The sequence below is a fragment of the Corallococcus sp. AB011P genome, assembly GCF_003611605.1.
GTDB lineage: Bacteria > Myxococcota > Myxococcia > Myxococcales > Myxococcaceae > Corallococcus > Corallococcus coralloides.
Map to the genome: position 1 here is coordinate 1 of NZ_RAVX01000021.1, position 53,362 is coordinate 53,362.

15 protein-coding genes and 2 pseudogenes are annotated in these 53,362 nt (G+C 69.2%); 7 read left to right on the plus strand and 10 right to left on the minus strand.

Features of this window, described 5'->3' with window-relative positions; translation table 11 throughout:
* Window positions 1–218: 218 nt before the first annotated feature.
* The 8 genes and pseudogenes from D7X30_RS34155 to D7X30_RS34185 form a co-directional block, all read right to left on the minus strand.
* The gene (locus D7X30_RS34155; protein WP_120567161.1) at window positions 219–764 is read right to left on the minus strand and encodes a winged helix-turn-helix domain-containing protein; all 546 of its coding nucleotides are present in this window, start codon (window positions 762–764) and stop codon (window positions 219–221) included.
* Window positions 765–828: 64 nt separating this feature from the next.
* A complete protein-coding gene (locus D7X30_RS34160; protein ID WP_120567162.1) occupies window positions 829–1,158 on the minus strand; it encodes a hypothetical protein in 330 nt (109 codons plus the stop codon).
* A complete protein-coding gene (locus D7X30_RS34165) occupies window positions 1,149–8,819 on the minus strand; it encodes a SpvB/TcaC N-terminal domain-containing protein (RefSeq protein WP_120567163.1) in 7,671 nt (2,556 codons plus the stop codon). The genes D7X30_RS34160 and D7X30_RS34165 overlap by 10 nt, the downstream gene beginning before the upstream one ends.
* Before the next feature lie 60 nt (window positions 8,820–8,879).
* Window positions 8,880–9,857: a methyltransferase domain-containing protein gene (locus D7X30_RS34170; protein WP_158619436.1), complete on the minus strand. Its 978-nt coding sequence runs from the start codon at window positions 9,855–9,857 to the stop codon at window positions 8,880–8,882.
* Entirely contained in the window at window positions 9,854–10,813 is a 960-nt protein-coding gene (locus tag D7X30_RS42090; RefSeq protein ID WP_158619437.1) for a hypothetical protein, read from the minus strand. Before D7X30_RS42090 ends, D7X30_RS34170 begins: the two co-directional genes overlap by 4 nt.
* A gap of 38 nt (window positions 10,814–10,851) precedes the next feature.
* Entirely contained in the window at window positions 10,852–21,045 is a 10,194-nt protein-coding gene (locus D7X30_RS34175; protein ID WP_147443385.1) for a neuraminidase-like domain-containing protein, read from the minus strand.
* A 245-nt stretch (window positions 21,046–21,290) separates the two neighbouring features.
* Window positions 21,291–22,006, minus strand: a pseudogene (locus tag D7X30_RS34180) (CapA family protein).
* Window positions 22,006–22,182, minus strand: a complete 177-nt coding sequence (locus tag D7X30_RS34185; protein ID WP_014397215.1) for a zinc ribbon domain-containing protein — start codon at window positions 22,180–22,182, stop codon at window positions 22,006–22,008. Before D7X30_RS34185 ends, D7X30_RS34180 begins: the two are co-directional and overlap by 1 nt.
* A 237-nt stretch (window positions 22,183–22,419) precedes the next feature.
* Here D7X30_RS34185 and D7X30_RS34190 point away from each other — a divergent pair, with 237 nt between their 5' ends.
* Window positions 22,420–23,517 (plus strand): hypothetical protein, encoded by a 1,098-nt coding sequence (locus D7X30_RS34190; RefSeq protein WP_120567166.1) that lies wholly within the window; start codon window positions 22,420–22,422, stop codon window positions 23,515–23,517.
* 4 nt (window positions 23,518–23,521) lie between these two features.
* Here D7X30_RS34190 and D7X30_RS34195 read toward each other — a convergent pair whose 3' ends face one another.
* Both D7X30_RS34195 and D7X30_RS34200 read right to left on the minus strand, forming a co-directional pair.
* A complete protein-coding gene (locus D7X30_RS34195; RefSeq protein ID WP_120567167.1) occupies window positions 23,522–24,775 on the minus strand; it encodes a polysaccharide deacetylase family protein in 1,254 nt (417 codons plus the stop codon).
* Between the two features lie 55 nt (window positions 24,776–24,830).
* Complete coding sequence (locus tag D7X30_RS34200; RefSeq protein ID WP_120567168.1) at window positions 24,831–27,272, minus strand: penicillin acylase family protein; 2,442 nt, start codon at window positions 27,270–27,272, stop codon at window positions 24,831–24,833.
* A gap of 192 nt (window positions 27,273–27,464) precedes the next feature.
* Here D7X30_RS34200 and D7X30_RS34205 point away from each other — a divergent pair, with 192 nt between their 5' ends.
* The 6 genes and pseudogenes from D7X30_RS34205 to D7X30_RS34230 form a co-directional block, all read left to right on the plus strand.
* On the plus strand, window positions 27,465–28,619 hold the full coding sequence (locus D7X30_RS34205; RefSeq protein WP_120567169.1) for a CCA tRNA nucleotidyltransferase: 1,155 nt from the start codon (window positions 27,465–27,467) through the stop codon (window positions 28,617–28,619).
* Complete coding sequence (locus tag D7X30_RS34210; protein ID WP_147443386.1) at window positions 28,616–30,268, plus strand: cyclic peptide export ABC transporter; 1,653 nt, start codon at window positions 28,616–28,618, stop codon at window positions 30,266–30,268. The genes D7X30_RS34205 and D7X30_RS34210 overlap by 4 nt, the downstream gene beginning before the upstream one ends.
* 184 nt (window positions 30,269–30,452) lie before the next feature.
* Window positions 30,453–46,655 (plus strand): non-ribosomal peptide synthase/polyketide synthase, encoded by a 16,203-nt coding sequence (locus D7X30_RS34215; protein WP_158619438.1) that lies wholly within the window; start codon window positions 30,453–30,455, stop codon window positions 46,653–46,655.
* A gap of 40 nt (window positions 46,656–46,695) precedes the next feature.
* Window positions 46,696–50,620, plus strand: a pseudogene (locus tag D7X30_RS43885) (type I polyketide synthase); the annotation flags it as partial.
* A gap of 360 nt (window positions 50,621–50,980) precedes the next feature.
* Window positions 50,981–51,205, plus strand: coding sequence for a phosphopantetheine-binding protein (locus D7X30_RS43890; protein WP_370051939.1), 225 nt, complete (start codon window positions 50,981–50,983; stop codon window positions 51,203–51,205).
* The coding region (locus tag D7X30_RS34230; RefSeq protein ID WP_147443388.1) for a condensation domain-containing protein at window positions 51,202–53,362 on the plus strand (2,161 nt) is incomplete at its 3' end. The genes D7X30_RS43890 and D7X30_RS34230, both read left to right, overlap by 4 nt.

The following is a 53,362-nucleotide window of genomic DNA, read 5'->3' on the forward strand; positions in this document are numbered from 1 at the left end:
GCTTCACCGCTCCAGCCCTGAACTCTGGGCTGAAACTACGCCGCTGCCGCCGCTGCCTCTTCTCGCTTTCCGACATCCCACACCCTTCCATCACATCGGGGGTGTCCACGGAAGCGGGGGACTCTCAGGAGCCACCAGTGCCACCACGCTGGACACTTCACGTCTCATGGAGACGCGTCGCAGTTCAGGCGGCTGGCCTATGGGAGCCCAGGTGGTACCTAGCTGGGCCCGAAACGTACTACCCGTCTCGTCCACGCAGGCAATGACTGCCCCTCGGCGCGCAGCCCCCTTTTAATGCGTGGCCAGTCCCGCTTCAGCCACGCCTCCACCAGCGCCTCGTCTCGCTCGCGAGCTTTGGGTTTGGGCCGTTGCACCGACAAGCCCAGCCGGTGCAGTGGCTCCGCCAGATAGTTGGGGTGGTAATGCACGCCGTAGCGACGCTGGATGAGCTGGGCCACTCGCTTCAGTGTCCACCTTTCGGTGGTGAAGCCCGCCGTCTTGGCTCCTGCTTCCACCACTCCCTTCACCTCCAGCCACTGCCCATCCGTCAGCTTCGAGGGGCGCCCGCTTCGCGCTCGGGACTTCAGCCCGGCGACTCCTGCCTCCTCGATGCGTCGAGCCCACTCGCATGCCGTACTCGGGCTCACGCCCATCTGGCGCGCGACCTCCGCCTGCGTGTAGCGCCCACTCTCCAGCAACCGGGCCGCCTCCAACCGGCGCTCCTCCAGTTGCTCTGTCGTCAGCCTCCTCGGCTGCCACGCCATGAGAAGCCTCCTGCCTCCTCATGGCGTAACTCCCTTCACCCGTCGGTAACTTCCCTGAAGGGGATTAGAGCCTGTCGAGGTACTCGCGCAGCACCCGCACCACGTCGTCCTCGCTCGCATTCGTGGGCTCCGAGAACTGCAGCTTTGAATCGACGAAGGCCACCCTGTACTCGTGTTCCTCGGTCCAGGCTACGTCCACGCGCCGCTCCGCCTGACCCCGCGCGAGCACGAGCGATGCCATCGATACGACCGGATGCACTTCGGCGAACGCTGCGTTCTCCTTGAGCACAAGGGCCACCTTCCTCATCGCGGCCAGCGTTGGATGGAGCACGCGATAACGCTCCAGTCGATCGAAGGCCTCGTCGACCTTGTCCCATTCGTCAGCTATCGCCATGGTTTCAGTGCCTCCTCAAGCGCAGCGCCAGTGAGGCGCTCTCCTTGGCGGAAGAAGTCAGTGGCTGCTTCCCACCGCTTCGTTCCGAGAATCTGGAGCAGCTCCCATTCTGTAACCCCGCCCTTGATAGCCGGATCCAATCCTGTCAGGTCGAATTTGATGCGCCCGCCATTCTCGATGAATGTATCCACGATGGTGGCGAACTTACTCATGAAGACTTCCCGTTGGGCCAGGAAGGGGATCCTCAGGAAGCCTTTGTCCCATGCTCCGAATACGGAGACCGCGCCCTGCGAAGCACTGAACTTGTCGAGCGTTTCAGAGAGTCCCAAGGCCAGGTTGGTGCCCTTGGGGATTGGCGTCGTTCCCCCCAACTCCTTCGCGAGCCTCCCTGCGGCGGCGACAGGCGCGCTCGCCGCTTTCTGCCGGGACGGCTTGGGCGGACCTTCGGCCGGCTGGCGAGCGGGAGGCTTCTTGCCAGAGGGAGGCGGCGGCTTGCTGGAGCCCCCGTCTCCCTTGTCGCCCGCGTTGGACATCATGTGAACGGTGCTCCCGGCGTGCGCAAGGGCCGAGCCGGCGCGCACCCCTTGCACCGCCTGCGCGAAGCGTGGCGTTGTCTCCACGACGGCCGGGACGAGGTGGCCCGTGGTCGACAAGGCCACTCCGAGCCTGGGGCCTCCGGCTGCCGGGCCCGCTGGATTCACGAAGCCCAGTGTGACGTCGACAGCCGTCCCGAACGCTTCCGCCTTCTGCTTGTCTTCTGTAACGAGCTGGGCCGCCCCCGTGGCCAGGTGCTCGACCGCACTCCGCTCGTTGCGACCCGAGAAGACCTGCCGCCATCCAACCTCCCAGTCGGAGTACCCATGAACCATGGCTACTCCGCCTGCGACTTGAGCGGCGACTGGAACCTCTATCTGAACGAAGACGGCGGCTCCTCCAACCATTTGTAAGGCGCCACCCAGCGCTCTCACCCCGCCCCAGAGACGGGTCGACACGGAACTCTCCTCCGCACCGTCAGGGTCGTGGAGTCCGATGGGGTTGTTCAGCACGTAGACGTAGAGGTCCCCTCTCCATAATGGGTCCGCACTCGTCCACCGCCCGATGGACGGCGCGTAATATCTCGCCCCGTGGTCGTAGAGCCCGCTTTCCTCGTCCCGCTCCTTCCCGGAGTACCGATACCGCTTCGGCGCCTCTGTCTGGCTTCTCACCCCGTGATATGCGGTCCCGCCAAATGGATAGTACTCCTCGTACGAGATGATCCGCGCCGCTTCCGACCCGTCGAGCTCCAGGCTGATCGAGCCCAGGTGGTTGCCAAGCTGATAACGCACGAGCGAGGCCGAGCCGTCGTCCGTGCGCGTCTCCACGAGCGCGATGCGCCGCTCATCGTCGCTCACGGCGAGCGTCTCGCGCTCCAGCGTCAGCGTCTCGCCATCCCCGGCATACTCCCGATAGATGTCGAGCGCCCCCAGGTAATTGCGTTCTTTGCTCCGCGTGGGTGTCTGCCCCGGCCCGGCCTGACGCTCGGTGACCTTGCGTACACGCTGCCCAGCGGCGTCATAGATGTAATACGTCATCTCCTGCGTGCCGCCGCTCTGCACGGCTTGTCTGGACGACGCCTGAAGCCGATCTCGACAGTCCCACTGCATTACGGGCAGGTGGGGCATCGTCACCATATTCCCGTGCTCGTCGTGCGTGTAGACGAGCTTCGGAGCGTCGCCCACCTCCGTGCTGCTCAGTCGGTTGCTCGACGTCACCTGCTCAAGCAGACTTGGCTCGTTGTAGTTGTATGAGCGCGTCCATCCTGTGTTCTGCGGGCTTGTCCCGCGATGCATCAACTCCAGGATGTTGCCGACCTCATCGTAGCGGTACCGCTCCCGGTACAAGCCCATCGCGCTGCGATCGTTCGGATGCTGCAATCCCACGCGCGGTGCGTCGCTGTCGCTGGTGGGTACCGGTATGCCGCCGACCTGGCCCAGGTGCTCCCTTCCAGTCGCCTCGACCAGTCGGTAGACGGCGTCGTAGGTATACTCCCAGGCGGGTTCGACGACGGCGTTCGCGAAGTAGGTCGTCTGTTGGGCGCTGTCTCGGATGTGCGTGATGTTGCCGGTCGGGTCAAAGGTATACGCCAGATCTTGCAGCACATCCGCGCCGCCGCCTCGCGTCGTGACGAGGTGCACGAGCTGAAAGGTCTCGGGATCGTACGTGAGTCCAGTCCGGGCGCCATTCCCATATTCAATCAGCGTCCGCTGGCCCTTGGCGTTGTAGTCGAGGTTGTCGACGAAGGTGGTGAGCGTGTCTCCACCTCGGAGCTTCGCCTCGATTCGCTCCAGGAGTCGTGCTTCGTTGTACGTCGGAAGGATGCGGCTCTCGTCCGGCGTGCGCAGTTCCACCGGGCGGTTCAGTGCGTCGTATCGCGTGCTGCTGGCGAACGCCTCTGCCTCGAGCGCGACCTCATTTGACCAGTCGAGGGTGCGCTTGTAGTCGACCGCGAACTGTCTCTCTGTCCGTAGCAGGTTGCCCTTGAAGTCATATGCCTCATCCCGCCCTTTCGCCGGGTCATGGCCCATGTTGGTGACGACGCCCGCACCGTCGTGGTGACGAAGCACGCGCGTCCGTAGGTTGAGGCCGACATCGTCGGGCTGTCCCTCGCCGTACTCGATCTTCTCGTATTGGCTCTCCCTGCTCGGATGATCGGGGTCCGCACCCGTCACGAAGCTTCCCTCCGGCCGCCGGAGTTCGTCGTATTCGGTACGGAAGGCGTGACCGCGGCTGTCCCAGGCGCGGAGGGGCTTGCCCTCGACGTCGTTCAGCGTCCATCGCTCGCCCGCTTCCATGCTGGCCTGGTGAATCCGGCTGCCCAGCAGGTTGTACTCGTAGCGCATGGCGACGCGGGCTTTGGCGTCGATCACCTCCCGCTGGTTGCCCTCGATGTCGAGCACCATCCGCGTCGCATACATCTCCTCGACTGAGATCCCATTCTGCTGCGCTCGATTGTGCGCCACGGTGAGGAACGGCCGGCCGAGCGCGTCGAGGTAGGCGACCGTCGGCGTCCCCGCGTGCGCCGCGGCCTTGTCCGCCGCGGCCTTCTCCTCCGCGCCCAACGAGCCATTCTTACGCCGGTCGTGCCATGTCGGCAGGTATTGCTCCAGGGGCAATCGCTGGAAGAAGTCGCCGACGTCCGGATCAGCTCTGGGATCCGCTTGCAGGACGGTGTCGTTGACATCCCACGTGTCCTGTTTCCATGCATCGAAGACGATCTTCTCGTAGGTGTGATTGGGGTGCAGCGTGGCAACCACGCGCTCGAACGGGTCGTAGAACACGATGGAGCTGACCCCGTGCACCGTGCCGAACTCCGAGCGATGCGTATTGCTGAAGAACGGCTCGTACTTCCGGACGGGTTTTCCTTTGTTGTTGAAGATCGTCCACCCGCTGCCGACCCAGCGCGGGCTCACGGTGGGGCCGCCCGGGCTGATCGGCCCCGGCTCCGCCTGGAGCTTCTTCTGGATCTCGCGGCCGAAGCCGTCCGAGTACGAGAAGCTGTGCTGAATCTGGGTCTGCTGACCAGGCAGGAGGTCGGCGTCGTGCGTCTCTCGTTCGAGGGTGTAGACCACCGCGGCTTGCGGCTCGGAATCCGACGCCGTGCGCTGGTAGGCAAAGAGATCGTAGACCAGCCGGGTTGTGGCGCGCTGGAGGATGCCGTGGGGGGCCGCGAGTGGGTCAGTGACGTGCGCGGCGATGACGTCCCCTGGCAAGTCCGGCAAGAAGCCCGCGAGCGAATCGCCGAGGTGCTCCTCAGGCTTGCCCATGACCGCGGTACCCACCACCATGCCGAGCGCGTCGAAGGCCACGGCCGCGCGGTTGCGGTTGGGATTCATCACCCGCGCCGGCTGGAGGACGCGATAGTCATTGCCGTTCTCGATGAGTGCGCCGGCTGGCGCATGGACACCGACTGTGACGAGGTTGCCTGCCGGATCGCGCGTCTGCACGATGAGAAGATCATACGGATCGTACGTGACCTTGGTCGTCTTCCCGAAGGGGTCGACGAACCGGCAAGCCATGAAGAAGTGCTTCTTTGCGTAATCGAGTTCCGCGGTAGCGGTGTCGTTGTCGTGCGGGGAATAGAAGACGCGCCCCGAGGGGATCCACCAGCCAGGATTGACGGCGTCTTCTACATAGCCGCCGCGCGTCAGCATTGAGTCGGTGACACGGTCTCCGTAAGTCGAGGCGACGAGCCCCGGCGTGAGGGCCAACTGTTCGACCCGATCAGGCAGTGCCCTCGACTCGAGGTGGCCGAGCGGGAGCGGCCCGCTCAGGTCATCCTTGCGGTAGAACGTGCGCGTCCGTTCGATGAGCCGCCGGTAGGCGTGAGCCGTTGTCGTGCCCGCACCCGCCAGATCCTCGTAAGCGAGATCGTAGCCGTGCTGGAGACCATCGACAGCCGACGCCATCTCGTCGAAGCGGAAGAGGTTCGTCACACCCGCGAGGTTCGACACCGGGTTGAGCTTCGAGATTTCGTACGTGCGGCTGTCCGCCACGAGCGGCGCCCGATAGGCCTGTTCCTGCTCGACGGCGTTGGTGGTTGTGTTCTCGGTCCAGGTGATCCGAAGAGTCTTTTGCTGCTTCGAGTCTTCGTCGGTGAGCTCCGGAGCCGGATCAGCGTGTCGGCGCCCGTAGCCGATGGCAACGGACCGGAGCACGTTGCCATAGGTGTCGACGTCGAGCGTGAAGACGTGCGTCACCCGCGGATCCGCGATCCGGTCCACGCCGACGTCGTAGAGCTTGCGCTCGTAATGAAACTCGATGGCCTCACGCGGGTGGATGAAGAAGACGCCGTGTCTTTCCTTGCCGCGCGGTTGGACAGGAACGACCGTGTAGTTACGCTCCGACACGCGGTACGGGCGGTGCGCCGCTTCGGTGCCGTCGAATGCGTAGACCTCCTGGCGTAGGATCGATCCCTTGAGCGCGCGGCACGCTTCGCGCATGTCGTCTGCGGCGCTCCCGCCAGGCAAGACTGTGATGTTGAGGAGCATGGCGCGGAACTGCGCCGTGGTCAGGCCAGGCTCGCGATAGTACTCATCCTCGTAGCACCGCGAGATTCGGTCGTCCTCGAAGAATGCTCCAGCGTGGAACCACGTCTTGGTGAGCACCGGCGGCACGTAGGAGGCCGCGTCGATGTTGTCTCCGGCGGGGAATACGCCGTTCGCAGTGAGCGCGCGAAGCTCCTCCGTGTCCCACTGCTCGACGCGCCCGAAGCCCCTGAACTCCCGCTCCACACCGTCGTAGTAGCCATGGTGATAGGCATATCGGGTGACGAAGTGGTTGCGGCTGATGCGGTCGAACGTCTCCACCCGCTCCACGACGTGGATGGGGAAGGGGAGACGGGTGACCCACGGCTCGCCCGCGGCCTTGTCGGCGAGGTAGAAGCGGGTCGACGGCGCATACGTGATGCGTGTCTCGGCACCGAGGTTGTTCTTCGACGAGACGAGCACGTGCGGCTTTTCGCCCCCCGTCAGGTCAACGTACCTGAGCGGATGGCTCACGACTCCGGGGCCGGAAGACGACCAGACGAGACATGCGGTGCCCCTGCCGAGCAGATCGGTGACGGTGAGGCTGGAGAAGGTATCGACCACTGGGAGCGTGTCGATGACCTGCGGCTGCGAGAAGCCGTTGCCGGACTGATTGAGGAAGATCGCGACGCCGTCCCGGCCGACGTAGAGGATGTCAGTCGTGCCCGAGCCGTCGACGTCCGCGAAGCGGATACGCTTGGGATCGAAATGGTTCGGAGAATCGAAGCACGGGCTTCGATCCATCGTGACCTTGGGGCCGAAGCGGCCGTAACCCAGGTTCGGCCAATAGCAGATTTCGCCGTTGCGGACGCGCACGAGGTCGGCGAGGCCGTCGCCGCTCATGTCGGCGAGATGGACCGAATCGGTGCCGTCGGCGAAGACGACCGCCGGGCCTTTTTCCTCGTCCCAGGGCTTGCTCACGCGCAGTGCTGGTTCGAAGCCCTTTTCGGCGAGCGAACGATACCACACGAAGGCATCGTGCTCGGTGATGAGCACGTCAGGATGCCCGTCTCCATCAAGGTCGACGGTGCGGATATTGGCATCGCCCCAATCGATGTTCGGCACTGCGCGGAACGCGGTGAACGGCTGCCAGGATCCCTCTTTCGTACGGGCGAAGTATCCGGAGAGCGGCGGTGCGTATCGGACGAGATCGAGCTGGCCGTCTCCTTGGATGTCCGTGAGGTGTTGGAATCCGCCCCGGAGTTCGGCTGGGCTGGGCAAGGAACGCAAGAGAGCCGGTGGCGCGAGCCGGCCCCCGCCGAGGTTCGCTTTGTAGTACCAGCCGCGCTCGTAGGCTTGGAGCACGCCGGGGATCCCCTCGCCATCGAGATCGACCCATTGCGCCGTCACTCCATCGACGCCGGCTGGGAGCCCATCACAGCTCGCCCGATCCACGAGTTGTACCGTGTCGTGGAGCTTGGTGAGGCGCGCGTAGTCGAGCTCAAGCGGTGGCAGCATGGCGCGCGTGTACGAGGACGCCATCTGATTGCGCGTATAGCCCGCCTGCTCTACCTTCGTGAGGTACGAGAGGACCGGGCTCTCGTCGTAGGTGAAGTCCGTGGAGCGGACCAGGCAGGGCGTCTCGCCGAGCTCGGCGAAGCGGTGGAACATGAGGACGCGGCGGCAAAGCCGGTAGGTGCGAACCTCGAAGCCGGCACGGTGGACCGAGAACGGATCCGGCCGGAGCGACCAGGGAGTGGCTTGCGCGTCGTCGGGTGTGGGCGCAGCCCTGTCGTGCTCGCCGTAGTCGAAGACGACCTCGAAGAGCCACGCGGACGGGTCCGCGGGCGCAGGCTCATTCACCGCGAGTGGGGCGCGGTTGCCGTATTGGATGCGCTTGAGGTAGCGCTGGGCCATCGGGAGCAAGCGGAAGGCTTCTCCCGGATTCCGCTCGAAGCGATTCGCTTCGCTCGTCTTCGCGGGATCGACGCCTGCGCCGTCCTCGGGCTTGTAGGTGTAGCGCGCGACGTTGCCACGATCGTCGCGGGTCTCCTCCAAGAGCCAGGAGAAGACTCGAGCGTCGGGCGATGCGGGATCCGCGATTCGAGCGCCGGCGCTCCGGCCGTAGATGCTCTGCACGTTGTCGCGCGTGAGGATCCGCCAGTGGACGTCGCCCGTGGTCTCATTTGTCCAACGCTCGATCCGCGCGAACGGCCCCTCGACGCGAGGGCGGTAGCGCTGGATGTGGCAGCCGTCACGCGGGGGGATTGGGGGCGAGTGGATGGGGACGAGATCCTCGGCGCTCGAGAGCACGAAGACATCCGATTCCTCGGCGTCGAGGTAGCGGGGGAGTCCCTTGTCAGTCTTGCGCGTGATAGCGGAGACAGAGCAGTGCCAGCCGATGCCGAACGGCCCGTTGCCGGCTCCCGAGTTGTAGCCGAGTTCGAGGTGCAGATTGAAGCCGCTGCGGCCCGGACTGGTCGTAATGGGGACGGCGAGCGTGGCGGTCCCAGTGGCAAGGTTGGTCGAATACTTCTCGCCGATGCCACGCAGGGCGCCGCCACCCTTGGGAAGCGACAACGTTGGCGCGGTCGGGACGGACGCACGGATGGGCGTCTGCCCTTGCCTTGAATCCTCTCTCGTACGACGTTCTGCCATCGTCCCTCCTTACGAGGATCCCTCAAGGTGCATGCAACGAAATTGGAGGCGCCTATGGGTTCAAGAACGGGAGAACACGGCCATCTGCGTGGGGGGACCCAGCTTTGGATCATCGGGGCCGATTCCCGCCCACCGGGCCTCGTAGTTGGCGCGGCGCGCGACATCGCCCATCCACGCGTGGAACTCGGCGCGCGTCCATTCGAACCGGTGATCCGGGTGACGGAAGTACGGGCCGGGCCCGGAGTGCCACTTCACGTTGTATTCGGCGTTGGGCGTGGTGATGACGAGCGTGGCCGGCCGCACGTAGTTGAAGAGCACGTGCTCGAACGCGGCGCGCTGCGGCGGATCCATGTGCTCGATCACCTCCACGGCCGCCGCGGCGTCATGGCCGAGCAGTCGCGGATCCCGGTGCGTCACGATGCCGAGGTACACCTGCACGCGTCCTTGCTGCTCCGCAGTGAGGTGCTGTGACAGCCGGCGGCGCGCCGCGGCCAATGACTCGTCCGACAGGTCGACGCCCGTGAGCTGTTCGTAGCGCGACTCCCGTGCGAGGAGCGACAGCAGGGCACCGCTGCCGCAGCCGAGATCCAGCACCCACCGCGCGCCCGACTCCCGGAGCACCCGGCTCACCGCGTCCAGTCGCTGCTGCTGCAGGCCGGCCCGGGGATCGGCCGGGAGAGAGACGGGCTCCCGTCGCGAGGCTCCAGCCAGGCGGGGCGGTCCTCCTTCCGCCGCCGAACCGCGCGCCATCAACTGGCGCGAGGCCATGAATCCGGCGCGGACATGGGGGTCGAGGAACTGGCTGTCGACGACGTCGGAGTGGAAGCCTGCCAGGCGCTCGACGTCCCGAGTTGCCTCATGAAGCCGGGCCGAGGGAAGCCCTTCCACGGCGAGATCCAGGTCGGACCGGCGATCCTGCTGCTCCCCACGACCGAGTGACCCGAACACCCACACGCGCGAAGCCCCTCGCTGATACAGCAGCGCCGCGGCCCTCCGGGCGATCTCCATCCGCTGCTCATCGAATGCGGAATGTGTCATCGGGTCACTCCCGCGGGGCACAGGTATACGTTGAGGAGGGGGGGAGTGCCGGGCGCCACGCGCACGCTGACGACGGCGATCTCCCCATGCGAGGACGTAGCTTCGGGGCGGACGGCCTCCATCCAGCGACGGAAGGCACGCCATGCGTCGGGACGTCCGGCGAGGACCTGCTCGACCGCTGCGTGACGCGCGGCGGGAGAAGGGGCCAGCGCGCCGGGCAACAGCTCCAGTTTGAGCTCCCACCCGGCGGGCTTCCGGCGCACACCGATGATGGCGGAGTCCGGTGGCAGTACCAGCCTTCCCTCCGTCAGCAGGGTCACGGTCTGGAGGAAGGCGGGCAGCGACCCGGTGATGCCCGCTTCCGCCGCGAGTCCTTCCAGGCCACGCAGGCGCAATCCCTGGCGGCACAGCAGATAGAGGCGCTCGGCGACGCCCTCCCTCCCCAGGGCGGTCGAGTGCAGGTGCGGCTCGACTCCTGGCAGCAGCGCGGAGACCCTGCTTGCCTCTTCTCGCACGCGTGAGGGAAGTGACTCGAAGGGACCCGTCTCGCGATACAGCTTGATCTCCGCGAGCCCGGTGGCATCGATCGCGGCACCGAAGAACGCGCCAAAGCGAGCGGCCTCTTCCTGGACATGGCCTCGCCACTGCTCGGACGCGGCGTCGAACGCCGTGGCCAGCGCATGCGGAAAGGCTTGCTGGGCCTGGGCTCGCAGTGCCTGTTCCACGTGGGCAAGCCGCTCGCGTGGCGCGAGCAGGAGTCCGAAGGGCTCCGCGTCGAGCCGGAGTTGATGCGGCGCGCTCTCCGAGAACGACACCTCCAGGGGCAGCGCGCCCGGCACGAGCGCGTTCCCGCTGTAGCGGGGGTCTCCTGCTGGCAGCGCGAACGTCCGCTCGAACAGTTCGCCCAGGTACGCCGAGGGGGCCCGCGCGCCGAGCCGATGGGCCGCCCCGTCCATCCAGGCCTGGAGCGCGGGCCACGCGGCTCCCTCCGGGGCTAGAACGTGTAGTGGCATAGCAGCCCGAAATCGCGAACCAGCTCCGGGTTGATGCGCTTCACGGTGCCTCCCGGCGTCACCACGTCCATGAGCAGGGGCTCGGGGACGGTGGTGGCGTCCAGCGTCCATGCCTGCGGGGCGCCGTCCGGGATGAGCACCCCCGTGCCGAAGCTGATGGAGTCGAAAGGCACGTTCCCCAGGCGGGCCTTGCCGCGTCCGGGCTCCACCTGCTGCGGAGGCGTGGAGCCGGGCGGCTTCAGCGTGAGGATCAGGTGATTGACGTCGTCATACGTGGACCCTGGCCTCAGGCTCAGGAAGAGCTTCAGTCCGTCGAGCTTGAGCGCCCGATCCTGCAGCGTGCTGGGAAAGAGGTCTCGCGAGAGGGGGAGCGACAAACGCTGGGCCACGGTCTGTCCGTCCGGCGGGTACAGGAACGCGTGCCACGCATCGGGGAACTCATGGCGCGCGCTGAAGAGCCGGTAGAGCCCCTTGCGGCCTTCCTCGAGCTCCATCTGCCGGAGCGCGTTGTCCAGTTGGGCCAGGGCCGCCTGCTTGAGCGGCTCGCCGCCGTCGCGGGCCGTGTAGCGCACGTGCAGGACCACGTCCGTCATGGTGCGGTAGTCGAACTGCCGGAACTGGGTGGGCAGCTCCAGGCGCCACGAGCTGATGGCCCCGGCGCCCTCGAACGGCAGGTAGCGCTCATCGCGGTGATTCAGCTCGAAGAGACCGCTGTCCTCCCGGCCGGAGCTGGTGACGACCGACTGGATGCCTCCGCTGTTGTAGACGAACCGCGTGTCGTCGGGTCCTGACCACGCGTGGGCCGGAGTGGTGCGCGTCTCCTTGCGGATTCGGTTTCCCAGCAGCGTGAGCTTGCAGGAGATGCTGGCGTAGGGGCCGACCACGGCGGGGATGGTGAGGCTCACCGACTTGATCCGGCGCATGTAGTGCCCGGGATGATCGACGTCGAAGATCGCCTCGGGGAGCTGGACGAAGCAGCTGCCCGTCTCCTGGAGCGAGACGAGCGCCTCCGGGTGGAGCGCCGCGAGCGAGATGTGCTTGGTGATCTCGTATTCGCGCCGATTCTGGTCAAGATAGGCGTTCTCCATCCGCTTCAGGTCCTGGAAGAGGCGCTCGCCCGCCAGCAATCCCTTCCGTAGGCTGTCCCAGTAGCCGAATTTGATGAAGCTCGACTCCTGGAGCCCCAGCTCGAAGCGGAAGGCCCGCTCGGTGCGCTTCGCCACCTCGTAGGCGAGCTGGTACGCCTGGAAGTAGATCGAGGACACCTGCCCCACGGTCCAGTCGAACAGCTCGCGGTTCGTGTACTTCGTGCGCATGAAGTCCACGATGCTCCGTGACTGCTCCATCTGCTTGCGGTGGCTGTCCAGATCCAACTGCGTGATCTGCTCGCGCAGGAGCGCCGAGGCGATCTGCTGATCGATATGCAGGATCTCCTTCGCGGCGAGGTTGCTCTGCAGGGCCCAGTCGCTCTCGCGCATCATGAATTGGGCCAGCCGGGCCGCTCGGCTCCCGCCGTAGGCGGAAGCCGAGGAGTCGCTGCGGTGACGGTTCGCGACAGCCCCCATGGCCGCGACCAGGTTCGAGCCTCCGAACGAGACGCCCGGACCCACGCCCCAGGGCTTCACGTCGAGGGCTAGGTTTGGGATCGCCGCGAGGATGCTGCCCACGAACTCCCAGTCCGCCGCGGTTCCCTGCTGGTCGTGGGACAGCTTGAGCTGATCCAGCTCCTGCTTCTCGTGCAGGGTGAGCTTGGTTCCTTCCAGGCTGATGGTGGCCAGGTCGGGCGGCGCCTGCTCCGGGATGGCCGCTCCCTCGGCGGGTGCCACCGGGCTCGTGACGCCCAGCATCCGCTGGTAGTACTTCCAGCGCTCGACGGCGGTCTCTCGCGAGGCGCGTAGCGCGACGACTGCCTGCGTGGCCTCCGCGTGCTGCTGTTGCCGGGTCGCCTCCACCAGCGCCAGGAGCGTTGCCTCCTGGGTCGCGCGTTGGAGCGCCAGCTCTTCAGCGTCCCGCTTCTCCAGTGCCGTCTGCAGCGCCGAGCCCAGCGACTTGAGCTCCACCGCGAGCTCGGTGGCCTTCTGGCTGAGCAAAGTGAAGCGGTAGTGCGGCATGGCCGTGTCCAGGTCGCTCAGCGCGCTCGACAAGTCGACGCCAGCGGCGGCGGCCCGCACCAGCAGCCCGGGATCGATGCGAGGCTCGAAGAGCGGCAGTTCCCGGACCACGCCTTCGATGTTCATGCAGTGCCGGATCTTGAAGAGCCGGTCGGAGACGGTGTCCCAGTAGCCGAGCAGCTTGTCGTTCGGAGGCACGCAGAAATACAGCAGCTTGGGCAGCGGAGGCGGCGTCCCTGCCGGGACGGCGACGGTGTCGGGTCGTGGCGCCGGGACGATCTGCTCCAGCTCCACCAGCTTGTTGGAGAGGCTCGTGAGCGTCGGGTCCAGCGAGTTGTACGTCTGCACCTGGGGCAGCGCGCGCGGCGGGATGCTCGTCGGCCCGCGCCCGAGGATTTCCGCGGCGAGCACGTAGAGCTGGGTGGCCTCGTTGAGCGACTCGATGGTGTCCTGTCTGAAGAGCTGATCACCCCAGGCGATGAGGTTGTCCAGATACTTCATCACCACCGACTTCTGGTACGCGGCCTGCCGGAGCCGTGCGATCGCATGCGGGTCGAACGGGTGGCTGCGCCACTCGGAGACCTGTTGATCGAGTTCGGGATCCGAGAGCCCCTTGGCCAGCAGCGTGAGCAGGTTGTCGATGCGTTGCTTCGCGTAGTCCGCCTGGGTCTGCTCGTAGAAGGGCCTGGGACGCCAGTACTTCTGGGGGACCACGGTGTCGGCCGTGTTGGTCGGATCGAAGATGAAGTGGAACCAGCGTTGTGCTTCTTCGAACCGCTGGTTCTGCGACAGCCGCGAGGCGATGAGCAGCGGCGCGTGGAAGAACAGCTCCCAGTTGTATTGGGAGTACGCGCCGAGCCGCGTGAAGTCGACGTCCTCGACCGGGTACTGGTCCTCCGTGACGGGGTCTCCCCGGCTGACCAGCACGGTCGGCGAGTAGCGTGCCTTGAAGGTCTTCGCGGACTGGAGCTGGAGCTTGCGCCGCAGCAGTCCGTCCATGCCCCGCCAGTTGAGCTGCGAGATGAAGTTGCAGACGTACGGGTGATAGAAGGTCCAGAACCTGTAGCGGACCTCCACGGGCGCCAGGGGCGCCACGAGCGTCTTCTCGAACAGGCGCGAGTCCTTGATGTAGTTGGCGAGCGTGAAGCGCTTGCGGTCGCCCCGGTCGAGCACCAGGGTGACCTCCTGTCGGCGTAGGGGCGTCTTCACCGGGGACGCCGGGGTGGCCTGGGCCTCGCGGGCCTCCAGGGACTTGCCGGTCTGGAGCCGCCGGGCGCCGGTGCGTGGACCCACCCCCGCGGCCAGGAGCATGCGCTGCTCGGCGCGGGCGCGCGCCTTCTCGACGAGCTTCAGCCGCCGGACAGGGACGGGGTCGATCCGCTGCCTGACATCCAGCGGGCGCGCGAGGCGCCGGGGCTCGTAGTAGAGCGCACGCACGGTGTCGATGGCCGTGGGGGCCACCCGGGACGCGTCCGCCGCCCACGCGGACGAATTGACCTGCTGGGGCGTGACGAAGAACGTCTTGACGTCATCCTGGAAGAAGAAGGAGCCGTGGCCATTGATCGAGTTGTCATCGTAGGCGTACGCGAGGCTGTAGAGGCCGAGCATCCTGCTCAGCGCGGCTTCCTCGTTCTTCCCGTCCGGGGTGCGCGGCAGGTAGAGCGGTGAGCTGTTCGCCGAGGAGAACTGCATGCCGTCGACCTTCGTTCCCCGAGGAGGGAACACGCCGTAGACCTCCTTGGAGAAGATATCGATGCGTCCATTGCAGCCGGTGAAGCGGAAGCCCTTGATGACGGCGTAGTGGATCGTCGTCGTCTCGGTGGGCCCTCCGTAATAGGTGGGGGAGGTGGGAATCGTCCTCGTCAGCTCGGGATTCTCGTACTCGTACCAGATGCGCAGCGCGGCGCCGTCGAGCTCGGCGCGGAAGGTGTGCTTGCTCCTGCCGCCATCCGTCAGCCGTGCGTCCGGGACGATGTTGGAGCGGATCTTCTCCGCGGTGAGCTTCTTCGCCGTCCAGCGATCATGTCTGCGTTCGGTCCAGGCGAGCTGGATCTCGAAGTACTTCGTCGGTGCCGAGGGATGGGTGGTGTTGGTGTCCGGGGACTCGGTGAGCTCCGAGATGATCGGCCAGAACAGATGGATGCGGGAGTTCCAGACCACGGGGATGACCTGCGCTCCGCCGATGTCGCCCTCGATGCGCTCCCAGTGGGTCCATCGTCCGGCGCCAATGCGCTTCCGGTAGAAGTAGGCGGGGGTGCCTCCCCGTGTGCGCCCGAAGACGTGCAGGATCTCCGGCTGGAGCCCCTCCAGCGCGGGCTCTGGATACAGGCCTACGATCTCCAGCCGTGCGACCTCGTCGAGCTTCTCCAGGTAGCCGAGGAACGCGTCATCCGCGGTCTCTGAATTGATGTCCCCCTGGAGGAGCGAACTCTCCAGTTGCTCGAAGAGCGGCGTCTTGTCGTCCCGGAGCTCGGGCTCCAGCCAGTTCTCTGGATAGAGGAAGACCCTCCGGTTGGCCTCCCACACGCGGTAGCTCTTCATCCACTGCCACTGGAGCCAGCCTGCGTCGGTGAGCTGATCCGCGACGACGCCCCGGCCCGTCTCCAGCCCCATCAGGCAGCGCTGCACGAAGAGTTGCACGGAGCTGTTGGCCTGCTTGATTCGCGACGTGAGGAAGCAGGGCGACATCTCCACGTCGATGAGGAAGTGGGTGTAGAGGCTGTTGGCGCTGTCCCACGTCTGTCCCAGCGCGGCGTTGGGGCGGGGGACTAGGTAGGCCACCAACGCGGAGCGCTGGCGCTCGCGCAGGACGTCCCGCAGCTTCCGGGCCACCTCTGGCCATTCCGTCTCCGAGTACCGTGCCTTCACCGCGTTGAGGATGGCGCGCGCGTTGTCGGGCGTGAGCTCGGGCATGCTCCATTCCCGGCTGCGGTCGGCGGGGACCTCCAGTTGATGGAGGACCTTCATGAAGTCCTCCAGCCGCGACAGGCCGACCTCGTCGTTGTAGTCGTTGGGGAACGACGGGGCGACCATGGGGGAGGCGACGAGCAGCTCGCTCCTGGGCCAGCCGGTCCGTGTGCTCACCTCCTGGAGGAACTCGTCCAGCGTGGGGACGGGCGTGGTCCGCCGCGCGAGGGTGAAGAGGGCGGACAGCGCGGCTTCGCCTCGCGGGAGCCGGTCGCGGAGCTGGCACAGCGCGATGATCCGGAGCCAGCTCGCGAAGAGCACCGGCGTGGGCGTGGCGACGAGCGTGATGGGCAGCGCGTCAGGCTGGAGCCAGCCCGCCGTGACCTGCGCGTCATGGGCCCACGCCACCGGCCGTCGCACGACCGTGGGGCCGAAGTCGGAGAACCACGTGAGCTGCGAGGTCGTCAGCTTCAGCCGGGTGACGAGCAGCGCCGCCTTCTGCAACCGGGTGAAGGTCTTGAAGAGGTTGGGGAAGGACGCGGGCTTCAGCGGGACGTTGGGGTTGCTCTCCGCGTACGCGGGCGCGAGGAAGTCGGCGATGGCCTTCTGCCCGGCGACGGTCAGCGAGGGGAGCTGCCGGGTGAGCAGCTCGGTGGTGGCGCGGGGCTCCAGGGACAGCGCGCCCGACAGCCGCTGGATGACCGCCCCGGTGCTCAGGGTCGTGCGCAGGTAGGTGTGCAGCTTCCCCAGGATGAGGGCGAAGCGCTGCTCGGGCGTCTGCGCCGTGTCGAAGAGTTGCGCGATGTCCGCGTGGGTGACGAAGACGCTGTCCGCCGGGGGCACGTAGCCGTTCGGCGCGGCATGGAGCGCGTCGATGGCGGTCTGGTACGTGGCGTTCGCCGAGAGCCCGCGAAGGAGCGCGCGCTCGGTGTTGGTCATCATGCCGGCGAAGCGAAGCTGGCCGGCTGGGGCGTCATGGTAGATGCGGCCGCCCAGCTGCCGGGGGAACGCCATGCCGGTCGGCAGGTTCGCCAGCGCGGTCGAGAAGGTGGGCAGCGTGAAGGCCTTCATCTTCACCGCGATCAACGCGCGGGGTTGGTTGAAGAGGAGGTCCACCGCGCTCCGGTAGGCGGCGTCGTTGGACGCGTTTTGGAGGTCCGTTTGCTCGGCCAGGGTGAGGGGACCCTGGACGCGCAGCTTCGCTCCAGTGGCGTCATAGGACGCTCGTCCCTGGAGGGACGCCGGGAAGGTGAGGCCCGCCGGCAGCGTCGCCAGGGGCACTTCGTGGAGCACCTGGCCGTTGAGGGTATTGATCACCTCGTCGATGGTCTCCGCGGGCCACTGGAGCTGGGCCAACCTGCCTCGCGTGAGGGCGCCCGTCGGGTCCGCGCGGAGCGTGGTCTCGTCCTGGATCTTGAGGAGGTCTTCCCGGAGGGTGCCCAGCGTCGAGGCACTCTCCTCGTCCGCCGGGGCCAATCCGGAGGCCTGGGTGAAGCGGTGCCGCAGCAGGTAGTCGAGCTCCTCGACGCTGAACCCGGACACGCGCACGTTCGCGACGAGGTCCGCGAACAGGAGCGTGTCCACCGTCTGCGCGGGATTGAAGGGAGTGATGACCGCCAGCGCCATCAGCGCCAGCAGGTCGGGGAGCGCCACGCCCAGGCCCTTCGCGAGCTGGGTGTAGCGGTACAGCTTGGAGAGGTTGGAGAGGTTGAGCTTGTCGTCCGTGACGACGTCGGTGGTGAGCGCGAGCAGGTCAGCGGCGCTGATGCCCAGCGCGGCGAGGATGACGGGGACCTGCTTGGAGAGGCGGGCGCTGGCGGGATCCTCGGTGACGATGGCCAGCTCCGTGCCCAGGAGGCGGAAGGCCGGCTCCGCGGGCTTGCTCAGCGCAGGGTTCAGGAACACGCGCCTGTACAGCGACGCATCTCCCTCGATGTCGAGGGTGGACCAGAACGTCAGCACCGCTTCGACGGGCAGCTCCAGTTGCTGGGTCAGCCGCTGGACGTGCGAGAGCTTGATGAACAGCGCGTCGTCGATGCGGGCGTTCACGTCGGCGATGCCGCCGCTGAAGACGCCGATGGCGCGATCCAGATCCCGCATGCTCCATCCGAGCCGGCGCCACAGCCGCACGAAGCGATGCAGGCGGTCGGCCACCTCGGCGGTCAGTCCCTTCAGGATCAGCTTCGCGGTGTCACACGTCGTCAGGTCGGAGGCATCCGCGGATTCGATCCTGAGCGTGAGGCCCGCATGGATGAACTTGAGCTGGAGCAGGCTGATGAGCGCCTCGTACTCCAGCGCCGCCCGGTCAAGCACCACCCGCACCTGGGCCAGTGCCTCCAGCCAACCCAGGGACTTCACGACGGGGGCTGCCGGAGCGGCGGGGTCGAAGACGCTCACGGAGTTGCCCGTCTCCTTCAGCCCCCATGCGTCCCAGGTGTCCACCGCGCTCGCATGGGTGCCAACGCTCCCCACCGGACTCATCAGCCACCGGGCGCGGACGCCCGCCACGGGCGCCTGGAGCTGCACGAAGGCGGCACGCGCGGGGTCGCGGGTCCACGCTCCGGCGGCCACGGTGTACAGGCCGTTCTGCGCGGGATGCGCCTGGGCCGTCAGCAGGACGATGTCGCCCGCCACGAGCGACACGGTGCCCACCGTCTGCGTTCCCGACAGCGATGCGAGCGGGCTGGTGACGACGAGCCGCACCGGCCGTCCTCGCGAGAGGAGCTGACGCTCGACGGGGAGCAGCCCCAGGGACTCGGACGCGATGTCCAGGTGGGTGAGGGCGGTCAGCGGATCCGGGATGCGGACGGTCCGCATCAGGTCATGGCGCTTCACGCCCAGGTGGTCCAGGTAGTGCCGGGTCTCCTCCCACGCGAGGTCCAGCGGGAGCGTCCAGGGAAACACCGCCGCGCGGAGCTTGTCGTACGCGGCCTCGTTGCGGTGCTGGGGCGTGGCGCGCAGCTCCGCCGACGTCCCACTGCACTGGTAGGCCACCGGGCCCACCTGGAGCAGCCCCGTGGCCGTGTCCTTGCGGATGGGCCAGAGCTGCGCATGGTCGGTGATGAACCAGCGGGACGCGGCCTGCACCACCACGACGAGGTGGTTGGCGCCAAGCTGCACGCCATTCTGTGAAAAGGCCGCGCGGACCGCCGCCGACAGCGTGCGGTTGTCGAGGTCCGCTTGAAGGGACGCCGCCAGCGTGAACGTGGGGGGCGGTGAGACGGCGTTCTCCAGCAACTCGTTGACGAGGTCGACGTAGGGAAGCGTGAGCTGCGTGTTGTCGCACGTCAGCTCGATCTCCCCGAGGTCGGGCCGCCGCTCGAACAGGATGTCGCGCGCGTTCGTCGCAACCGTCGTGCCTCCAGGCAGCGTGCGGGTCTGCTTGCGCTCCTTCAGGAAGGCGAGCGCCTCGGTGTAGTAGGCGGCGGCGCCGTAGACGGAGCGGCAGTCTTCGCACTTGCACAGGTCCAGCGTGCCGAACAGCGACTCCAGGTTGGGAAGGCCCACGGGCGTCGCAGGAGCCAGCGCCGCCAGTTCCACGCGGTTGAACTCCTGGCCGTGGTTGGCCAGCAGATGGAGTGCGGAGGCGGAGACTTGGGAGGCCACGTCGTGGGTGTGCCGCGCCAGGGCCTGGGTCCCGAAGGCGCCCTTGAAGCGCGCGGAGAAATCATTGCGGTCGACCTGGGAGATGGCGAGCGCCGAGTCCAGTCCGGCATCGAGGAGCGACTTCATCCCGTCATAGCGGGGCGTCAGCTTGAACACCCGCTGCATGCCCTGGACGTGCGCCTTCACGCGCTCCGGGTTCTTGACGCTCTTCATCAGCGTGGGCGCTCCGGTGAGCGCCTGGGACACGTCTCCTCCACGCAGGTCGAACCCGGTTCCTCGCTCCGTGACATGGGTGAAGAACGCGCGGACGTCCTCGTCCAGGGTCTTGTCCTCCCGCGCGCGCCAGGCCACGGTCTCTGTCGGCAGCGTGTCATCGAGGATGCGGCGGATGGTGTCGGCGTAGACCAGCGTCCTTGCGCGCAGGTCACTCCCCGGGATCGAGGCGGGGATCCGATGCTCTTCAGGCACTTCGAGCCCGCCGATGATCTTCAGCCACTGCTTCTGCCCAAAACGCGCCAGCTCCTGGAAGGACTTGAATGTCCCTTCCGCGTGTAGCCGCAGCAGTTCCCGTACGAGCGGAGGGTGGTTGTTGGTCAGCGCGCCGAGCTGGAGTGTCAGTTGCAACTCCGGCACGCGGGACTTGAGCTTCGAGTTTGCTTCCAGACCCTTCCAGAACTCCGTCACCGGGCCCTTGTGGTCCAGGTACCTGGAGACGAAGTCCTCCCGCTGTTGCTGCTCGGGAAGCGTGGTGGCGATGAGATCTCCGAACCCCGGCGTCTCGTCCTTGGGGCTCAGGCTGGCGGCATTTTGCACGGCGGCCTGGTGGAGCTGCGCCTGGACCTCGTCCGTCTCGAGCTTGAGCTTGCCTGGGATGAGCCGCCGGGCCGCGGCCTGCTGCACCATGCGGCGAAGTGTGTCCGGCCCCTGGGCAAGCAGCGCCGAGAGATTCGTCCCCATGCCCTTGCGCACCAGGCCGTAGAAGAGTTCCGGGGACGCGAGCTTCGTCCTCGCCGCCAGCTTGTGCGCCACCACCAGCGCCGCCACCTTCTTGGGCGGCATGCCCGTGTGTCCCGCCAGGTACGAGAGGTCCTTACGGTCGGTATCCTCGGAGAGCTCCGCGAGCGAGACCCCCTGAAGCAGTGGCTTCAGCTCGGACATGAGCTGCTCGTACTCGGACCACATCGTTTCCGGCCCGCCCCTGACCAGGAGGCGGACCTTCTCCACCGTCTGCGCCTTGAAGATGATCCTCGACTCGGCCACGGGCTCCGCGACCCGGATGGGCTCGCCGGGAGTCAGGGGGGCATAGGCACGGACGACGAGATCCGCCTGCATCTTGTTCCGGCGGCGGAGTTGATCGATGGAGTACCAGAGCTCGAAGTTTCCGTGCTCATTGGTCATGCTCTCTGCGAGCAGCACCTCGTCGCGAAGGCCCTTGTCGAAGGCGCGCACGGTTGCGCCCGGAATGGCGAGGCCCTGTCGAAATGTGAGATTGCCACGCACCAGGAACTGGAACTCCGGGGAGCCTTCACCACTGGGAGGCGTCTGGTCCATGGCATTCTCCACGCACTTTCATGCATAGACTTGTGATGTGGCAAAAGCTTGCCGCCAATCGCCTGGCATTTGCAATGTTATGTTTGTCGGGACTCTGTGGGTGGGATCAGACTGCAGGCGCCATTGGGAGACGTGGCAGGTCAGAGCTGGTACGCCATACATCTGACGCGTGAAGTGCTTGAACTTCGTGCGGCGGGGGGTATCAATTATTTGCAGGCTGTCGTTGGGTCAGCCGCAACAGGGGCTCAATCCCAGTGGAGAACGAGAGCGCTTTCCCCATCCAAACCCAGTCGCGTCCGGGACGACAGCCGGTGTGCCTCGCGGTCCATGACGCCGCACAGAAACTCGGCGTCCCTCCGTAAAGCGTAGTAGGGACGGAGTTGACGCAGTTGCATGGGTGCGAGGAGTGGCCATGGACCCAGGTGCCTCGCCGTGGTGGAGGACTGGTCGGGCAGCAGGTCCACGCCCGGCCTATCCTTCCTCGCCGCCCATGATGGCGGAATGCCGCTGCTTACATCCCCGCACGAAAACACCACGACTCGCCGCCCGGTCTCTACAGGCAGGAGCGCGGGCTGCTGGGCCTCCTCCAGGTCTTCCCCCAGCCCCGCGGTGGCGATTCCCAGGCTCCGGAGGGTGGCCAGTGTCTCTGGATGCCCTTGTCGGGCCACCACTGCTCGCTCGTGGTGATGCTTGTCTCCAGGTTGATGATCCGGACGTCGGGCTCGGCCTGATCCAGCGCGGCGAGCGCGTCTCCCCAGATTTCACCGAAGCCGACGGGCTTTCGGATGGGGCCGTTGCGCTCTTCGGCGAGCGCGACGTAGTCCCGGGCATCCTTCAGGAAGGACTCATGGATGCCGGGTGGAGCAGGGTGGGGCAGTACCTGATCAATGCCCCTGCCTGTCATCACGTCGCCGCAGAGGAAGAGGGAAGTCAGCCTCTTGTCCTGGTGGCCAGGAGTCATCAGTAGGTGAGCGACTTCTTGGTGGTCACGGCATGGGCGGAAGAGATGCGCTTCTCCACCTCTTTCGCGTCGTGACCGCGCGGGCACTTCGGCGCTCGCTCGTCGTGCTCCTTCATGGACATGAACGCGGTGAAGGGCTCCTGGCACTTGCGGCAGAAGAACTCGTAGATGGGCATTGCGTGCTCCTCCCTGAAGGAAGATGCGGTCCACCCCCGGCAGGTGGCAGGGCACGAGGCGCCATCCAGCCGCCGACGCGCCAGGCCGGGCTTATTGCCTGAAACATTTGAATGGATATGGAAGTGGAAACTCTGAACCGTCGAGGGCCGACAATTCCCCGGGGCTGGTGGGTGAGATGCCACCATTCCGTCGTGTAGGATTCGTGTCCCCAAGCACCTTCAACCGGAGGCAGGCCCTTGATCAGCTCCCTCATCCGCCAGGTCGTCAGCACGGTCCAGACGGCGGTCACGAAGCCTCCGGTGGCCCCGGCTCCGCCCACGCCTCCTGCCTCCGCCGCGCCGTACTTCCAGGACGGTCTGGATGCGGCGAAGGCCAGCCCCGTGAACCTCAATGGCTATGGGAACACGCCTTCAGCCGCGGCTGCCGCGAGCGTGGACTCGCCACTCACGAAGGCGAGCAGTGGGGAGAAGGTCGGCCCGGAGTTCATCCACCTGGACGCTGGATGGACTCCGCAGGGGCAGGGCTATGACGCCAAGCGCGGTGAAGTGCTCACGACCTATTACAACGACGACCACCGGGTGCTCCTGTCCGTGCAGGACAAGGACTCGGGGAAGGAGACGCATCAGGCCGTGCTCGGTGGACCGCCGCCCGCGGGTCCTCCCAGCCATGGTGGTGGCGTCTCCACGGATGGCGACCACGTCTATGTCTCCGACACGGACCACATCTACGTCTACACGCGCGAGGAGATCGAAGCCGCGCAGAGCGAGTGCCGTGAGGCCATGCCCTCGCAGGTCATGGATGTCCCGAAGCCTGAAGGCCTGACGGATCCGGCCACGGGCATCGGCCTTGTCTCCGCCGGCAGCTACATGACCGTGAAGGACGGCTACGCGTATATCGGCGGCTACAGCAAGGACGGCGATGGCAAGGCCGGCGCTGTCTGGCGGTACAAGCTCGACGAGAAGACCGGAGAGCTCATCGAGGACTCACGCGAGGGCCCCATTCGTGCCCCGGACCGCGCGCAGGGGATGACCATCGTCGACGGCGGCATCATCTTCACCACGGGCGACAAGAAGCTCGTCTACCAGCCCTTCACGTCCACCGAGGACACGTTCTCGGCGGACATCGACCAGCGGGTGGACATCAGCAACGGGCTCATCGACCCCTACGCCCAGGGCGTGAACATCATCGATGGCGAGATCTGGGTCACCTACGAGAGCGGCTCGCACAAGTACCGCGACAACGTCGACGAGCCCCGTGAACACATCCAGCGCATCCCGCTGGAGGATCTGGACCTCGCGGCGGGATGCCTCACGGCGGAGCAGCTCGAAGGCTAGGGACCTACGCGGACACGCTCGCCTCCACGTCGGAGAGCGCGAAGTCGTCCATCGTCAGCGTGCCCACTTGGTCGATGGACAGGCCCACGCTGAGGGCCTTCGCCGCGGAGGGTGTCGCGGGCGTGGTCCATTCCGCGAAGGTGTAGCTGCTGCGCGGTGGCAGCAGCGGCCCCTGCGACCAGTAGGTCCAGGCGCCCGCGCTGTTGCGGTAGTACGCCTTGAACCTCACCTGCGTGGTGGCCTTGTACCAGGCGGTGATCCGGTAGTGATGCCCCGTGGTCGGCGTGGGCGTGCAGCTGCTGTCATCCTGACGGGTGATGAGCTTCCGGTCTCCGTCGGTGATTTGCGTGATGCGCACCTGCTGAGCCCAACTGCCTCCGTGCGCGTCCGACGTCCGGTTCCAGGTGAAGGTGTTGTTTCCAAAGCCGCCGCGCTGCCAGCAGTCCGGGGTCCCGTCACCGTTGCTGTCCGCTTCGAGCGACGGATTCTTCAAGAGCTGCGCGGGGGGCCAGCTCACCGGGGGCTTGAGCACTCCGCCGATGATGGCGTCCATCGTGGCCACGGTGGTGCCTCGCGAGGCGCGGGTGGCCAGCCAGTCGATGAACGCCGTCAGGTTGGCGGGCGAGATGGAATAGGTCTGCGGCGGGTTGCACGGCCCGCAGATGTGGTGGAAGACGATGGGCACCCAGCCGCCGCCTGACTCTTCGGCACGCAGCACGTAGTTCTTCAGGTCCGTGAGCGTGGTGGTGGCCTGCACGGAACCGTGGGTCCGGATGGCGTACGGTTCCGCGGGAGGTACGGGCTCGGCGGCCGGGCTGCTGCCGCTCGGCGTCGTTCTCAGCCCGCCGCTCTCCCTCGCGGAGTTGTAGTTGCAGTCGATGACGATCTGCCGCGTGGTCGCGTCCTCGTCGCCGAAGGGATAGGCGAAGGACGTCACTCGGAAGCCCGCGTTCAGCAGGGCGACCCGGTCGTTGCAGATCTCCTTGCGCTGGTCGTCCGGCGACAGCTCCGTGAGGTGCGGATGGGTCAGCGTGTGGCCGCCAATCTCATGGCCCTTGTCCTGGAGCGCGTGCACCTGGGCGAGCGTGAGGCGGCCGGACTGCCCCAGCCTGCCGCTGTTGACGAAGAACGTCCCTCGCATGCCTCGGGCCTCCATGGCGGAAGCACCGATGAGCTGGGAGGCCAGGCAGTCGTCGAAGTTCAGCGAGATGACCACCTGGCCGGGCAGGAGGGCGGTGGCTCGGGTCGTGGGTTCCATGGTGGGTGCTCCCCCTTGTGCACGAAGGCTTCACCCACAACCTGCGCATGCGCCGCTACTCGAGCTTCGATGTAGCGTCGATGGTCAGCTCCAGCGTCGTGAGCGCCGGATCCGCGAGGATGTCCGCTTCGTTGAAGTGCACGGGACGGAAGTGCTTGCCGGAGAAGAGGTCCGCCTGGTCCGCGAAGTGCGGTGACGCCGGGTCGGCGGACTGCGCGTAGGAGAGGACCGCGTTCGCCTTGGGCCCTTCCGGCGTGAACTCCATCACCATGAGGAAGCTGGTCCCGAAGTCGACCAGGTAGCCTTCCGGCGTGAGCCCCGTGCCGGGGGAGAGCAGCGGGCCCTGCGGCTGGGACTGCGGCAGCAGCGTCGCGTTCGCGCCGGAATAGCCGACGACGTTGGTGACGCCCTCGAAGGCCGCGCCGCCGTGCAGCGGCACCTTGCGGTCTCCCTTCCAGGCGAACTGCACGTCGCCCAGCTTCGTTCCCACCGCGATGCCCGCCTTGCCCAGGAGCGCCACGGCCTCCGCCAGCTTCTGGTTCACCGGATCCACGCCGGACTCCGGCGCGGGGACCAGCCCCGCCGGCGTCACCGCCGCCCGGGCCGGATCGAAGGGCTGCGCGAAGAGGGCTCCCCGGTCCACGAGGTCGGAGCGGTTGAAGCCGTTGAGGAACTCGCGCCAGACGATGGCGCCCGCGCGATCCAGCTCCAGCCGGCCATCCCACGTTGCAATCAGCTGGCACGCCTCCGTGATGTCCACCGGCGCGCCATCGACGACGATGGGCTCCGCGCCCTGGCAGCGCTGCACCACGGCCGTGCGCAGCTGCTCCGCCACCCAGGTGCGGTTGCTCAGGATGGCCTGCTCGGCCTCCTCGCGCGTGAAGCGCCCGTCGCTGCCGGCCGCCGCGGTGTCGCCCTGTTCGGTGATGAGCGTGAGGTTCATGTGCGAGCGCGTGCTCATGCGGCCGCGTGTCCCGAAGATTTCATAGAGGAAGGGCAGGTCGAGCAGGGGCGCGGCGGGGTTGGCGAACGTCGCCGGATCATTCGCGTTCATCACGAAGTCCGTGCGGCTGAGCTGCGGCATGACCGTCGTCGGCACCAGACCGTGCGACTCGCTGTCCAGGCCCACCCATTCGTCGCGGGACGTGCTGCCGTCCAGGAGGACGAGCCCCAACGACGCGAACACCGGCGCGTCCGGCGTGGACTCGAGCGAGTCGCGATACGCCACGACCGTGGCGGGGCTCAAGTAGGGGACCCGGGACGCGTCCACGTAGCGCGTATCTCCATCCGAGCTCGCGAGCAGCGTGTTCACCCAGGGCGCGCCACGCACGGTGCGCTCCACGTCCGCGGCCTCGCCGATGTCGCGGGCCGTGTTCAGGCGCACCCAGTGCTCCGCGAAGCGTGGGTTGTCCTCCGTCGCGTCGCGCGTCGTGTACGCGGTCTCGTCCGTCCAGTCCGCGCCGGGGCCAGCCAGGATGGGGCCGTAGTGGCTGCGCCAGAACGTGCGCGTCTCCTGTGTCATGCCGCCGTCGTCCCCCCGCACGTTGACGGTGACGGTCCGCGACGTCATGCGGCGGGTCGCTCCGTCATAGACGTACGCCGTGGGGTCTCCCGGCACGAGCTTGAGCCGGTACAGCGTCAGGTGGCTCGACGCCGTCACGGTGTGCGTCCACGCGATGTCCCGGTTGAAGCCGATGTTGATCGCCGGCACGCCCAGCAGGGACACGCCGTACACGTCGAGCTTGCCGGGGATCGTCTGGTGGCTCTCGTGGAAGCGGAGGCTGCCCTCCCAGGGGAAGTGCGGGTTGGCGACGAGCATGCCCCGGCCGCTGGCGGTCTTCTCGCGGCCCAGCGCCCAGCCGTTGCTGCCCAGCTCATCCTTGCGCGGTGACAGCGCGAGCGGCCTCGACTGGAGCCGCTCGCCTTCCGCCTCCGCGCTCGGCGGCTGCGCGTTGCCCACGTAGCCCAGCAATGGCACCAGCGTGTCGAACAGCGACAGGTCAAAGTGATACGCCAGCAGATCATACGCGCTGATGGGCTTAACCCACGCGGCGCCCCGGCAGGGCTCGGGACGCTGAGCCGCCGGCACGTCCGCGAGGTACTGGTTGTAGCCCGCGGCATAGCCCTGCACGAGGTCGCGCAGCTCCTGCGACTGCTCCGCGAAGCTGGCCTCGGCGCGGGCGCGCAGCGCGAGCCCCAGGTAGGTGAAGTCGCTTTCGAGGAAGGCATCCTGCGGGCCCCGGCCCAGGTAGCGAGCGCGCTCGCCACGGACCTTGAGGAACTGATCCGCGAGGATGCACACCGCGTCCTGCGCCTGCGCGTAGCCGATGCCGGCGCCCAGGCTGCGATACCCGTCAGCCTGGATGTGGGGGACGCCGTAGGACGTGCGGTGGAGGGTGGCCTTGAGCGGGGAGGGCGCCGGTGGGTCGTCGTTCCGGCAGCCGCCTAAGGCCGTCAGCGTCAGCAGCAGGGACAAGGAGAAGCGGGAGGTGCGCATGGGTCACAGTTTCGCAAACAGGGCTGACAAGTTTATTCGCTTTATGCGTGTATTTCAGTCTGTGAGGGAGTGTGCTCCTGACACGCTTGTCTCGAATGAAAAATTATCGTGGACTTCAAGGGTATTCGCGTGTGTTGCTCCGCGCGCGCCGAGCCCTTCCCCCGGGGGCCGCGCGGAAGTGAGTCCGCACGCATGTCCCAGGCCTCCGCAGCTCCCGTGACCCTTGATGCCTCGCGCATCGATCCCAACGCCCTGGCCATCCTCGAGCGCCTTCGCGGCGCGGGGTTCCAGGCCCTGCTCGTGGGTGGGTGCGTGAGGGACCTGCTGCTCGGGCAGACGCCCAAGGACTTCGACATCGCCACGGACGCCCGGGCGGACCAGACCCACGGCCTCTTCGAGGAGTGCCTGATGCTGGGCGGCCGGGGCTCGGTGATGACGCTGGTGTTCGAGGGCGGGAAGCCCTTCGACGTGGCCACACTGCGTCCGCTGCGCACGCCCGCGTCCACTCCGCGGGTGCCGCTGGACGCCGACCTGAGCGCCGTGGCCCGCGAGCTTCCGGTGGGCACCGTGGCCCAGGACGCGGCCTCGCGAGACTTCTCCATCAACGCGCTCTTTCATGATCCGGCCACGGGCCAGACGCTCGACTTCGTGGGCGGGGTGGCCGACGTCCGCGCCCGCGTGCTGCGCTCGCTGGGGGAGCCCTCCGAGCGCTTCCGCGATGATCCGTCGCTCGTCTACCGGGCGCTGCGCATCTCCGCCCGGCGCGGCCTGACCCTCGAACCCCGGACGCTGGAGGCCCTGCGCGAAGGCGCCGCCGCGCTGCCGGACAGCCCGTTCGCGTTGCGCCTCCATGAGCTGCTGGAGTGCCTGAGCCTGGGTGTGGCCGGGGCCTGCCTCCGCCGCATGCGCGAGTTCGACGTGCTGGCGCGTACGCTCCCGTCCCTGGGACGACTGAGCCCGTTCGCGTGGGAGGGGCTGTTCTCGCTCGGGGACGCCATGGACCGGCTCCATGCCCAGGGGCGCGGGCTCGGTCATCCAGCACGGCTCGCGGCGCTCCTGCTGCCCCTCGCGGATCCTCCGGCGCTGTCGGGCGTGGACGCGCCTGTGTCCCTGGCGGAGCTCGTGCCGGCGGGGGACGACGCGGAGCGGCCGCCGCTGGTGGAGGACGGTCTCGCGGTGCTGGCGGCGCAACGGGTGTTGCGTCAGGGCCCTGACAGCGCGGGAGCCGCGGAGCTGCTCGGCTCGCACCTGCTGACGGAGGCGCTGGACGTGTACTCGCTCACGCTCGATGCCACGGGCGGATCGCGGCAGGTCCTGGATGCGTGGCGCGCGAGGCAGGGCGCATGAAGCTGCTGTCACTGCTGTTCCAGGCGTCGAAGGGCCGCTTCCTGGCGTCCGTGCTGGCCGGGCTCGTGTCCGGCGCCTGTGGGGCCGGGTTGATCGCGATGATCAACCGGGCCCTCGCGGGCACCCAGGCCCATGGGGCCGTGGAGGTCTCGCTCTTCGTGGGGCTGGTCGTCGTGGCGCTGGTGTCGCGCATCGCGGCCCAGGTGTTGATCAGCCAGATCAACCAGGACTCGCTCTTCGACCTGCGCTTGAAGATGAGCGCACAGATCGCCCGTGCGCCGTTGCGTCAGCTGGAGGAGCAGGGCTCCCACCGGCTCCTGTCCGCCCTGACCGAGGACCTGTTCCACCTCACCAACGCCATGGCGATGCTGCCCCGGCTGGTCATCAACGCGTCCACCGTGTTCGGGTGTCTCGTCTACATGGTGATGCTGTCGCGGACGCTGCTGCTCGCGCTGGTCATCTGCCTGGTGCTGGGCATCGCCACCTACCGGCTGTCCACCGCGCGAGCGGTCCGTGACATGCGCCGGGCGCGCGAGGTGCAGGACGAGCTCATGCTGCACTTCCGGGGGCTGACCGACGGCATCAAGGAGATCAAGCTCCATGCCCGGCGGCGCGACGACTTCCTGTCGCGTGTGATCGCGGACGCCGCCGGCCGGGTGAAGGACCTCCAGCGGCGCGCCGCGACGGCGTTCGCGGTGGGCTCCAGCTGGGGGATGTTCCTCTTCTTCGTCGTCATCGGCGTGCTGCTCTTCCTCCTGCCCCACCTCACGCAGGTGAACACAACGGCCCTGGTGGGGTACACGCTCGCGGTGCTCTACCTACAGACGCCCCTCATGTCCCTTATGGAGGGCATGCCGTTGATCTCCCGCGGGCAGGTGTCCCACACGAAGCTCGAAGCCCTGGGCCTGTCGCTCGCCGCGTCCACCGAAGAGGCGCGCGAGCCGGCGGCGCTGGACGCCCGGCCGTCGTTCCAGAAGCTGGAGCTGCGAGGCGCCACCCACCGCTACCAGCGCGAGCACGACGACCAGACCTTCACCCTGGGCCCCATCGATCTGGAGCTGCGCCCGGGGGAGTTGCTGTTCATCGTGGGCGGCAACGGCAGCGGGAAGACCACGCTCGCCAAGCTCATCACCGGGCTGTATTCGCCCCAGGAAGGGCAGATCCTCCTGGACGGCCAGCCCGTGACGGCCGGGACCCTGGAGCACTACCGGCAGCACTTCTCCGCCGTGTTCTCCGACTTCCACCTCTTCGACCGCCTGATGGGACTGGAGGGAGAGCTGTCACAGGTGCAGGGCTTCCTGGAGCGGCTGAAGCTGGAGCACAAGGTGCGCCTGGACGGGAAGGCGTTCTCCACCACGGCGCTCTCCCAGGGTCAGCGCAAGCGCCTGGCGCTGGTGACGACGCTGCTGGAGGACCGCGCCATCTACCTCTTCGACGAGTGGGCGGCGGACCAGGATCCCGCGTTCAAGGCCGTCTTCTACCGGGAGCTGCTGCCGGAGCTGAAGCGGCGCGGCAAGGCCGTGGTGGTCATCTCCCACGACGACCGCTACTTCGACGCGGCCGACCGCCTGCTGCGCGTCGAGTCTGGCCAGCTCGTCTCCGAGCCTCTCGCGGAGCCTCCCGCCGAGTCTCCCCGCGCCGCCTCCTGAGACACACGTTTTCCCGCCGAGTGGGATACGGACCCGGATATCAGTCATGGTGGTTCTGGCGAGTAATCAAAAGCTCTATTGGAAACTCAGAAATACAGTTATTTCTCGCAGTTGAATGAGCCCGGCCTCTCCCCGACCGTCCTCCCTTTCGGTTTTCGCTCAGCGTCCTCCATTTGAGTCCCTGGTGGACCTGCTCCGGCACCGGAGCGCTGACGCGGCTCGCGCGTCCCGGTACACGTTCCTGGGAGAGACAGGAGAGCTCGAGGCCTCCTGGACCCACGCGGAGCTGGACCTGTACGCGCGGCGCATCGCGGGGGCGCTGGCGGGCGTGGAGCCTGGCGCGCGGGCGGTGCTGCTGTATCCGCCGGGGCTCGACTACATCGCGGGCTTCTTCGGCTGTCTCTACGCGGGGCTGGTGGCGGTGCCGGCGTATCCGCCGGATCCGTCGCGCCTGGAGCGCACGCTGCCCCGGCTGCGCGCGATCATCGAGGACTCGCGCGCGACGGTGGTGCTGACCACGTCCTTCATCCTGTCGATGAAGGAGTTCCTCACGGATCAGGCGCCGGAGCTGAACGGGCTGCACTGGGCCGCCACGGATGCGCTGGAGCCCGGAGCGGAGGACGGATGGCGCCCTCCCGTGGCGCGTCCGGACACGCTGGCGTTCCTGCAATACACGTCGGGCTCCACGGGGATGCCCAAGGGCGTGATGCTCACGCACGGCAACCTGCTGCACAACCTGGACGCCATCCACCGCAGCTTCCGGGCGAGCGCCGACAGCGTGGGCGTCATCTGGCTGCCGCCGTACCACGACATGGGGCTCATCGGCGGCATCCTGGAGCCGCTGAACGGTGGGTTCCCGGTGACGTTGATGTCGCCGCTCACGTTCCTGCGCCGCCCGCTCGTCTGGCTGGAGGCCATCTCCCAGTACAAGGGCACCATCAGCGGCGGCCCCAACTTCGCGTTCGACCTCTGCGCGCGGCGCATCTCCGAGGAGGAGCGGGCCCGGTTGGACCTGTCCTCGTGGGAGGTGGCCTTCTGTGGCGCGGAGCCCATCCGCACGGAGACGCTGGAGCGCTTCAACCGCACGTTCGGGCCGCAGGGCTTCCGCGCTCCGTCGCTCTATCCCTGCTACGGCCTGGCGGAAGGCACGCTGATCGCCACCGGTGTGGCGCAGGGCGCGGGCGCCTCGGCGCTCACGTTGGAGGCGGAGGCGCTGGCGCGTTCTCGGGCCGTGCGCGTGGAGCCGGGCACTCCGGGCTCGCGTGAGCTGGTGGGGTGTGGCCAGTCGATGCCGGACCAGTCCATGCTCATCGTCGATCCGGAGGCGCGCACGCCTCGCGCCGACGGCGAGGTGGGTGAAATCTGGCTGCGCGGCCCCAGCATCGCGCAGGGCTACTGGCAGCGGCCGGAGCAGACGGAGGAGGCCTTCCAGGCGCGCCTCGCGAGCACGGGCGAGGGCCCCTTCCTGCGCACGGGCGACCTGGGCTTCGTCGTGGACGGCGAGCTGTACGTCACCGGGCGGCGCAAGGACCTCATCATCCTGCGTGGCCGCAACCACTACCCGCAGGACCTGGAGCTCACGGCGGAGCGCGCGCACCCGGCCATCCGCCCGGGCTCTGGCGCGGCGTTCAGCGTCGACGTCGCGGGCGAGGAGCGGTTGGTCCAGGTCCATGAGGTCAGCCTGCGCGACGGCGGGGACCTGGGCCCGGTGCTGGCGGCGGTGCGCCAGGCGCTGAGCGAGGAGCATGAGCTCCAGCCCCACGCGTTGATCCTGGTGGAGCCGGGAAGCGTCCCGAAGACGTCCAGCGGGAAGATCCAGCGGCGCGCGTGCCGCGAGAGCTTCCTCGATGGTTCGCTGCGCGTCGTCACCCAGTGGGAGGAAGGCAGCGCGCTCGAAGCGCACGCGGACGTTCACGAGGACGCTGGGCCTGGGAACACCGCCGAGTCGATGGGCGCCTGGCTGCGAAGCCGCGTGGCGGCGCGCCTGCGCGTCCGGCCCGACGAGGTGTCCGCCACCGAGCCCATCACCCGGCTGGGCCTGGATTCGCTCGCGGCGGTGGAGCTGAGCCACGACATCGAGAAGGGCCTGGGCGTCATCCTGCCCATGGAGGCGCTGCTGCAGGGGCCCACCATCGCGGAGCTGGCTGGGCGCGTGCTCGCGCACCGCGCGGGTTCCAGCCGTTTGACGCCGCCCTTGAAGCCGCGGAACCGTGAGGAGCTGCCCGCGCTGTCCTTCGCGCAGCAGCGGCTGTGGTTCCTGGATGCGCTCGTCCGTGGCAGCCCCGCGTATCACATCCCCGTCGCGGTCCGGCTGGTGGGGCCGCTCCATGTTCCGGCGCTTCAGCATGCGCTGGATGTGCTGGTGCGGCGCCATGAAACCCTGCGCACCACCTTCGTCTCCCGCGACGGCGTTCCGGCGCAGCGCATCCTCCCGGACCTGCCCGTGACGCTGGATCAGGTGGATGTGAGCGGGCGGGAGGATCGCGCGGAGGAGACGGCGCGGCTGGCGCGAGTGGAGGCGGCGCGCTCCTTCGACCTGGAGACGGGTCCGCTGATGCGGGCCCTGCTGGTGAAGGAGGCAGAGGGCGAGCACGTGCTGGTGGTGGTGATGCACCACATCGTGTCGGACGGCTGGTCGATGGGCGTGATGGTGCGGGAGGTGGGGAAGGCCTACGAGGCGAAGGTGAAGGGCGTTGCAGCGCAGGAGGAAGCGCTGGACGTTCAGTACGCGGACTGGGCGGCGTGGCAGCGGGAGTGGCTGGAGGGCGGGGCGCTGGAGGAGCAGCTGGGGTGGTGGAAGCAGCAGTTGGCTGGCGCGCCCTCGGCGCTGGAGCTGCCCACCGACAAGCCCCGGCCTGTGAACCCCACGTTCCGTGCTCACACCGTCGACGCCAGCCTGTCTCGGTCGTTGTCGGAGGCGGTGAAGGGGCTGGCGAAGCAGGAGGGCGTGACGCCGTTCATGGTGCTGCTGGCGGCGTGGCAGGTGGTGCTGGCGAAGCACGCGGGGCAGGACGACGTGAGCGTGGGAACGCCCATCGCGGGGCGGCAGCGCGCGGAGACGGAGGGGCTGATCGGCTTCTTCGTGAACACGCTGGTGGTGCGCACGAAGGTGGCGGGCGGGGCGAGCTTCCGGGAGCTGTTGGGGCAGGTGAGGGAGACGACGCTGGGTGCGTACGCGCACCAGGACGTGCCGTTCGAGAAGCTGGTGGAGGCGTTGCAGCCCGCGCGCGACCTGGCGCGACACCCGTTGTTCCAGGTGATGCTCGCCTTCCAGCAGGACTCGCTGCCTGAGCTGAAGCTGCCGGGTCTGGCCTTGAGGGCCGTGCCTCTGGACTCCGGCGCGGTGAAGTTCGACCTGTCGCTGAACCTGTCGGAGACCGCGGAGGGCTTCACCGGCACGCTGATCAGCGCCGCGGACCTCTTCCACCGCGCGAGCACCGAGCGGATGGTGCGGCACTGGCACACGCTGCTGGAGGCCGCGACGGTCCAACCCGGATTGCGGGTGGACGCGCTGCCGCTGCTGGATGAGGAGGCGCGGCGCGCGGTGCTCGAGGCGTGGCCGGAGGAGCGGCTGGCGGCGGGGAACGACACGTGTCTGCATGCGCTCTTCGAAGCGCAGGCGGCGCGCGTACCGGACGCCGTGGCGGTGGTGGGCGGCGGCCAGTCGCTGACGTACCGCGCGCTGGACGCGGGCGCGAACCAGCTCGCAGGTGCGCTGCGCGCGATGGGCGTGGGCCCCGACGCTCGCGTGGGCCTCTGCGTGGACCGGCGTGCCGACGCGATGCGTGGCCTGCTGGGCATCCTCAAGGCCGGCGGCGCCTACGTTCCGTTGGACCCCGCGAACCCCGGGGAGCGGTTGCGCCTGATGCTCGACGAGGCGCGCGTGGACGTGGTCGTGACGATCCGCGAGCTTGCCTCGCGCTTCGACGGCCACCCTGGACGGCTCGTGCTGCTGGATGACGGGGCGGCGCCGTTCGCGTCGTTCCCCTCGGATGCGCCGCCCGCTCGCGGCGCGGTGCCGTCGAACCTGGCCTACGTCATCTTCACCTCGGGCTCCACCGGCCGGCCCCGGAGCGTGGGCATCGAGCACCGGCAGATCGTGCGCTACGTGCGGGGCCTCGTGCGGCGCCTGGACCTTTCGCCGGGCGCGTCGTTCGCGTCCGTCTCCACGCTGGCGGCGGACCTGGGGCACACCGCGCTCTTCCCCACGCTGGCCCAGGGCGGCACCCTGCACCTGGTGGACACCGAGACGGCGTCCGACCCGGCGGCGCTGGGTGCGTACTTCGCCCGGCATGGCGTGGAGGGGTTGAAGATCGTCCCGTCGCACCTGCGGGCGCTGCTGGCGTCGGAGTCGCCGGAGCGGTTGTTGCCGCGCCGCTGGCTGGTGCTCGGTGGCGAGTCGTCCGACTGGGCACTCGTGGATCAGGTGCGTTCGCTCGTGCCGGGCTGCGCGGTGTTCAACCACTACGGCCCCACGGAGACCACCGTGGGCGTGCTCACGCTGCCGGCCTCCGCACTTGCGCGAGAGGACCGTCCGGTCGTCGTTCCGCTGGGCCGGCCCCTGCCGGAGGTGCGTGCGTACGTCCTGGATGCGGGCCTGCGCCCGGTGCCCCCCGGCGTCGCGGGCGCGCTCTACATCGCGGGCGGCACGGTGGGCCGGGGGTACCTGGGCCGGCCGGAGCTCACCGCCGACCGCTTCATCCCGTCACCGTTCGCGAAGACGCCCGGCGAGCGCATGTACCGCACGGGCGACCGGGCGCGGCTCGGGCCCGACGGCGCCATCGTGTTCCTGGGGCGCGAGGACGACCAGCTCAAGGTGCGCGGCTTCCGCGTGGAGCCGGGTGAAGTGGAGGCGGTGCTCAAGCAGCACCCGGCCATCGCCGAGGCAGTGGTGGTCGCCCGTGATGCGGGCGGTGGTGAGCGGCGGCTCGTGGCTTATGGCGTGCCGACGACCGGTGGCCAGCTGGTGCCGGACCTTCTCAAGACGTTCCTCGAAGAGCGGTTGCCGTCGTACCTGGTGCCGTCCGCGGTGGTCGTGCTGGAGACCCTGCCGCTCACCGCCAATGGCAAGGTGGACCGCCGCGCGTTGCCGGAGCCGGCCGAATTCGCGCGCGCGGAGCCCTCCGCACCGGGCACTCCCTACGAGGCGCTGCTCGCCTCCGTCTGGGCGCAGGTGCTGGGCGTGAGCGACGTGGGCCCTGGCGATGACTTCTTCGAGCGCGGCGGCCACTCGCTGCTGGCCACGCGCGCGGTGTCCCGCATCCGTTCGGTCTTCCAGGTGGACCTGCCCCTGCGCGCGCTGTTCGAGACGCCGAAGCTGGGCGCGCTCGCCAGACGGCTGGAGGCGCTGTCTCGCACGGGCGCGGATGCTGTGCGGCCTCCTGTTGTCCCCGTGCCCAGGGACCGGCCGCTGCCGCTGTCGTTCGCGCAGCAGCGCCTGTGGTTCCTCGACCGGATGGAGCCGGGCAACGCGCTCTACAACGTGCCCGCCATGCTGTGGCTGGACGGGGCGCTCGATGCCGAGGCCCTGGAGCGCTCGCTGGCTGAGATCCTCCTGCGCCACGAGGTGCTGCGCACGACCTTCCACGAGACACCGGACGGAGCGGTCCAGCGCGTCGCACCGGCGCCCGCGCGCGCCCTGACGCACGTCAACCTGCACGACGTTGCCCCGGATGCGCTCGAGGCGCGGGCGCTGGAATGGGCGCGCGAGGAAGCATCGCGGCCGTTCGACCTCGTCGCGGGCCCGCCGGTGCGCATGTCGCTGCTGGCGCTGCGGGATGACCGGCACGTGCTGGTGCTGGTGATGCACCACATCGTCGCGGACGGTTGGTCGCTGGGTGTGCTCGTCCGCGAGTTGGGAGCGTTGTACGGCGCCTTCACGCGCGGCACCGCATCCGGCCTGCCGGCGCTCGCCGTGCAGTACGCGGACCACGCCGTGTGGCAGCGCGGCTGGCTCCAGGGCGCGGTGCGGGAGGCGCAGCTCTCCTGGTGGCGCGAGCAGCTCCAGGACGCGCCCCGGGTGCTGGACCTTCCCCTGGCCCGCCACCGCCCGAAGGTGCGCACGTCGCAGGGGGCCCAGGCCACGCACGTGCTGCCGCGCGCCACGGCGGAGGCCGTGCGGCAGCTCGCGCTGCGCGAAGGTGCCACGCCGTTCATGGTGATGATGGCGGGCTTCCAGGCGCTGCTGCATCGCTACACCGGCCGCACCGATCTCCTGGTGGGCACGGACATCGCCAACCGGCACCACGCGGAGACGGAGGCCCTGGTGGGCTTCTTCGTCAACCAGGTGGTGTTGCGCACGCGCCCCACGCCGGTGCTGCCGTTCCGGGCGCTGCTGGGCCAGGTGCGCGAGGCCGCGCTGGGCGCCTACGCCCACCAGGATCTTCCCTTCGAAGAACTGGTGCGCGACCTGAACCCGGAGCGCAGCCTGGGCGCGTCGCCACTCTTCCAGGTCAAGCTCATCTTCCAGAACGCGCGCGACGCGGAGCTGGCGCTGCCCGGCCTGTCCCTGCGGGTGGAGTCGATTGACCCGGGCGCGTCGAAGTTCGACCTCACCGTGGCCTTCAGCGACACCTCGGAAGGCCTGTCCGGCCTCTGGGAGTACAGCACCGACCTCTTCGACGCGGCGACGGTGGCGCGCATGCAGGAGCACCTGCGCACGCTCCTGGAAGGTGCCCTGTCACGGCCTGACGGCGCGCTGGAGACGCTGCCGCTGCTCACGGAGGCGGAGCGGGCCCACGTCCTGGGAACCTGGAACGCCGCCACGCTTCCCATCGGCGAGCCCCTGCGGGTCCACCGCCGCTTCGAGGCCGCGGTCGCGACCTTCGGCGACAGGCCCGCGCTCCGCTTCGAGGGGCAGGACGTGAGCTACCGGGAGCTGGAGGCGCGCTCCAACGCGCTCGCGCGCCACCTGCGCGCGCAGGGCGTGGGACTGGAGACGCGCGTGGGCATCTGCCTGGAGCGTTCGCCGGAGCTGGTGATCGCCATGCTGGCGACGCTCAAGGCCGGCGGCGCCTTCGTCCCGCTGGATCCGGCGTACCCGAGCGCCCGCCTGACCTTCATGCTGCAGGACTCCGCGGTGCCCGTCGTGGTGACGCGCTCGGAGCTCGCGGACGAGCTGCCGGCGACGGGTGCCCACCTGGTGTGCCTGGACGAGGACGCCGCGCGGCTGGAGCGGCTTCCCGGAACACCGTTGGAGGACGCGGGAGCTCCCGAGCACCTGGCGTACGTCATCTACACGTCGGGCTCCACCGGCAGGCCCAAGGGCACGCTGCTGACACACGGGGGCCTCTGCAACACGGCCGTGGCGGTGGGCCGCGCGCACGGCGTCCATCCGGACAGCCGCGTGTTGCAGTTCGCCTCCAGCAGCTTCGACGCGGGCGTGTGCGAGGTCTTCTCCACGCTCCTGGCCGGCGCGTGCCTGGTGCTCGCGCCGAAGGATGCGCTGCTGCCGGGGCCCGCGCTGGAGCGGACGCTGACGGAGCAGGCCATCACCACCGTGACACTGACGCCGTCGGTGCTCGCGCAGCAGTCGCCGGAGGGGCTCACCCGGCTGGAGACGATCATCTCCGCGGGCGAGGCCTGTCCGCCGGAGGTGGTGCGGCGCTGGTCGCCGGGCCGCCGCTTCATCAACGCGTATGGCCCCACGGAGATCACCGTGTGCGCCACGCTGACGGATCAACCGCTGTCGGCGGACCGCGTGACCATTGGCGGACCGCTGGCCAACGTGCGCGTGTACGTGCTGTCCCCGGCGCTTCAACCGGTGCCGCCGGGCGTTCCTGGCGAGCTGTACGTGGGCGGCGCGGGCGTGGGCCGCGGCTACCTGGGCCACCCGTCGCTCACCGCCGAGCGCTTCATGCCCGACCCCTTCGCCACGGAGCCCGGCGCGCGGATGTACCGCACGGGTGACCGGGCGCGGTGGCTGGAGGCCGGAGCCCTGGAGTTCCTGGGCCGTTCGGACGCGCAGGTGAAGGTGCGCGGCTTCCGCATCGAGCTGGAAGAAGTGGAGGCCGTGCTGGGCGCGCAGGCCGGCGTCCAGGCCGCGGCGGCGACGGTGCGTGAAGAGGCGTCAGGGGTGCGCCGGCTGGTGGGCTACGTGGTGCCCTTCGAGGGCGCGGCGGTCGACGAGGCCTCGCTGCGCGATGGGCTGCGGCGGCGGTTGCCGGAGCACATGGTCCCTTCAGCCTTCGTGGTGCTGGACGCGCTGCCGCTGTCGCCCAACGGCAAGGTGGACCGGAGCGCGCTGCCGGCGCTCGGCGGCCGTCCGACGCGCGAGGAGGCCACCTTCGTGGAGCCCTCCACGCCCGCGGAGCGGCTGCTCGCGTCGCTCTGGCAGCAGATCCTCCGCGTGGAGCGGGTGGGGGCGGACGACAACTTCTTCGAACTCGGCGGCGACTCCATCATCAGCCTCCAGGTCGTCGCGCAGGCGCGGCGGGCCGGACTGGCGATCACGCCCAAGCAGCTCTTCGAGCACCAGAAGCTGCGGGACCTGGCGGCGGCGGCCACGCTGGATGCCACCCCGGCCGTCGCCGACGCAGGACCGGCGAGCGGGACGGTGCCGCTCACCCCCATCCAGCGCTGGTTCCTGGAGCAGGGGTCGCCCGCGCCGGAGCACTACAACCAGGCGGTGCTCCTGGCGGCTCGCGAGTCGCTGGACGCGGGGCTGGTGGAAGCGGCGCTGCGGGCGCTCTGGCGGCACCACGACGCGCTCCGCCTGCGCTTCACCCGCGCCTGCGATGGATGGTCGCAGCAGTACGGCTCGCCCGACGAAGCGGTGGACTTCCTCGTCCGCGAGGACCTGTCCGGCCTGCCCGAGGAGGCGCGCGAGGCGCGGCTGGAGCAGGTGGCCACGCGCGTCCAGGGCAGCCTCGATCTGGGTTCGGGACCGCTCATGCGGGCGGTGCTCTTCACGATGGGCGTGGGGCAGCCCGCGCGGCTGCTGTGGGTCATCCACCATCTCGTGGTGGACGGCGTGTCCTGGCGCACGCTGCTGGAGGACTTCGAGTCCGCCTACCTGGCGCTGCGCGACGGCCAGGCGCCCGCGCTGCCTCCGCGCACCACGTCCTTCAAGACGTGGGCGGAGCGGTTGGAGTCCTACGCCGCGACGGACGCGGTCGCCGCGGAGGCTGAGGTCTGGGCCGCCCAGGCGCGAGTGCCCGTGGAGCCGCTCCCGCTGGATGGTCCTGGCGGCGAGAACACCGTGGCCTCCGCGCGGACGGTGGCGGTGGAGCTGGACGCGGAGACGACCCGGTTGCTGCTGCGCGAAGCCCCCACGGCGTGGCGTGCGCGCGTGGACGAGCTGCTGCTGTCCGCGGTCGCGCGGGCGTTGGGACAGGTCCTGCGCGTGGGCCGCGTGCGCGTCACGCTGGAGGGACATGGCCGCGACGTCGCGCTCCCCGGCGTGGACGTGTCGCGCACCGTGGGCTGGTTCACCGCGGCGTATCCGGTGGTGCTGGATGTGGCGGGCCGGGGCTCGGAAGGAGACCTGCTGCGCGCCGTGCGTGACTCGGTGCGGACGGTGTCCGGCCGGGGCGCGTCCTACGGCATGCTGCGCCACCTGCGCGGAGACGACGTCTCGCGCGGCCTGGGCGTGCAGCCCGCGCCTCCGGTGGCCTTCAACTACCTGGGCCAGTTCGACGGCCTGGCCGCGGGGCTGACGCTGCTGGAGCCCGCGAGCGGGAGCACAGGCCTGTCGAAGGCCCCCGGCGCGCTCCGTACGGAGGTGCTGTCGGTGGGGGCGCGCGTGTTGAACGAGCGCCTGCGCCTGGAGTGGACCTTCAGCGAGCACCTGCACCAGCGCGCCACGGTCGAGGCGCTGGCTGGCGCGAGCCTGGAGTCGGTGCGGTCCCTGGTGGCGCTGCGCTCCACGCCAGACGCCCTGCGCTACACGCCCGCGGACTTCCCGCTGGCGAACCTGTCTGCGGACATCCTGGAGCGCATCCTGCCGCCCGGTGAGGCCGTGGAGGACGTGTATCCGTTGTCCCCGCTGCAAGAGGGCCTGCTCTTCCACGGCATCCTGGCGCCGGAGTCGGGAGCGTACTTCGAACAGGTGAGCTGTTCATTCCACGCACCCCTCAACGTGCAGGCCTTCCACCGCGCGTGGCAGGAGGCGGTGGCGACCGAGCCGGTGCTGCGCACCGCGTTCCGGTGGGAAGGGCTGGAGCGTCCCCGGCAGGTGGTGTTCTCCCGGGCCGAGCTGCCCTGGCGCGAGCTGGACTGGCGTGGCCTGTCCCCGGAGGAGCAGGAGGCGCGACTCGTGGCCCTCCGCGCGGAGGACCGGGCACGCGGCCTGGAGCTCACGCACGCGCCGCTGATGCGCATGTCGCTCATCCGCACGGACGCGCGCGTCCATCACCTGGTGTGGAGCTTCCACCACCTGCTGATGGACGGCTGGAGCGTGGGCCTGCTCCTGCGGCGGATCTTCTCCCTCTACGAGGCCTTCGGACAGGGCCGCGCGCTGCCCCGAAGCGAGGGCGCGACCTTCCGCGACTACATCGCGTGGTTGCAGCACCAGGACCTGGGCCGCGCGGAGCGCTACTGGCGTGACGCGCTGGCCGGCCTCACCCAGCCCACGCCCTTGCCGGAGGACCGGGGAGCGGCGCGCGCGAGCGATTCGCGGATGCTGCGGCGGCTGTCCCTGTCGGGCTCCGTGACGTCGGCGCTCCAGGAGTTCGCGCGCCAGCAGCAGGTCACCCTCAACACGCTGGTGCAGGCGGCGTGGGGCCTGATGCTCGGGCGCTGCGCGGGGCTGGAGGACGTCGTCTTCGGCGCGACGGTGTCCGGCCGTCCGCCGGAAATCGAAGGCGTCGAGTCCACGGTGGGCCTGTTGATCAACTCGCTGCCGGTCCGCGTCCGGATGCCGGGGGATGCGGTGCTCGGGCCCTGGCTCCAGGCGTTCCAGCAGCGGCAGGCGGAGCAGCGGCAGTACGAGTTCAGCCCACTGGTGGAGGTGCAGGGCTGGAGCGGGCTTTCGCGCGGGGCGTCGCTCTTCGAAGCGCTGCTCGTGTTCGAGAACTACCCGCTGGACTCGGCCGTGTGGGAGTGGGCGCGGAACCTGGAGGTCCGCGGCTTCGTGGTGAGCGAGTGGACGAACTACCCGCTCACGTGCGTCGTCGTCCCGGGCCGGGAGCTGGAGCTGAAGCTGCTGCACGACGTGGGCCGCTTCGCGCCGGAGTCCGCCGACGCGATGCTGCGCCACCTGGGCACGTTGCTGGAAGCGTTCGTGTCACACGCGGACGCGCGGCTGGATGCGCTGCCCATGCTGTCCACCATGGAGCGCCAGCAGGTGCTCGCCTGGGGGCAGCCCAAGGCGCCGGCGCTCGACCCTGCGCCGAACGTGCACCAGCGCTTCGAGGCCTGGGCCGCGAAGACGCCGGACGCGGTGGCGGTGACGTACGAGCAGGCGTCGCTGACGTATGGCGAGCTGAACCGGCGGGCGAACCAGCTCGCGCACCACCTGCGCAAGCAGGGCGTGGGGCCGGAAGTCCGCGTGGGCCTGTGCGTGGAGCGCTCGCTGGAGATGCTGGTGGGCCTGCTCGCCATCCTGAAGGCGGGCGGCGCGTACGTCCCGTTGGATCCGTCGTATCCGGCGGAGCGGCTCGCCTTCCTGCTGGAGGACGCGGACGTGCCGCTCCTACTCACGCAGGCGCGGCTGGTGCCGACGCTGCCCGCGAGCCGCCCGGTGTTCCGGCTGGATGCGGACTGGGACCGCGTCGCCGGCGAGCCCACGCAGGATCCGGCCCCTTCGGCGACGCCGGAGAACGGCTGCTACGTCATCTACACCTCGGGTTCGACGGGCAAGCCCAAGGGCATGCAGATCGAGCATGCCCGGGTGACGCGGCTCTTCACCGCCACGGCGCCCTGGTTCTCCTTCGGCTCCGACGAGGTGTGGACGCTCTTCCACTCGTACGCCTTCGACTTCTCCGTCTGGGAGATCTGGGGCGCGCTCATCCACGGGGCGCGGCTGGTCATCGTCCCGTATCTGGTGAGCCGTTCGCCGGAGGCCTTCCGCGCGCTGGTCCACGATGAAGGCGTGACGGTGCTCAACCAGACGCCGTCCGCGTTCCTCCAGTTCGTGCAGGCGGACGCGGCCCGGGCCACGGGCGGCGCGTCGAGCCTGCGGTGGATCATCTTCGGCGGCGAGACGCTGGAGTTCTCCAGCCTCCGGGCCTGGTTCGAGCGGCACGGCGACGCGCGGCCGAAGCTCGTGAACATGTACGGCATCACGGAGACGACGGTCCACGTGACCTTCCGCCCGTTGACGGCCGAGGACGCGGCCGGCGCGCAGCCCAGCAGCGTGGGCGTGCCCATCCCGGACCTCCAGGTGTACGTGCTGGACGCGCGCGGCGAGCTTGCGCCCATGGGTGTCCCGGGCGAGCTGTTCGTGGGCGGTGAAGGCCCCGGCCGGGGCTACCTGAAGCGCCCGGCGCTCACGGCGGAGCGCTTCGTGCCGGATCCGTTCTCCGGACGTCCCGGCGGGCGGCTGTACCGCACGGGCGACCTGGGCCGCTGGCGCTCCACCGGGGAGCTGGATCACCTGGGCCGCATCGACCACCAGGTGAAGCTGCGTGGCTTCCGCATCGAGCTGGGAGAGATTGAAGCCGCGCTGCGTGCCCATCCCAACGTGCGCGACGCGGTGGTACTGGTGCGGACGGTGGCCGGCGACGCGCGGCTCGTGGGCTACGTGACAGCCCGCGACGGCGCGCACGTGGACCCGTGGGAGCTGCGCCGCGTGCTGCGCGAGCGGCTGCCCGACTACATGGTGCCGCAGGCGCTGGTACCCCTGGAGGCGTTCCCCCTCACGTCCCACGGCAAGCTGGCGCGTGAAGCCCTGCCGCTGCCGGAGGCGGTGGACACCGAGGAGTCCTCGTCCGCGGACGTGGCGCCGAGGACGCCCACCGAGGAGCTGCTGGCGGACATCTGGGCGTCGGTGCTCGGCGTGGCGCGGGTTGGCCGCGACGACGACTTCTTCGAACTGGGAGGCCACTCGCTGCTGGCGACGCAGGTGGTGTCCCGGTTGCACTCGGTGTTCCCCGTGAAGGTGCCGCTGCGGGAGCTCTTCGAGAACCCGACGGTGGCCGCCTTGGGCCAGTGGCTGGACGCGGCGCTCGGCGCGAAGACGGGAGCCGAGGCCATCGCTCGCATTCCGTCGCGAGTCCGTGGTGAAGGGGAGTCGCTGCCGCTGTCGTTCGCGCAGCAGCGGCTGTGGTTCCTGGACCGGCTCACGCCTGGAAGCGCCGCGTACAACATCCAGGCCGCGCTGCGGCTGAAGGGACCGCTGGACGTGGCCGCGCTGGAGCAGGCGTTCACGCACGTCGTCCAGCGGCACGAAGCGCTTCGCACCACCTTCGGATCCGTGGAGGGACGTCCGTTCCAGCGCATCGCGTCTGACTCGTCCTTCGCCCTGCGGCGGGTGGACGTGAGCGGCGGCGAGGACCACGCGCGGGAGACGGCGCGGGTGGCGACGGAGGAGGCGCAGCGGCCGTTCGACCTGGAGGCCGGGCCGCTGATGCGGGCGCTGCTGGTGAAGGAGGGTGAGGGGGAGCACGTGCTGGTGGTGGTGATGCACCACATCGTGTCGGACGGCTGGTCGATGGGCGTGATGGTGCGGGAGGTAGGCAAGGCCTACGAGGCGAAGGCGAAGGGCACCGCGGCGCAGGAGGAGGCGCTGGAGGTGCAGTACGCGGACTGGGCGGCGTGGCAGCGGGAGTGGCTGGAGGGCGGGGCGCTGGAGGAGCAGTTGGGGTGGTGGCGGCAGCGTCTGGCGGGAGCGCCCTCTGCGCTGGAGTTGCCCACCGACAAGCCCCGGCCCGTCGTGCCCTCGACCGAGGGCGCGAGCCTGGACGTGCGGCTGTCGCGGTCGCTGGCGGACGCGGTGAAGGCGTTGGCGAAGCAGGAGGGCGTGACGCCGTTCATGGTGCTGCTGGCGGCATGGCAGGTGGTGCTGGCGAGGCACGCGGGTCAGGACGACGTGAGCGTGGGAACGCCCATCGCGGGGCGGCATCACGCGCAGACGGAGGGGCTGATCGGCTTCTTCGTGAACACGCTGGTGCTGCGCGCGAAGGTGGAGACAGGCGCGACGTTCCGGGAGCTCTTGGCGCAGGTACGGGAGACGACGCTGGGGGCGTACGCGCACCAGGACGTGCCGTTCGAGAAGCTGGTGGAAGCGTTGCAGCCAGCGCGTGATCTCGCGAGGCACCCGCTGTTCCAGGTCCTCTTCACGCTGCAGAACACGCCGGTGACACCGTGGGCGGTACCGGACCTGTCGGCGGCGCCGTATGCGCTGTCACGACGGGCCTCGAAGTTCGACCTCGCGCTGTCCCTCACGGAGCAGGAGGACGGCTTCGCGGGCTCGGTGGAATACAGCACGGACCTGTACGAGGAGCGGACGGTCCGGCGGTGGATGGACGGCTTCGAGCGTGTGGTGCGAGCGCTGGTGGAGAAGCCGGAGCGGCGGGTGGGGGACGTGGAGTGGATGGGGGCGGAGGAGCGGCGGCGGGTGGTGGAGGAGTGGAACCGGACGGGGAAGGCGTACGGCCCGAAGGGTGAGTGCGGGCACGAAGTCTTCGAGTCGGTGGCGGACGCGCGGCCGGAAGCGGAGGCGGTGCGGACGGAAGCAGGAGGGGTGAGCTACGGGGAGGTGGAGGAGAGGGCGAACCAACTGGCGCATCACCTGAGAGGGCTGGGAGTAGGCCCGGAGGTAAGGGTGGGGCTGTTGGTGGAGCGCAGTGTGGAGTGGGTGGTGGGGATGGTGGCGGTGCTGAAGGCGGGAGGTGCCTTCGTTCCGGTGGACGTGACGCTGCCCGCGCTGCGAGTGGGCGGGCTGCTGGAAGAGTCCGGCGTGGCCATGGTGCTGACGTCCCAGCGCTTCGCGGGGCTCGTTCCCAATCCACAGACGCCCGTGGTCCTCATGGACGCGGATGCGGTGCAGGTGGCGAAGCAGCCGAAGACGCGGCCCACGAAGGCCGTGTCGCCGGAGAGCATGGCGTACGTGCTCTTCACGTCAGGAAGTACAGGCAAGCCGAAGGGCGTGGTGGTGCGCCACGGCGGCCTTGCGAACATGGCGCACGCAGTGGCCGAAGCGCACGGCGTGAAGCCAGAGGACCGGGTGCTGCAGTTCGCCTCGCCGGGCTTCGACGCGTCGGTGGCGGAAGTCTTTTCGACGCTGGCGGCGGGTGCGTCCCTCTGCCTGGCGCCGAGAGAAGCCCTCATGCCGGGAGGCGCGCTGGAAGGCACGGTGAAGCAGCTTGGCGCTACCGTGGTGACACTGACGCCGTCAGTGCTGGGGCAAGTGGTGGACGGAGGCCTGGACGGCATCCGTACGCTCATCTCCGCGGGCGAGGCCGTGCCCTCTGCGCTGGTGCGCAAGTGGAGCGAAGGCCTCAGGATGCTCAACGGCTACGGCCCGACGGAAGTGACGGTATGCGCCAGCGTGGCGACGTCGCTGTCACCGGAGCGGGTGACGGTGGGCAAGCCGCTGGGGAACGTGCGGCTGTACGTGCTGGACGAAGGGCAGCGGCCGGTGGGAGTGGGCGTGGTGGGGGAGCTGTACGTGGGAGGCGCGGGCCTCGCGCGTGGCTACCTGGGCCAGCCCGCACTCACGGCGGAGCGCTTCATCCCGGACGGCTTCAGCGGTGAGGCCGGCAGCCGGCTGTACCGCACCGGAGATTTGGTGCGGTGGGGCGAAGACGGAGAAGTGGAGTACGTGGGCCGGCGCGACGGGCAGGTGAAGGTGCGCGGCATGCGGCTGGAGGTGGGGGAAGTCGAAGGCGTACTGGCTATGCACCCGGCGGTGAAGCAGGCGGCGGTGGTGGCGAGGAAGGAAGCCACGGGCACGAAGCTGTGGGCCTACGTGGTGGGCGACGTGGAGACGGCGGCGCTGCGCGAATGGCTGCGCGAGCGGGTGCCGGAGCACATGGTGCCCACGGCCTACGGGACGCTGGATGCCCTACCGCTGACGTCCAGCGGGAAGGTGGACCGCTCGAAGCTGCCCGCGCTGACGGCGGAGTCCACGCGCACGCAGGCCTTCGTGCCGCCGACGACGGAGCTGGAGCGGAGCCTCACGGCCCTCTGGCAGGAGGTGCTCGGCGTCGAGCGCGTCGGTCTGGAGGACCGGTTCTTCGACCTGGGCGGCAACTCGCTGACGCTGGTGCAGTTGCACAGCCGCATGCGCGGGCTCCTGAAGGTCGAGGTGCCGCTCGCGGAGCTGTTCCAGTACTCCAGCATCGCGGCACTCGTGGCGCGCGTCCGGGACCGCTCGGATCCCGTGGACGCTCCGAGCGAAGCCGCCGTGGAGGAGGAGTTCGCGGAACGCCGGGCACGTGCCGGTCAACGCCGGAAGGTCCGGCAGCAGGTCGAAGTGCCGACGCAGGAGGATTCCGATGAGTGATCAGGCCGAAGTCTCCGAGGAAGCCATCGCCATCGTCGGCATGAGCGGCCGCTTCCCGGGAGCGCCGAGCGTGGAAGCGCTCTGGCACAACGTGCGGGACGGCGTGGAGTCCTTCGTCGCGCTGGACGACCGCGACCTGGAGACCGCTGGCGTGGATCCGGCGCTCTCCTCCAGGCCCGGCTATGTCCGCGCGGCCTATCCGCTGGAGGGCGTGGACAGGTTCGACGCGGCCTTCTTCGGACTGAGCCCGCGCGCGGCGGAGATCCTCGACCCGCAGCACCGGCTCTTCCTCGAGTGCGCCTGGGAAGCGCTGGAGCACGCGGGCTACGACGCCGAGTCCTGGCCCAAGGCCGTGGCGCTGTTCGCCGGCACGGGCGCGCCCGCGTATCTCTACTCGCAGTTGATCCCCCAGCGGGAGCTGCTCGGGACGGTCGGCACGTACCAGGTGGGCATCAGCAACGAGAAGGACTTCCTGCCCACGCGCGTGGCGCACAAGCTGGGGTTGCGCGGGCCGTGTATCGCGGTGCAGACCGCGTGCTCGTCGTCGCTCGTGGCCGTCCACCTGGCCTGCCAGTCCCTGCTGTCCGGCGAGTCCAGCCTGGCGCTCGCGGGCGGCGTGTCCCTGTCGCTTCCTCAGCGCGCCGGCTATCTGGCCCAGGAAGGGGACATCCTGTCGCCGGACGGCCACTGCCGCGCCTTCGACGCCCGGGCCCAGGGCACCGTGCGCGGCTCGGGCGCGGGCATCGTCGTGCTCAAGCGGCTGACGGATGCGCTGGCCCAGGGCGACACCATCCACGCCGTCATCCGGGGCTCCGCGGTCAACAACGACGGCGCGGGCCGCGCGGGCTACACGGCGCCGGGCGCGGAGGGCCAGGCCGCTGTCATCTCCGAGGCGCTCGGCGTGGCCGGAGTGAAGCCCGGCGACATCCAGTACATCGAGGCCCACGGGACGGCGACGCCGCTGGGGGACCCCATCGAGGTCTCCGCCCTCAACCAGGCCTTCCGCTCGCGGGCGAACGCGCCGGGCACCATCGCGCTGGGCTCGCTGAAGACGAACATCGGCCACCTGGACACGGCCGCGGGCGTCGCCGGGTTGATCAAGGTCGTGATGGCGCTGCGCCACCAGCAGCTTCCCCCCAGCCTGCACTTCGAACGTCCCAACCCCGCCATCGACTTCGCGGCAGGTCCGTTCTTCGTCAACAACACGCTGCGCCCCTGGGAGTCGCGCGGCGCACCGAGGCGCGCGGGCGTCAGCTCCTTCGGCATCGGCGGCACCAACGCGCACGTCATCCTGGAGGAGGCGCCCTCCATCGAAACTGCGCCCAGCACGCGCGCTTCGCACCTGCTGCTGCTGTCGGCGCGCAGCGAAGCTGCACTGGACGCGGCGACCGAGCAGCTCGCGTCCCATCTGAGCCAGCACCCGGACCTGGAGCTGGCGGACGTGGCGTACACGCTGATGCTGGGCCGCCGCCGCTTCGAACATCGCCGCGCCATCGTCTGCCGCGACGGAGAGGACGCGCGTCAGGTCCTCACGTCACGGGACGAGTCGCGGCTGCTCACCCAGCACGAGACCGCCGTGGAGCGGCAGACGGCCTTCCTGTTCCCGGGGCAGGGCGCCCAGTTCGCGGGCATGGCGCGCGGGCTCCACGAACAGCTCCCGGTGTTCCGCAAGCACTTGGACGCGTGCTGCGACCTGCTCTTGCCGACGCTCAAGCTGGACCTGCGCCAGCTCCTGCTGGCCCGGGACGGGGACGTGGAGGCGGACCGCCAGCTGCGCCGCACGGCGCTCACCCAGCCCGCGCTGTTCGTCGTGTCCTATGCGCTGGCCCGCACCTGGATGGCCTGGGGCGTGAAGCCTCGGGCGATGCTGGGACACAGCGTGGGCGAATACGTCGCGGCCTGCCTCGCGGGTGTACTGAAGTTGGAGGACGCGCTGTCGCTCATCGCCGCGCGGGGCGCGCTCATCGAGCAGCTTCCCCCCCGGGGCCATGCTCTCCGTGTCACTCCCGGAGGCGGAGGTCCAGGAGCTGCTGGGGCCGGACCTGTCGCTTGCGGCCGTCAACGCGCCGTCGCTGTGCGTGGTCTCGGGGCCGATGGAGTCCGTGGATCGCCTGGCCGCGCGCCTGGAGCAGCGCGGGGTCGCGTGCCGGCGGCTGCACACCTCGCACGCCTTCCACTCGTCGATGATGGAGCCCATCCTCGGCGCCTTCGCCGAGCGCCTCCGCGCGGTGCGCTGGTCCGAGCCCACGCTCCCGTGGGTCTCCAACGTCACCGGCACGTGGATCACCTCCGAGCAGGCGCGCAGCCCGGACTACTGGGTGGAACACCTGCGCCGTCCGGTGCGCTTCGCGGAGGGCGTGCGGACGCTGCTCGAAGAGCCGTCGCGCGTGCTGCTGGAGGTGGGGCCGGGCAACACGCTGGCGACCCTGGCGCGGCGGGCCTCTCCGCCGCCTTCGGTGGTGATCGCGTCCATGCGTCACGCCCAGGAGGCACGCACGGATCTGGAGTCCCTGCTGGGCGCCGCGGGACGGCTGTGGCTGTCCGGCGTGCGGTTGGACGGGACGAAGCTGTACGCCCCTGAAGCCCGGCGGCGCGTGCCCCTGCCCACCTATCCCTTCGAGCGACAGCGCTACTGGGTGGAGGCCGGGCCCGCGAAGGACACGCACGATGCGCGGGGCCGCGTGACCAAGCGGCCGGAGTCCGCGGGCTGGTTTTACTCACTGGCCTGGAAGCAGGCGCGGCGCCCGGAGGCCTCGCGCGTGAAGGGCGGCTGGCTGCTCTTCGTGGACGGGCCGGGGACGGCGGTCGCGGAGCGGCTGCGGCGGAGCGGTGCCTCCGTGGTGGAGGTGGTGCCCGGGAGCGACTTCCTGCCGCTGGGACCCGGACGCTTCGCGTTGGATGGCACGCGGCCGGAGCACCACACCTGGCTGCTGGAGGCGCTGGGAGATGCGCGGCCGGAACGGGTGGCCTTCCTGGATGGATGGGCGCTCGCGGACCATGCCTCCGGGAGCGCGGCGCGCGTGGAGGCGGCGATTGCCCGGGGCTTCTATCCGCCGCTGTACCTGGCGCGCGCGATGGAGGCCCGTTGGCCCGGTGCGGTCACGGTGCTGACGGTCGTGACCGCCGGTGCCCACGACGTCACCGGAGAGGAGTCGCTGGAACCGGCGCAGTCCCTGGCGCTGGGACCGTGCCGCGTCCTGCCCCAGGAGCTGGGGCCCGGCTGGCGTTGCCGCGCGGTGGACGTCACCGTGCCGCCGAAGGACGGCGGAGCCGGCGCGCGCCCGTGGCTGGACGCGCTGGTGGCGGAGCTGGAATCGGATCCGCGCGACGCGGTGGTGGCGCTGCGAGGCCGTCACCGCTGGGTGGAGGACTTCGCGCCCGTGTCCCTGCCGGACGTGTCCACTCGCGGGCTGCTGCGCGAGGGCGGCGTCTATCTCATCACCGGAGGGCTGGGCCGCATGGGTCTGGCGCTCGCGTCGCGGCTGGCGACGGAGGCTCGGGCGCGGTTGGTGCTGGTAGGCCGCACCGGACTGCCGGCGCGCGAGGCCTGGGCCGCGTGGCAGACGGAGCACGGCCCCGAGGACGCCACGTCACGCAAGCTGCGCGCGCTGGAGGACCTGGAGCGGCAGGGTGCGGAAGTGCTGGTCGTGTCGGCGGACGTGACCCGCGATGAGGACTGTCAGCGCATGGTGGCCCTGGCCCACGAGCGCTTCGGCGCCCTGCACGGCGTCATCCACGCCGCGGGCGTGGTGGGAGCGCCGGCGAACGTGCTCGTCTCGGAGGTGGTGCCGTCGCGCTGCGGCCTGTTGTTCGAGGCCAAGGTCCACGGCCTCCTCGCGTTGACGCGCGCGCTGAAGGCAGAGCCGTTGGACTTCGTGATGCTCCAGTCGTCGCTGGCCACGGTGCTGGGCGGTCTGGGCTTCGCGGCCTATGCATCCGCCAACCACTTCCTGGATGCCTTCGCCGCGGAGCAGTCGCGCCAGGGCGACACGCCGTGGCTGTCCGTCGACTGGGACGGCTGGACCGAGGAGGCCGGGCGGCTGGGCCTCACGCTGGAGGAAGGCGCGCGCGCGTTCCAGCGCATCCTGGGTCTGGGCGAAGGGGGCCGCATCCTGGTCTCCACGGGAGAGCTGTCTGCGCGCAGGGTACGGGGGACCGTGCCCTCGGAGTCCGCGTCGGCGGTGGAAGGAACCGGCGGAGTGCCGCGGGCCCGTCCCGCGTCGGCGCATGCGCGGCCCGCGTTGGGGACGCCGTACGTGGCGCCGGAGGATGCCATCCAGGAGCAGATCGCGGAGCTGTGGCAGGAACTGCTGGGCGTGGACCGGGTGGGCATCCACGACAACTTCTTCGAGCTGGGCGGCCATTCGTTGCTGGGCATGCAGGTGGTGTCGCGGCTGCGGGAGCTGTTCGCCGTGGAGGTGTCCATCCGGGGCCTGTTTGAAACGCCCACGGTGCTGGGAGTGGTGAACGCGGTCCTCGAGGCCCAGGCGTCCCCGGTGGACGCGGGCCGGCTCGAAGCGCTGCTGGCGGAGATGGAGAAGTCGTCATGAGCGGGTTGGTCCAGCGGTTCGGCAATCTCTCCCCGGAGAAGCGCGAGGAGCTGATGCGCCGGCTCAAGCAGGAAGCGGCAGGGGCGCCCGCGCCCGACGCCATCCCCCTGCGCGACAAGTCCACGCCACCGCCGCTGTCGTTCGCGCAGCAGCGGCTGTGGTTCATCGATCAGCTCCAGCCGGGGCTCGCGCTGTACAACCTGCCCATCGTCCTGCGCGCGACCGGGCCCCTGAACATGGAGGCCTTCCAGCGTGCCCTCCAGGCGCTGGTCGACCGCCACGAAGTGTTGCGCACGACGTTCACGCAGGAGCGCGGACAGCCCGTGCAGCGCATCGCCCCGGCGCTGGAGCTGCCAGTGTCCTCGGTGGACCTGCGGGCCCTTTCCGGCGAGCAGCGGGACGCGGAATCGCTGCGATTGGCGAAGGCGGAGATGCTGCGCCCGTTCGACCTGGAGCGCGGTCCGCTCCTGCGCGCGACGTGGGTCCAGCTGGATGAGCATGACCATGTGCTGGTGCTGGTGATGCACCACATCGTCTTCGACATCTGGTCCATGGGCGTGCTGGTGCGTGAAGTGCTGGCGCTCTACGACGCCTTCAGCCACGGGCGACCGGCCGCGCTCCCGCCGGCGAAGATCCAGTACGCCGATTGGGCGGTCTGGCAGCGGGGCAGCGCGCAGCAGGCGGTGCTGGAGAAGCAGCTCGCGTACTGGCGGGAGCGGCTCGGCGGTCTGGAGATGCTGGAGCTTCCGACCGACCATCCACGGACGGGGTCCGGCGTGCGGGGCGGTGCGCTCCCATTCCGGATGCAGCAGGGACCGTGGGAGGCGCTGAAGGCCCTGGCCCGCAAGGAGGGGCTGACGCCGTTCATGGTGCTGCTGGCGGCGCTGGAGGTCGTGCTCGCGCACGAGTCCGGACAGCATGACGTGGCGGTGGGAACGCCCGTTGCGGGGCGCAACCGCCGTGAGGTGGAGGGGCTGATCGGCTTCTTCGTCAACACGGTGGTGATGCGGACGGACCTGTCGGGCGACCCGACGTTGCGGGAGCTGCTCGGGCGCGTCCGCAAGACGTGCGTGGAGGCCTACGCACAGCAGGACATCCCGTTGGAGCAGATCGTCGCGGCGCTCCAGCCGGGGCGCGAGGCCGGGCAGACGCCGTTCTACCGGGTGTCGTTCAACTTCCAGAACGCGCCGCTGTCGGAGATCAACATCCCCGGGCTCGTGCTGCGCCCGATCGTGATGGAGAGCGGGCTCGCGAAGCTCGACCTGAGCCTTCAGCTCACGGAGGGAGCGGAAGGGCTGACGGGACTGTGGGAGTACAGCACGGACCTGTACGAGGAGCGGACGGTCCGGCGATGGATGGACGGTTTCGAGCGCGTGGTGCGAGCGCTGGTGGAGAAGCCGGAGCAGCGGGTGGGGGACGTGGAGTGGATGGGCGTGGAGGAGCGGCGGCGGGTGGTGGAGGAGTGGAACCGGACGGGGAAGACGTACGGCGCGAAGGGTGAGTGCGGGCACGAAGTCTTCGAGGCGGTGGCGGACGCGCGGCCGGAAGCGGAGGCGGTGCGGACGGAAGCAAGAGGGGTGAGCTACGGGGAGGTGGAGGAGAGGGCGAACCAACTGGCGCATCACCTGAGAGGGCTGGGAGTAGGCCCGGAGGTGAGGGTGGGGCTGTTGGTGGAGCGCAGTGTGGAGTGGGTGGTGGGGATGGTGGCGGTGCTGAAGGCGGGAGGCGCCTTCGTGCCGGTGGATGTGACGCTGCCCGCGCTGCGAGTGGGTGAGTTGCTGGAGGAGTCCGGTGTTGCGCTGGTGCTGACGAACTCGGCGCTCGCGGATGAGATGCCCACCGGCAATGCCGTGCTGGTCCTGCTGGACGAGGACAGTGCACGAGTCGCTCGTCAGCCGAAGACGCGACCCACGAAGAAGGTGGTGCCGGAGTCGCTGGCGTACGTGCTCTTCACGTCGGGAAGCACGGGCAAGCCGAAGGGCGTGATGGTGCGCCACGGCGGCCTTGCGAACATGGCGCACGCAGTGGCCGAAGCGCACGGCGTGAAGCCAGAGGACCGGGTGCTGCAGTTCGCCTCGCCGGGCTTCGACGCGTCGGTGGCCGAAGTCTTCTCGACGCTGGCTGCGGGTGCGTCCCTCTGCCTTGCACCGCGAGAAG

What these genes read in the sequence shown, in the direction of transcription:
- D7X30_RS34155 (WP_120567161.1), bottom strand. Translation starts at nt 764, where the DNA reads ATGGCGTGGCAGCCGAGGAGGCTGACGACAGAGCAACTGGAGGAGCGC.
- D7X30_RS34160 (WP_120567162.1), bottom strand. Translation starts at nt 1,158, where the DNA reads ATGGCGATAGCTGACGAATGGGACAAGGTCGACGAGGCCTTCGATCGA.
- D7X30_RS34165 (WP_120567163.1), bottom strand. Translation starts at nt 8,819, where the DNA reads ATGGCAGAACGTCGTACGAGAGAGGATTCAAGGCAAGGGCAGACGCCC.
- D7X30_RS34170 (WP_158619436.1), bottom strand. Translation starts at nt 9,857, where the DNA reads ATGACACATTCCGCATTCGATGAGCAGCGGATGGAGATCGCCCGGAGG.
- D7X30_RS42090 (WP_158619437.1), bottom strand. Translation starts at nt 10,813, where the DNA reads ATGGACGGGGCGGCCCATCGGCTCGGCGCGCGGGCCCCCTCGGCGTAC.
- D7X30_RS34175 (WP_147443385.1), bottom strand. Translation starts at nt 21,045, where the DNA reads ATGGACCAGACGCCTCCCAGTGGTGAAGGCTCCCCGGAGTTCCAGTTC.
- D7X30_RS34185 (WP_014397215.1), bottom strand. Translation starts at nt 22,182, where the DNA reads ATGCCCATCTACGAGTTCTTCTGCCGCAAGTGCCAGGAGCCCTTCACC.
- D7X30_RS34195 (WP_120567167.1), bottom strand. Translation starts at nt 24,775, where the DNA reads ATGGAACCCACGACCCGAGCCACCGCCCTCCTGCCCGGCCAGGTGGTC.
- D7X30_RS34200 (WP_120567168.1), bottom strand. Translation starts at nt 27,272, where the DNA reads ATGCGCACCTCCCGCTTCTCCTTGTCCCTGCTGCTGACGCTGACGGCC.
- D7X30_RS34205 (WP_120567169.1), top strand. Translation starts at nt 27,465, where the DNA reads ATGTCCCAGGCCTCCGCAGCTCCCGTGACCCTTGATGCCTCGCGCATC.
- D7X30_RS34210 (WP_147443386.1), top strand. Translation starts at nt 28,616, where the DNA reads ATGAAGCTGCTGTCACTGCTGTTCCAGGCGTCGAAGGGCCGCTTCCTG.